Annotated in this window: 59 protein-coding genes, 1 tRNA gene and 1 pseudogene (2 of these 61 cut by a window edge); 36 read left to right on the forward strand and 25 right to left on the reverse strand. The window is 63.0% G+C overall.

What is annotated here, in order from left to right; all coding sequences use genetic code 11:
• The 6 genes in view from kdpF to HNP71_RS00305 are tightly spaced (at most 12 nt apart) and all read left to right on the forward strand, a layout consistent with a single transcriptional unit that may run on beyond the window.
• Window positions 1–13, forward strand: partial view of a K(+)-transporting ATPase subunit F gene (gene kdpF / locus HNP71_RS00280; RefSeq protein ID WP_183265251.1) — the 3' end only. It extends 74 nt beyond the left edge of the window; only the last 13 of its 87 coding nucleotides appear in the window; its start codon lies beyond the left edge, outside the window; it ends in the stop codon at window positions 11–13.
• 12 nt (window positions 14–25) lie between these two features.
• The gene (gene kdpA, locus HNP71_RS00285) at window positions 26–1,723 is read left to right on the forward strand and encodes a potassium-transporting ATPase subunit KdpA (protein ID WP_183264858.1); all 1,698 of its coding nucleotides are present in this window, start codon (window positions 26–28) and stop codon (window positions 1,721–1,723) included.
• 2 nt (window positions 1,724–1,725) lie between these two features.
• Window positions 1,726–3,759, forward strand: coding sequence for a potassium-transporting ATPase subunit KdpB (gene kdpB, locus HNP71_RS00290; RefSeq protein WP_183264859.1), 2,034 nt, complete (start codon window positions 1,726–1,728; stop codon window positions 3,757–3,759).
• A 12-nt stretch (window positions 3,760–3,771) separates the two neighbouring features.
• Window positions 3,772–4,347: a potassium-transporting ATPase subunit KdpC gene (gene kdpC / locus HNP71_RS00295; protein ID WP_221246552.1), complete on the forward strand. Its 576-nt coding sequence runs from the start codon at window positions 3,772–3,774 to the stop codon at window positions 4,345–4,347.
• Between the two features lie 6 nt (window positions 4,348–4,353).
• Window positions 4,354–6,972, forward strand: coding sequence for a sensor histidine kinase (locus HNP71_RS00300; protein WP_183264860.1), 2,619 nt, complete (start codon window positions 4,354–4,356; stop codon window positions 6,970–6,972).
• Window positions 6,969–7,646 carry a response regulator transcription factor gene (locus HNP71_RS00305; protein WP_221246553.1) on the forward strand — a complete coding sequence of 226 codons (678 nt, stop codon included), beginning with the start codon at window positions 6,969–6,971 and terminating at the stop codon, window positions 7,644–7,646. The genes HNP71_RS00300 and HNP71_RS00305 overlap by 4 nt, the downstream gene beginning before the upstream one ends.
• Before the next feature lie 5 nt (window positions 7,647–7,651).
• On the opposite strand, the gene HNP71_RS00310 is transcribed toward HNP71_RS00305, so the two are convergent.
• A tRNA-Ser gene (locus HNP71_RS00310) sits at window positions 7,652–7,741 on the reverse strand.
• A gap of 31 nt (window positions 7,742–7,772) precedes the next feature.
• Window positions 7,773–8,621 (reverse strand): ATP-binding protein, encoded by an 849-nt coding sequence (locus HNP71_RS00315; RefSeq protein ID WP_183264861.1) that lies wholly within the window; start codon window positions 8,619–8,621, stop codon window positions 7,773–7,775.
• 75 nt (window positions 8,622–8,696) lie between these two features.
• On the opposite strand from HNP71_RS00315, the gene yajC reads away from it, so the two are divergent.
• Entirely contained in the window at window positions 8,697–9,023 is a 327-nt protein-coding gene (gene yajC / locus HNP71_RS00320) for a preprotein translocase subunit YajC (protein ID WP_183264862.1), read from the forward strand.
• Between the two features lie 89 nt (window positions 9,024–9,112).
• Here the strand turns inward: yajC and HNP71_RS00325 are convergent, their stop codons facing one another.
• Window positions 9,113–10,048: a polyprenyl synthetase family protein gene (locus HNP71_RS00325; protein WP_183265254.1), complete on the reverse strand. Its 936-nt coding sequence runs from the start codon at window positions 10,046–10,048 to the stop codon at window positions 9,113–9,115.
• A 146-nt stretch (window positions 10,049–10,194) separates the two neighbouring features.
• Between HNP71_RS00325 and HNP71_RS00330 the strand changes: the two genes are divergently transcribed.
• Window positions 10,195–10,917 (forward strand): tRNA1(Val) (adenine(37)-N6)-methyltransferase, encoded by a 723-nt coding sequence (locus HNP71_RS00330; RefSeq protein WP_183264863.1) that lies wholly within the window; start codon window positions 10,195–10,197, stop codon window positions 10,915–10,917.
• Here the strand turns inward: HNP71_RS00330 and HNP71_RS00335 are convergent.
• Complete coding sequence (locus HNP71_RS00335) at window positions 10,914–12,590, reverse strand: radical SAM protein (RefSeq protein WP_221246554.1); 1,677 nt, start codon at window positions 12,588–12,590, stop codon at window positions 10,914–10,916. The two genes, HNP71_RS00330 and HNP71_RS00335, sit on opposite strands and share 4 nt — an antisense overlap.
• 94 nt (window positions 12,591–12,684) lie before the next feature.
• On the opposite strand from HNP71_RS00335, the pseudogene HNP71_RS14395 reads away from it, so the two are divergent.
• The 5 genes and pseudogenes from HNP71_RS14395 to HNP71_RS00355 all read left to right on the forward strand — a co-directional run.
• A pseudogene (locus tag HNP71_RS14395) lies at window positions 12,685–13,374 on the forward strand (acyltransferase family protein); the annotation flags it as partial.
• A gap of 223 nt (window positions 13,375–13,597) precedes the next feature.
• Window positions 13,598–13,777 (forward strand): hypothetical protein, encoded by a 180-nt coding sequence (locus HNP71_RS14035; RefSeq protein WP_221246555.1) that lies wholly within the window; start codon window positions 13,598–13,600, stop codon window positions 13,775–13,777.
• 211 nt (window positions 13,778–13,988) lie between these two features.
• Entirely contained in the window at window positions 13,989–15,872 is a 1,884-nt protein-coding gene (locus HNP71_RS00345) for a ribonucleoside-diphosphate reductase subunit alpha (protein WP_183264866.1), read from the forward strand.
• 108 nt (window positions 15,873–15,980) lie between these two features.
• Window positions 15,981–17,027 carry a ribonucleotide-diphosphate reductase subunit beta gene (locus tag HNP71_RS00350; RefSeq protein ID WP_183264867.1) on the forward strand — a complete coding sequence of 349 codons (1,047 nt, stop codon included), beginning with the start codon at window positions 15,981–15,983 and terminating at the stop codon, window positions 17,025–17,027.
• Window positions 17,028–17,217: 190 nt separating this feature from the next.
• Window positions 17,218–17,472, forward strand: a complete 255-nt coding sequence (locus HNP71_RS00355; protein ID WP_183264868.1) for a hypothetical protein — start codon at window positions 17,218–17,220, stop codon at window positions 17,470–17,472.
• A 38-nt stretch (window positions 17,473–17,510) separates the two neighbouring features.
• Here HNP71_RS00355 and HNP71_RS00360 read toward each other — a convergent pair whose 3' ends face one another.
• Entirely contained in the window at window positions 17,511–18,170 is a 660-nt protein-coding gene (locus HNP71_RS00360; RefSeq protein WP_183264869.1) for a DUF6134 family protein, read from the reverse strand.
• 76 nt (window positions 18,171–18,246) lie between these two features.
• Between HNP71_RS00360 and HNP71_RS00365 the strand changes: the two genes are divergently transcribed.
• The 7 genes from HNP71_RS00365 to HNP71_RS00395 all read left to right on the forward strand — a co-directional run bounded on the left by HNP71_RS00365 (window position 18,247) and on the right by HNP71_RS00395 (window position 23,715).
• On the forward strand, window positions 18,247–18,780 hold the full coding sequence (locus tag HNP71_RS00365) for a SixA phosphatase family protein (protein ID WP_246344003.1): 534 nt from the start codon (window positions 18,247–18,249) through the stop codon (window positions 18,778–18,780).
• Between the two features lie 144 nt (window positions 18,781–18,924).
• On the forward strand, window positions 18,925–20,238 hold the full coding sequence (gene gltA, locus HNP71_RS00370) for a citrate synthase (RefSeq protein ID WP_183264870.1): 1,314 nt from the start codon (window positions 18,925–18,927) through the stop codon (window positions 20,236–20,238).
• A gap of 69 nt (window positions 20,239–20,307) precedes the next feature.
• Window positions 20,308–21,333, forward strand: a complete 1,026-nt coding sequence (locus tag HNP71_RS00375; protein WP_183264871.1) for a potassium channel family protein — start codon at window positions 20,308–20,310, stop codon at window positions 21,331–21,333.
• 95 nt (window positions 21,334–21,428) lie between these two features.
• Window positions 21,429–21,806: a GYD domain-containing protein gene (locus HNP71_RS00380; RefSeq protein ID WP_183264872.1), complete on the forward strand. Its 378-nt coding sequence runs from the start codon at window positions 21,429–21,431 to the stop codon at window positions 21,804–21,806.
• Between the two features lie 63 nt (window positions 21,807–21,869).
• Window positions 21,870–22,256, forward strand: coding sequence for a GYD domain-containing protein (locus tag HNP71_RS00385; protein ID WP_183264873.1), 387 nt, complete (start codon window positions 21,870–21,872; stop codon window positions 22,254–22,256).
• A 70-nt stretch (window positions 22,257–22,326) separates the two neighbouring features.
• Complete coding sequence (locus HNP71_RS00390; protein ID WP_183264874.1) at window positions 22,327–22,641, forward strand: ArsR/SmtB family transcription factor; 315 nt, start codon at window positions 22,327–22,329, stop codon at window positions 22,639–22,641.
• 9 nt (window positions 22,642–22,650) lie between these two features.
• A complete protein-coding gene (locus tag HNP71_RS00395; protein WP_183264875.1) occupies window positions 22,651–23,715 on the forward strand; it encodes an alkene reductase in 1,065 nt (354 codons plus the stop codon).
• A gap of 15 nt (window positions 23,716–23,730) precedes the next feature.
• On the opposite strand, the gene HNP71_RS00400 is transcribed toward HNP71_RS00395, so the two are convergent.
• Window positions 23,731–24,672, reverse strand: coding sequence for a GGDEF domain-containing protein (locus HNP71_RS00400; RefSeq protein ID WP_183264876.1), 942 nt, complete (start codon window positions 24,670–24,672; stop codon window positions 23,731–23,733).
• 168 nt (window positions 24,673–24,840) lie between these two features.
• On the opposite strand from HNP71_RS00400, the gene purC reads away from it, so the two are divergent.
• From purC to HNP71_RS00450, 10 genes are all read left to right on the forward strand, one after another.
• The gene (gene purC, locus HNP71_RS00405) at window positions 24,841–25,605 is read left to right on the forward strand and encodes a phosphoribosylaminoimidazolesuccinocarboxamide synthase (RefSeq protein ID WP_183264877.1); all 765 of its coding nucleotides are present in this window, start codon (window positions 24,841–24,843) and stop codon (window positions 25,603–25,605) included.
• 40 nt (window positions 25,606–25,645) lie between these two features.
• Window positions 25,646–25,888, forward strand: a complete 243-nt coding sequence (purS, locus tag HNP71_RS00410) for a phosphoribosylformylglycinamidine synthase subunit PurS (RefSeq protein ID WP_183264878.1) — start codon at window positions 25,646–25,648, stop codon at window positions 25,886–25,888.
• A gap of 21 nt (window positions 25,889–25,909) precedes the next feature.
• Window positions 25,910–26,572, forward strand: a complete 663-nt coding sequence (gene purQ, locus HNP71_RS00415) for a phosphoribosylformylglycinamidine synthase subunit PurQ (protein WP_183264879.1) — start codon at window positions 25,910–25,912, stop codon at window positions 26,570–26,572.
• Window positions 26,569–28,737, forward strand: coding sequence for a phosphoribosylformylglycinamidine synthase subunit PurL (gene purL, locus HNP71_RS00420; RefSeq protein WP_183264880.1), 2,169 nt, complete (start codon window positions 26,569–26,571; stop codon window positions 28,735–28,737). Before purQ ends, purL begins: the two co-directional genes overlap by 4 nt.
• Before the next feature lie 18 nt (window positions 28,738–28,755).
• Entirely contained in the window at window positions 28,756–28,989 is a 234-nt protein-coding gene (locus HNP71_RS00425; protein ID WP_183264881.1) for a BolA family protein, read from the forward strand.
• 16 nt (window positions 28,990–29,005) lie between these two features.
• The gene (gene grxD, locus HNP71_RS00430) at window positions 29,006–29,341 is read left to right on the forward strand and encodes a Grx4 family monothiol glutaredoxin (RefSeq protein ID WP_183264882.1); all 336 of its coding nucleotides are present in this window, start codon (window positions 29,006–29,008) and stop codon (window positions 29,339–29,341) included.
• Between the two features lie 16 nt (window positions 29,342–29,357).
• Entirely contained in the window at window positions 29,358–30,593 is a 1,236-nt protein-coding gene (locus tag HNP71_RS00435) for a glycosyltransferase (protein WP_183264883.1), read from the forward strand.
• 430 nt (window positions 30,594–31,023) lie between these two features.
• Entirely contained in the window at window positions 31,024–31,869 is an 846-nt protein-coding gene (locus HNP71_RS00440; protein WP_183264884.1) for an EAL domain-containing protein, read from the forward strand.
• Between the two features lie 43 nt (window positions 31,870–31,912).
• Window positions 31,913–32,176 carry a DUF3253 domain-containing protein gene (locus HNP71_RS00445; protein ID WP_183264885.1) on the forward strand — a complete coding sequence of 88 codons (264 nt, stop codon included), beginning with the start codon at window positions 31,913–31,915 and terminating at the stop codon, window positions 32,174–32,176.
• A 1-nt stretch (window position 32,177) separates the two neighbouring features.
• The gene (locus tag HNP71_RS00450) at window positions 32,178–33,935 is read left to right on the forward strand and encodes an ABC transporter ATP-binding protein/permease (protein WP_183264886.1); all 1,758 of its coding nucleotides are present in this window, start codon (window positions 32,178–32,180) and stop codon (window positions 33,933–33,935) included.
• Here HNP71_RS00450 and HNP71_RS00455 read toward each other — a convergent pair.
• The 5 genes from HNP71_RS00455 to cysE all read right to left on the reverse strand — a co-directional run bounded on the left by HNP71_RS00455 (window position 33,932) and on the right by cysE (window position 38,353).
• Entirely contained in the window at window positions 33,932–35,080 is a 1,149-nt protein-coding gene (locus HNP71_RS00455) for a Hint domain-containing protein (protein WP_183264887.1), read from the reverse strand. The genes HNP71_RS00450 and HNP71_RS00455 overlap by 4 nt on opposite strands.
• Window positions 35,081–35,189: 109 nt before the next feature.
• Window positions 35,190–36,230, reverse strand: a complete 1,041-nt coding sequence (gene mnmA / locus HNP71_RS00460) for a tRNA 2-thiouridine(34) synthase MnmA (RefSeq protein WP_183264888.1) — start codon at window positions 36,228–36,230, stop codon at window positions 35,190–35,192.
• A gap of 8 nt (window positions 36,231–36,238) precedes the next feature.
• Entirely contained in the window at window positions 36,239–36,562 is a 324-nt protein-coding gene (locus HNP71_RS00465; protein ID WP_183264889.1) for a ferredoxin family 2Fe-2S iron-sulfur cluster binding protein, read from the reverse strand.
• A 31-nt stretch (window positions 36,563–36,593) separates the two neighbouring features.
• The gene (locus HNP71_RS00470) at window positions 36,594–37,685 is read right to left on the reverse strand and encodes a cysteine desulfurase family protein (protein ID WP_183264890.1); all 1,092 of its coding nucleotides are present in this window, start codon (window positions 37,683–37,685) and stop codon (window positions 36,594–36,596) included.
• 5 nt (window positions 37,686–37,690) lie between these two features.
• A complete protein-coding gene (cysE, locus tag HNP71_RS00475) occupies window positions 37,691–38,353 on the reverse strand; it encodes a serine O-acetyltransferase (protein WP_183264891.1) in 663 nt (220 codons plus the stop codon).
• Between the two features lie 231 nt (window positions 38,354–38,584).
• Here cysE and HNP71_RS00480 point away from each other — a divergent pair, with 231 nt between their 5' ends.
• The gene (locus HNP71_RS00480; RefSeq protein WP_183264892.1) at window positions 38,585–39,250 is read left to right on the forward strand and encodes an alpha/beta hydrolase; all 666 of its coding nucleotides are present in this window, start codon (window positions 38,585–38,587) and stop codon (window positions 39,248–39,250) included.
• Window positions 39,251–39,301: 51 nt separating this feature from the next.
• Here the strand turns inward: HNP71_RS00480 and HNP71_RS00485 are convergent, their stop codons facing one another.
• The 14 genes from HNP71_RS00485 to HNP71_RS00545 form a co-directional block, all read right to left on the reverse strand.
• Window positions 39,302–39,787 carry a chemotaxis protein CheW gene (locus tag HNP71_RS00485; RefSeq protein WP_246344004.1) on the reverse strand — a complete coding sequence of 162 codons (486 nt, stop codon included), beginning with the start codon at window positions 39,785–39,787 and terminating at the stop codon, window positions 39,302–39,304.
• A gap of 1 nt (window position 39,788) precedes the next feature.
• Window positions 39,789–40,166 (reverse strand): hypothetical protein, encoded by a 378-nt coding sequence (locus HNP71_RS00490; RefSeq protein WP_183264893.1) that lies wholly within the window; start codon window positions 40,164–40,166, stop codon window positions 39,789–39,791.
• Between the two features lie 77 nt (window positions 40,167–40,243).
• Entirely contained in the window at window positions 40,244–40,807 is a 564-nt protein-coding gene (locus HNP71_RS00495) for a chemotaxis protein CheD (RefSeq protein ID WP_183264894.1), read from the reverse strand.
• Window positions 40,804–41,826, reverse strand: coding sequence for a protein-glutamate methylesterase/protein-glutamine glutaminase (locus HNP71_RS00500; RefSeq protein ID WP_183264895.1), 1,023 nt, complete (start codon window positions 41,824–41,826; stop codon window positions 40,804–40,806). The genes HNP71_RS00495 and HNP71_RS00500 overlap by 4 nt, the downstream gene beginning before the upstream one ends.
• Entirely contained in the window at window positions 41,823–42,710 is an 888-nt protein-coding gene (locus HNP71_RS00505) for a CheR family methyltransferase (RefSeq protein WP_183264896.1), read from the reverse strand. Before HNP71_RS00505 ends, HNP71_RS00500 begins: the two co-directional genes overlap by 4 nt.
• Complete coding sequence (locus HNP71_RS00510) at window positions 42,707–43,174, reverse strand: chemotaxis protein CheW (RefSeq protein WP_183264897.1); 468 nt, start codon at window positions 43,172–43,174, stop codon at window positions 42,707–42,709. Before HNP71_RS00510 ends, HNP71_RS00505 begins: the two co-directional genes overlap by 4 nt.
• Before the next feature lie 3 nt (window positions 43,175–43,177).
• Complete coding sequence (locus HNP71_RS00515) at window positions 43,178–45,298, reverse strand: chemotaxis protein CheA (RefSeq protein ID WP_221246556.1); 2,121 nt, start codon at window positions 45,296–45,298, stop codon at window positions 43,178–43,180.
• A 14-nt stretch (window positions 45,299–45,312) separates the two neighbouring features.
• A complete protein-coding gene (locus tag HNP71_RS00520; RefSeq protein ID WP_183264898.1) occupies window positions 45,313–45,678 on the reverse strand; it encodes a response regulator in 366 nt (121 codons plus the stop codon).
• Window positions 45,675–45,974: an STAS domain-containing protein gene (locus HNP71_RS00525; RefSeq protein ID WP_183264899.1), complete on the reverse strand. Its 300-nt coding sequence runs from the start codon at window positions 45,972–45,974 to the stop codon at window positions 45,675–45,677. Before HNP71_RS00525 ends, HNP71_RS00520 begins: the two co-directional genes overlap by 4 nt.
• 50 nt (window positions 45,975–46,024) lie before the next feature.
• A complete protein-coding gene (locus tag HNP71_RS00530; RefSeq protein ID WP_183264900.1) occupies window positions 46,025–47,563 on the reverse strand; it encodes a methyl-accepting chemotaxis protein in 1,539 nt (512 codons plus the stop codon).
• 161 nt (window positions 47,564–47,724) lie between these two features.
• Window positions 47,725–47,859, reverse strand: a complete 135-nt coding sequence (locus HNP71_RS14290; RefSeq protein ID WP_281376857.1) for a hypothetical protein — start codon at window positions 47,857–47,859, stop codon at window positions 47,725–47,727.
• A gap of 82 nt (window positions 47,860–47,941) precedes the next feature.
• The gene (cobA, locus tag HNP71_RS00535; RefSeq protein ID WP_183264901.1) at window positions 47,942–48,697 is read right to left on the reverse strand and encodes a uroporphyrinogen-III C-methyltransferase; all 756 of its coding nucleotides are present in this window, start codon (window positions 48,695–48,697) and stop codon (window positions 47,942–47,944) included.
• A gap of 96 nt (window positions 48,698–48,793) precedes the next feature.
• A complete protein-coding gene (locus HNP71_RS00540; RefSeq protein WP_183264902.1) occupies window positions 48,794–49,648 on the reverse strand; it encodes a division plane positioning ATPase MipZ in 855 nt (284 codons plus the stop codon).
• 96 nt (window positions 49,649–49,744) lie between these two features.
• Window positions 49,745–51,160 (reverse strand): NAD(P)H-dependent flavin oxidoreductase, encoded by a 1,416-nt coding sequence (locus HNP71_RS00545; RefSeq protein WP_183264903.1) that lies wholly within the window; start codon window positions 51,158–51,160, stop codon window positions 49,745–49,747.
• A gap of 140 nt (window positions 51,161–51,300) precedes the next feature.
• Here HNP71_RS00545 and HNP71_RS00550 point away from each other — a divergent pair, with 140 nt between their 5' ends.
• From HNP71_RS00550 to HNP71_RS00570, 5 genes are all read left to right on the forward strand, one after another.
• Complete coding sequence (locus tag HNP71_RS00550) at window positions 51,301–52,056, forward strand: HesA/MoeB/ThiF family protein (protein ID WP_183264904.1); 756 nt, start codon at window positions 51,301–51,303, stop codon at window positions 52,054–52,056.
• Window positions 52,038–52,550, forward strand: a complete 513-nt coding sequence (locus HNP71_RS00555; protein WP_183264905.1) for an SH3 domain-containing protein — start codon at window positions 52,038–52,040, stop codon at window positions 52,548–52,550. The genes HNP71_RS00550 and HNP71_RS00555 overlap by 19 nt, the downstream gene beginning before the upstream one ends.
• Before the next feature lie 117 nt (window positions 52,551–52,667).
• Entirely contained in the window at window positions 52,668–53,117 is a 450-nt protein-coding gene (locus tag HNP71_RS00560) for a GcrA family cell cycle regulator (protein ID WP_183264906.1), read from the forward strand.
• A gap of 186 nt (window positions 53,118–53,303) precedes the next feature.
• The gene (locus tag HNP71_RS00565) at window positions 53,304–53,543 is read left to right on the forward strand and encodes a cold shock domain-containing protein (protein ID WP_183264907.1); all 240 of its coding nucleotides are present in this window, start codon (window positions 53,304–53,306) and stop codon (window positions 53,541–53,543) included.
• 127 nt (window positions 53,544–53,670) lie between these two features.
• Window positions 53,671–54,649: the 5' portion of a leucyl aminopeptidase family protein gene (locus HNP71_RS00570; RefSeq protein ID WP_183264908.1), read on the forward strand. Its footprint extends 413 nt past the window's final position; 979 of the gene's 1,392 nt are visible here — the first part of the coding sequence; it begins with the start codon at window positions 53,671–53,673; its stop codon lies off the right edge, out of view.

Below are 54,649 nucleotides of genomic sequence, written 5' to 3' on the forward strand. Positions count from 1 at the left end.
GGAAGATTTCTGAAAGCCCCACAACATGACAACCCAGGGTTTGCTTTACATTGCGCTGGTGTTCGCGCTGGTGCTGGGGGCGGCGCTTCCGCTCGGCCGCTACATAGCGGCGATCTTTGAGGGCCGGGTACGGTTTCTGCGCCCGGTGGAACTTGGCTTCTACCGCCTCGCCGGGGTGGATGAAACACGCCAGATGACTTGGCAGGCCTATGCCGTGGCGCTGCTGCTGCTCAGCCTCATCCATTTCCTGCTGCTCTACGCCATTTTGCGGCTGCAATATTACCTGCCGTTCAACCCGCAGCATATTGCCGGAATGTCCCCGCGCCTGGCGTTCAACACGGCGGCTAGTTTCACCACCAACACCAACTGGCAAGCCTACGTGCCAGAGGGGCAGATCTCCAACGGCGCACAGATGCTCGGCCTTGCCGTGCATATGTTCCTCTCGGCCGCCGCGGGCATCGCCGCCGCCGCCGCGGTGATGCGCGCCTTCACAGCCAGCGCGCTCAAGAGCCTTGGCAATTTCTATGTCGATCTCACGCGCATCACCCTCTATCTGCTGCTGCCCATCTCTTTGATCGCCGCCGTGCTGCTGGTTGTGGCGGGTTGCCCGCAGAGCTTCGCGCCGTTCATCTCCGCGCACACGTTGCAGGGTGGTTCGCAGACCATCGCCATCGGCCCCGCCGCACTGCAAGAGGCCATCAAGGAACTCGGGACCAATGGCGGCGGCTTCTTCAACGCCAATTCCGGCCATCCGTTTGAAAACCCTAACGCCTGGACCAATTTGCTGGAGAACTGGCTCCTTCTGGTCATCGGCTTCGCCCTTCCCATCGCCTTCGGGCATATGGTGAAAGACAAGGCCCAGGGCCGTGCCCTGATGGCGGCGATGGCGATCATCCTGGCGCTTGGCTGTGTCGGCGCCTACGCGGCCGAAGCCACAGGCAACCCGCTGCACATCGCGGCGGGCGTGGCGCAGAGTGGTGGCAACTGGGAGGGCAAGGAGGTGCGCTTCGGCATCCCCGCCAGCACCACCTTCAATGTCTCCGCCACCGGCACCTCCACCGGCGCGGTGGACAGCTTCACCGACTCCTACACCCCTCTCGGCGGCGCGGTGCCGCTCTTCCTTATGCAGCTCGGCGAGGTCTCCCCCGGCGGCGTGGGCTCGGGCTTCTACACCGTCATCGTCTTCGCCCTGTTCTCCGTCTTCGTGGCCGGGCTGATGGTCGGGCGCACGCCGGAATATCTGGGCAAGAAAGTGCAGGAGAAGGAGATCAAGCTCGCCATGCTCGGCGTGCTGATCCTAACTCTGTTTATCCTGGCCGGTGCCGGGTTCTCGCTCGTCACCGCCTCGGGGGTTGGCTCGCTCGCCAATGCCGGGCCGCATGGCCTCACCGAGATGCTCTATGCCTGGACCTCGGCCACCGAGAATAACGGCAGCGCCTTCGCCGGCATCTCCGCCGACACGCCGCTGCTCGACTACGGCCTGGGTGCGGCCATGCTGTTCGGGCGCTTCGCCTTCATGATCCCGGTTCTGGCCATCGCCGGATCGCTCGCGGCCAAGCCCAAGCTGCCCGAGAGTGCTGGCACCTTCCCCACCACCGGTCCGCTGTTCATCGGTTTGCTCATTGGCGTCATCATCATCCTCGGCGGCCTGCAATTCATGCCCGCCGATACGCTGGGGCCACTCGCCGAGCATTTCCTCCTCCATGCCGGAAAGACCTTCTGAAAATGGCACACGCTGAAACAATCTCGTTGTTCGACGGCGCGATCATCCGCCGCGCGGCGTTGGATTCCATCGCCAAGCTCAACCCCATAACCCTGATGCGCAACCCAGTGATCTTCTTCACCGAGGTTATCTCCGCGCTCACCAGCTTCGTCGCCGCCGAGGACGCGCTGAAACACCAGCCTTACGGCTTCCCGCTGGTCATCGCCATCTGGCTGTGGCTGACGGTGCTGTTCGCCACCTTCGCCGAGGCGGTGGCGGAAGGCCGTGGCAGGGCGCGGGCCGAAAGCCTCAAGCGCGCCCGCTCCGAGACCATGGCCAAGCTTCTCATCGACCCGCGCGACCGCGTGATCTTCAAGCCCACCCCGGCCCCGGATCTGCGCCAGGGGGACATCGTGCTTGTCGAAGCTGGGGACATCATCCCCTCGGACGGTGAGGTGATCGAGGGTGTGGCCAGCGTGAACGAGAGCGCGGTGACGGGTGAATCCGCCCCCGTGGTGCGCGAGGCGGGCGGCGACCGCTCGGCCGTGACCGGCGGCACGCACCTAGTCTCCGACTGGCTGGTCGTGCGCATCACCGCCGATGCCGGGTCCACCTTCCTCGACCGCATGATCGCGCTGGTGGAAGGCGCCGAGCGGCGCAAAACGCCCAACGAGATCGCGCTCAACATCCTGCTCGCGGGGCTGACGCTGATCTTCCTCATCGCCGTGGTCACGCTGGTCGGGTTCGGGCATTACGCGGGCACCAGCTTCTCCATCCCCGTGCTGGCGGCGCTGCTGGTCTGCCTGATCCCCACCACCATCGGCGGGTTGCTCTCGGCCATTGGCATCGCGGGCATGGACCGTCTGGTGCGCTTCAACGTCGTCGCCACCTCGGGCCGCGCCGTGGAAGCCGCGGGCGACGTGGACGCCCTGCTGCTGGACAAGACCGGCACCATCACCTTCGGCAACCGCATGGCCTCGGGCTTCTACCCGGCTTCCGGCGTGGCCGAGCGCGATCTCGCCGAAGCCTGCGCCCTGGCCTCGCTGGGTGACGACACACCGGAAGGCCGCTCCATCCTGGCCTTGGCGCGTGAGCGTTACAGCATCGCGCCGCAACGGCCCGAAGGTGCTGCCATCATCCCATTCTCGGCCAATACCCGTATGTCCGGCGTGGATTTCGCGGGCCATAGCTACCGCAAGGGCGCGGTGGACTCCGTGCTGGCCTCGCTCGGCACCCAGGCCGACGCGGTGTTCTCCGAGGCTGTGGCCCGCATCGGCCGCGCCGGCTCCACGCCTCTGGCGGTCGCCGCCAATGGTAGGGTTCTGGGTCTCATCGAGCTGAAGGACATCGTCAAACCCGGCATCAAGGAGCGCTTCTCGGCCCTGCGGTCCATGGGCATCCGCACGGTGATGGTGACCGGCGATAACCGCGTCACCGCCGCCGCCATCGCCGCCGAAGCTGGGGTGGACGACTACATCGCCGAGGCCACGCCACAGAACAAACTCGACTATATCCGCAAGGTCCAGGGCGAGGGCCGTCTCGTCGCCATGTGCGGCGACGGCACCAACGACGCCCCGGCCCTGGCCCAGGCGGATGTGGGTGTGGCGATGCAGACCGGCACCCAGGCCGCGCGCGAGGCAGGCAACATGGTGGACCTCGACAGCGACCCCACGAAGCTGATCGAGATCGTGGAGATCGGCAAGCAGCTGCTCATCACGCGCGGTGCGCTCACCACCTTCTCCATCGCCAACGACATCTCGAAATACTTCGCGATCCTGCCCGCGATTTTCGTCACCACCTACCCGCAGCTCGCGGCCCTGAACGTGATGCAGCTGCGCACGCCGGAGAGCGCGATCCTCTCCGCCGTGATCTTCAACGCGCTCATCATCGTGGCCCTGGTGCCGCTGGCGCTGCGCGGGGTGAAGTTCCGGCCCATCGGAGCGGCGGCGCTGCTTAAGCGCAACCTGCTGGTCTATGGGCTGGGCGGCATCGTCGCGCCTTTCGCGGGCATCAAACTCATCGACATGGCGCTCGGCGCCTTCAACATCTTCTCGTAACGGAGCAGGACAATGCTGATCCTTCGCGAACTCCGCCCGGCGCTCTCGCTGGTCGTTCTCTTCACCCTCATCCTCGGACTAGCTCTGCCCGAGGCCTTTACCGGCGCGATGCAAGCGGCCCTGCCCTGGCAGGCCAATGGCTCGCTCATCACCAAGAACGGGCAGGTCATCGGCTCGGCCATCATCGGGCAGAACTTCACCGGGGCGAATTATTTCGCCCCGCGCCCCTCGGCGCTGGGCACAGCCTATGACGCCAGCACCTCCGGCGCTTCCAATCTCGGCCCGACCAGCGCCGCGCTGCTCGCCACCGTGCAACAGCGCGTAGCCGCCTACACCAAGGCGTTCGGCCCCGGCCCGGTGCCGGCCGACGCCGTCACCGCCTCCGGCTCGGGGCTTGACCCGGATATCTCCGTGGCCAACGCCCTGCGCCAAGCTCCGGCCGTGGCCGCCGCGCGGCATCTACCCACGCAGGCGGTGGCGGATCTGGTCAACAAGATGAGGCATCACGCCACCTTCAGGATTATCGGCACCGATCATGTCAACGTGTTGCGGCTCAACCTTGCGCTGGACGCGCTGCCCGCAACATAACGGCTCATGGAAAAGCCCCGCCCGGGCGATGCCCGCCCTGACCCCGATGCGCTACTGGCCAGCCTGCGCCAAACCGGGCGCGGTCACCTGAAGATTTTCCTTGGTGCCGCGCCTGGCGTTGGCAAAACCTGGGAGATGCTCGCCGCCGCGCATGACCAGCACCGTAAGGGCCTGGATGTGGTGGCGGGGCTGATCGAGACCCATGGCCGCTCGGGCACGGCGGAGAAACTCGGCGAGCTGGAGCTGCTGCCCCGGCTCGCCATGCCGTATCGGGGGCAGGTGCTGGAGGAATTCGACCTCGATGCCGCCCTCGCCCGCCACCCGCAATTGCTGCTGGTGGATGAACTGGCCCACACTAATGCACCGGGCCTGCGCCACGCCAAACGCTGGCAGGACGTGCAGGAGTTGCTGGAGGCGGGGATCAATGTCTGGACCACCGTCAACGTCCAGCATCTGGAGAGCCTGAACGATCAGGTAGCGCGCATCACCGGCGTGCGCGTGGCCGAGACCATCCCCGACACCGTGCTCGACCTCGCCGATGAGATCGAGCTGATCGACCTGCCCCCCGGCGAGCTGCGCACCCGCTTGCAGGAAGGGCATATCTACCGCCCCGATGTCGCCCGCCGCGCGCTGGAAGGCTTCTTCCGCGAGGGCAATCTCGGCGCGCTGCGCGAGATCGCGCTCCGCCGCGCCGCACAGCGTATCGACAAGGACGTGGCCAACTACATGCGCCTCACCGCCATCCCCGGCCCCTGGCCGGTGGCCGAGCGCGTGCTGGCGCTGGTGGGGCCAGATGACACGGCGCAGAACGTGGTGCGCCACGCCACGCGGCTGGCCGATGCCCTGCGCGCGCCGCTGGTGGCCTTCCATGTTGAGCGCGGGGACAGCACCCAGGTGCAGACGGCGCTGGATCTTGCCGTGCAGCTTGGCGGCACGGTCGTGACCGTGACCGCGCGGGACTTGGCGCAGGCGGTGCTGGATTATGCCGCGAACAACAATGTCACGCATATCGTGATGGGCCGCACCACGGCACGCTGGCGCCCCCGGCGGCGGATTACCGAGGCTCTGACACGCCAAGCCACGGCCTTTACCCTGCATCTGGTGCCTCTGCCCGCCGCCCCGCCGCCTCATCCCTCGGCTCCGGCGCGCAAGGGAACGTGGGAGCCCTATCTGCTGGCAAGTGTGCTGCTCGGGGTGGTCACGCTGATCGGTTATATCGCCAAGGACTATATCCCACAGGAGGCGATGGGGCTGGTCTTCACCGGGCTGATCGCCGCCATGGCCAGCCGCTCGGGGCGCAATGCGGGGCTATTCACCGCCGCTTTCGGCTTCCTTCTGTGGAATTTTTTCTTCCTGCCGCCGCTCTACACCTTCTCCGTATCCGACCCGCAGGACGTGGTAGCCCTGCTGGTGTTCCTGCTGATCGGGCTGCTCACCGGCCAGCTTGCCGGGCGGGTGCATCTGGAGGCTTCCGCCGCCGCCGCTCGGGTCGAGGCGCTGCGGCGCATCTCGGCGTTCAGCCAGCGCTTCTCCCGCGCCGCCACGCTGTCCGACGTTCTACGCGGCGCCGCTGAGGAGGCAGCGGCGATCACTGGCGCGGGCATCGTGCTGATGCTGGGCGCGAACGGGCTGGAACCCGAGGCCCGCATACCCGCAGAAACGGCGCTGGACGAGGCGGCTAGCGCTGCCGCCGAATGGTGCGCGAACCATGATGTGGAAACAGGCATTGGTACCTCCACCCTGCCCTCCGTGGCGTGGCGGTTTGTCCCCCTGCATGCCAACGGCAAAGTGAGCGGCGTACTGGGCGCACGGCCCCCGGCAGTGCCACCGCCGCTGGCGCAAACCCTGTCCACACTAGCGGGGCAGGCCTCCATGGCGATCGAGCGCGCTCGGATGGCCATGCAGACTGCCCGTGCCCAGGCGCATGAAGACAGCCAGAAATTGCGCACCGCCCTGCTTTCCTCACTGAGCCACGACTTGCGCACGCCGCTCACCGCCATACGCGGCGCCGCCGAGACACTGGAACAGGCCGGCGCGGCGCTGGACCCGGCCACCCGCGCCGACCTTCTCGCCAGCATCAGCCAGAACACAGCGCTGATGACGAAGTTCCTCGCCAACATCATGGACATGGCGCGGGTGGAAGCTGGAAACGTCACTGTAAAGCGCGAACGGCTGCGCCTTTCGGAACTGATCGAGGCCGCGATCTCCCGTGTGCAGGGTGCGGAGTACACTGGCGTGAACATCGCCCCCGATGCCAGCCACGCCCTGGCCGACCCGATGCTGCTGGAACAGGTGCTGGTGAACATTCTGGAAAACGCCGTGAAATACGCCCCCCCAGGCAGCCGCATCGCGGTTACGGTCACACGCCAAACGGACAAGGTGCGCATCGCCGTGGCCGATGAAGGTGTCGGCATCCCGCCCGCCGAACTGGACGCGGTGTTCGACAGTTTCTTCCGCGCGACACGGGGCGACCGCGTCGCCCCCGGCACCGGGCTTGGGCTGTCCATCGCCAAGGCCTTCACCGAGGCCATGGACGGGCGTATCTCGGCGCAAAGCCCGCGCCTCGACCTGCCAGCCGATGGTCTGCCGGGCACCATCATCACCCTGGAGTTGCCAGCCGCATGAGTATCGTCTCGGGCCGTATCCTGGTGGTGGATGACGAGCCGCAGATCCACCGCTTCCTTACCCCCGCCCTCACCGCCGCGGGCTTTGAGCCGTTGCGCGCCGAGCGCGGCGACGCGGCTTTGCGCATGGTGGCGGCGAATACACCGGACCTCGTGCTGCTGGACCTAGGCCTGCCGGACATGGACGGCCAGGACGTGCTGCGCCGCCTACGCGCATTCTCCGCCGTGCCGGTCATCATCCTCTCGGCGCGCGACCGCGAGGCCGAGAAGATCGCGGCCCTGGACGCCGGCGCCGACGACTACGTGGAAAAACCCTTTGGCCTCGGCGAGTTGCTGGCGCGCATCCGCACCGCTTTGCGCCATAAGGGGCAGCAGGAACCAGCCGGACCGGAATTGGCCCTGGACGGTCTCGTCATCACCCAGCAAGGCGCCGCCCTGAACGGCGAGAAGCTGGTGCTGACCAAGCGCGAGCACGCGCTGCTGTTGCTACTGGCGCGCAACCATGGCCGGGTGCTGACGCACCGGCAGATCCTCACCGCCATCTGGGGCCCGGCGCATGCCGAGGACCTAGCTTACCTGCGCGTTTATATTGGCCAGTTGCGCAAGAAGCTCGGCCCGGACTTCTCAGCCAAGCTGAAGACCGAACCCGGCGTGGGCTACCGGCTGGAGGAGTAAGGAATTGGCGGAAGCGGTGAGATTCGAACTCACGGTAGGCGCAAACCTACGGCGGTTTTCAAGACCGCTGCCTTAAACCACTCGGCCACGCTTCCGGCGCGGGGTGCATCCTTTCCCGCACCTGCTTCACGCGGTCAAGCGTACCCCGAGCCGTCCAGCGATATCCTGGATGAATTGCCACGCCACACGGCCCGAGCGCCCGCCGCGCGTCACCGACCATTCGACGGCGGCGGCGTGTAGCTCCTCGGTGCTGATCGGCAGCTTGTAGGCCTCGGCGTAGCCCTCGATCATGGCGAAGAACACGTCCTGCCCGCTATTGTGGAAGCCCAGCCAAAGGCCAAAGCGGTCGGAGAGGGAGACTTTTTCCTCGATCGCCTCGCCCGGATGGATGGCGGTGGAGCGCTCGTTCTCGATCATGTCGCGCGGCATCAGGTGCCGCCGATTCGAGGTGGCATAGAACAGCACGTTCTCGGGCCGGCCCTCGATGCCGCCATCCAGCACCGATTTCAGCGCCTTGTAATCGGCGTCCTCACGCTCAAAGGAAAGGTCGTCGCACAGAATGACACAGCGGCGCGGCCCGCCGCGCAGCAGGTTCAGCAGCTCCGGCAGGGTGCGGATATCCTCGCGGTGGATCTCGATCAGCGCCAGCGCGCCGGGCGATTCGCGATTCACCTCGGCATGCGCCGCCTTCACCAGTGAGGATTTGCCCATACCCCGCGCGCCCCACAACATGGCGTTGTTGGCGGGCAACCCGGCGGCGAAGCGGCGAGTATTTTCGAGCAGGATATCCTTCTGCTGATCAATGCCCTGCAACAGCCCGATGGCCACTCCCGCCACGCGCGTCACCGGGGTGAGCGCGCCGCGCTCGGGGTGCCAGACAAAGGCGTCCGCGCCGCTCAGATCCGGCATGGCGGGCGGCGGCGGGGCCAGACGCTCCAGCGCCTCGGCAATCCGGCGCAGCAAAGCATCATCCATTCGACTCACTCCCTGTTGACTGCATCGCCGCGCAACCTATGGTCCGCCGCAATCCACGGCAACCACGGAGCCATCATGTTCATTACCCCCGCTTTCGCACAAACCGCCGTTCCGGCTGGCGCGTCCTCCTTTGCCACCATCGTGCAGTGGGCGCCCATCGTCCTCATGGCGGCGGTGTTCTATTTCCTGCTCATCCTGCCGCAGCAGAAGCAGCAGAAGAAGCTGAAGGCCCAGCTCTCGGCGCTCAAGCGCGGGGACAAGGTGGTGACGGCGGGCGGGATTATCGGCACGGTGAAAAAGACCACCGACGATGCCACCGAGATCGATGTTGAAATCGCCCCGAACGTGACGGTGAGCGTGCTGCGCTCCACCATCAGCAGCGTCGTGACGGCTAAGGCCTAAACAAGGACCCGCAGCGCGCCCTTTCTTATGAAAGGGCGCGAAAGGTGCCGCTTTTTGTAAAAAAAGCGGCACCAAAAACTCTTGTAACTTTAGAAGCGGCGCGCGGTGGTGTAGCGCGCCACGTCGATCAGCGCCGTGCGCATCTCGCTCTCGGGGAAGCCCTGGAGCGCCGCGCAGGCGGAATCGATGAACTGCTCCGCCCGGGCGATGGTCCGCGCCGTGGCGTCGTGTTTCTTAATCAGCTCCAGCGCCGCCGGCAGGTCGGCCTCGGTCTGCTCGCCCTGCTCGATGGTACGGGTCCAGAATTCCTGTTCCTCGCCCTGCGCGGCGGCGATGGCCACCAGCACCGGATAGGTCAGCTTGCCCTCGCGGAAATCGTCCCCCACGGTCTTGCCCAGCTCGGCCTGCACGGCGGAGTAGTCCAGTGCGTCGTCCACCAGCTGGAAGGCCATGCCGAGATCCATGCCGAACTGGTACAAAGCCGCGCAATCCTCGGCCGAACGGCCCGCGATCACCCCGCCAACCTCGCAGGCGGCGGCGAAGAGGGCGGCGGTCTTACCGCGGATCACCTCGAAATACTTGTCCTCGGTCGTGGAGAGGTCGTTCTGCGTGGTCAGCTGCAGCACCTCGCCCTCGGCGATGGTGGCGGAAGCCGCGCAGAGAATGCGCAACACGTCCAGCGAACCATCCTCGACCATCAACTGGAAGGCGCGGGCGAACAGGAAATCGCCCACCAGCACGGAAGCCTTGTTGCCGAACACCGCATTGGCGCTGGCATAGCCCCGGCGGAGCGTGGATTCGTCCACCACGTCGTCATGCAGCAACGTGGCGGTATGGATGAACTCGACGCAGGCCGCGAGCTGGATATGGCGCTCGCCCTGGTAACCGCAGAGCTTGGCCGTGGCGAGGGTGAGCAGCGGGCGCAGGCGCTTACCGCCCGCCGCCACCAGATGCGCGGCCAGTTGCGGGATGAGCGACACCGGGCTGTCCATCCGAGCCAGGATCGCCTGGTTGGTGGCTTGCATATCTGGCGCCAGCAGCGCCGTCAGCCTTCCCAGAGCATCGTTTGTCACCGGCGTCGAACCATCCAATTTTTAGCGCCCTAACCTGTCTCGCGAATTTGCGATACCACCATATCCAGCCGGTTTTAAGGGAGGTCAAGGTTAAGGGCATGGACGAAATCAGCACGGGTGGGTTGCTTGATGGGCGCCTCGTCTATCGCCAGCTGCGTGACGGGCACCGCAGCGGCTTCGAGCCCGTGCTGCTGGCCGCCGCCGTGCCGGCGCGGGAGGGAGAGCTGGTGCTGGAGGCCGGGACCGGAGCCGGTGCAGCCCTGCTATGCCTGGGGGCGCGGGTCGCGGGCATACGGGGCGTCGGCGTGGAGCGCGAGGCCAGGATGGCTGAACTGGCCTCGGAAAATTTTTCCGCCAATCAATTGCCAGATATCTCCGCGCTCCGGGGGAATGCCACCGCCCTGCCCTTCGCGCCCGACACGTTCCATCATGTCCTGGCCAACCCCCCCTGGTTCGCGCCCCGCGGCACCCCTTCACCCGACGCTCGGCGCGACCTTGCCCACCGCGCGGCCGATGGGCTGCTATCGGGCTGGGTCAGCGAACTCACCCGGGTGCTGCGCGGGCGGGGCAGCATCAGCCTGATCCTGCCCGCCGCCAGCTTCGCCGAAGCCGCCGCCGCCCTGAAGGCGCGCCATTGCGGGGCCATCACCCTCATCCCGCTCTGGCCTCGCACCGGGCAGGCCGCCAAGATGGTCATCATCACCGCCCGCAAGCACAGCAAAAGCCCGGACGTGGTGCATCCTGGCCTGGTGCTGCACGATGAGAGCAGCATTACCCCCGAGGCCGAGGCAATCCTGCGCGGCGGCGCGGCGCTGGGTTAGCTCAGCGCCAACAGAGCCGCGACCGGGTCTTCCAGCTCGTTGATATTGACGACAAAATAATTCTCATGCCGGGGAGGCTCACCGGGGTTGCGGACACGCTCGGAATAAACATTCAGCGTCCCATCCCAGGCGACACGCAGATTAAAGGGGCGCGGCACCGGTCCTTCGGCGATCTCCCATTCCTGCTGGCTTTCACCCGCCGGCACCTCGGTCGAGGCGGGCAGCAGGTCAGCATCGTCCGGCGCCTCAGCGGCTTGCCGGGGGGCCAGTGCAAGCGCCGCCGCCCGGTCCTCGGGGTCATACCCCTTGCCGCCGGGCGGGAGCAGGAGGATCACCTCATCTGGGTGATAGCCGCGCAGGGCCTCGGCCAGTTCCGCCCATTCGGCGGAGGAAAGGAATTCCTCGTCCCGGAAGGCGGAAGCGATTTGCGGCCCGTCGAAGGTATTGCGGATCTCCACCTGCCAAGCCCGCTTCTGCTCGCGCAGAATACGGATCAGCTCCGGGATTTCCCTGAAATTGGAGCGATAGGCCATCACGTTGTAGCGGATACCCGGCGCCTGCGGCGTGGTGGAGAACACATCCAGCAATTGCGCCCAGTTCTCCATGAAGATGGGGAACCGCGCGCCCTTGCGCATCTTCTCGTAAACCGGCGGGTCCAGGCTCTCCAGCGACACGTTGATATGGCTCATACCGGATTGAGCCAGCGCCTCGAAATAAGCGCGCGGCTGGCGCTTGGCGAGATTGGTGGTGAAGAACAGCTTGTGCCGGTATTCGCGCGGCACCATGGCGATGAACTCGGTCAGGCGCGGATGCAGCGTCGCCTCATGCAGGCAGGAGAGCCAGAAATTCCCATCGGTGACGAAGGGGATCAGCCGCAAGACGGAGCGGAACGTCTCCTCGCTCATCGCATAAGTCTTCTTGGTGTCCGTGTAATCGTACACGCAGAAGGGGCAGCGCAGGTTGCAGTTGTTGACGATATCCATGGCGACATGATGGATCGGCTCGAACCGGGCGCTGAGCTGCGGGGAGAACTCCAGCACATGCGCGGCACCACGGACGCGCACGAACACCCGGTCGCGCTCGGCCTCTGAAAGTTGGGTGCCGAACAGCACGAAGAAGCCGTACTCCCCGTCGCCCACGCCGATCTGGCGGAGGACATCATTGGGCTGGTTGGCGCTCACATGCGCCAGCACGGCCTCCCCCCCGGCCTCGTCCGGCAGCACCACCTCGATGGACACACGCCGGGCGGCATCCGAAAGATCGCGGACCCAGCCGGTGACATGACGCACGCTCCGCTCATCGACATAGCCCTGAAACGGCCCGCCTACCCCGGGCGGATCGGTCCGCAGCGCCGGCGCCAGCTCCAACCGGTGTTGCGAACCAGCTGGGCGCACGAACACGCCGTCACGTTCATCCATGCTCAACGGCGCCGGGAAAAAGGCGGTGAAGGCATAGCCCCCGTCGCCCACCCCCACCTGCACCAGCACGTCGCTATAGGCGTCGGCGGTGCCGGATGCCAGCACGCGCTCACCCGCCTCGCCGGGCAAGACAACCTCATAGACGAGGCGGCTGGATGCGTCATTCAGGTCGCGCAGCCACCCCTTCACATGATGAGTGCTGCGTTCATCCAGATAGCCTTGGTAATGGGGGGCGTGGGTCGTCATCGCATCCATGACACCGACACTAAACAATGCCCCGCAGCCGTACAATCAGTCTCGCCCACACCAGCTTGACCCCACTAGGCATTAGTCTGATACCGCTGCGCAGATGCAAGCAAAGCAAGATGCTCCCCGGGTAAAGCTGGAGTCGCTGGAAGTCGGCCGGTTCCTCGCCGCCAGCGTGGTCATGTTCTCGCATCTGCCCTGGTTTGCCCATGCCTTCGCCACATCCTCGCAGAAGGCTGTATTCGGCGGCTGGGTGCCACCCGGCCCCTTCGCCGTGCAGTATTTCTTCGCGCTCAGTGGCTTCGTCATGTTCACGGCGCATCATCAGGATTTCGCCAAGCCGAAAGCTCCTCTGCGCTTCTGGTGGCGGCGGGCGTGCCGCATCTACCCCATGTACTGGCTTTCCCTGCTCGCCGCGCTGCTGTGCCTGCAAACACCGCCGGCAGCACATATGCTGGCAGAACTCGTCACCCTGGCCCCCTTACATATGGTGGACGTAGTGTCCCCGGCCTGGTCGCTGCATGTGGAAATGGCGTTCTACGCCATCTTCGGCCTCTGTCTGCTGCCCTGGGTCGGCCGGCCGCTGCTCGCGCTATGGGTCGTCACCGTGCTGGCGCTGTGCTGGTGGCCGGAGTTGCAAAACTGGTTGCATGTGCCACAGTTGCTCCAGAGCCATACGGCACTGTTCATCTTCGGCACCAACTTCACCTTCTTCCACGTGCAGTTCTTCAGCGGCCTGCTGGCTGGCTGGCTGTACAAAACCCGCCCGCCGGGACCGCGCGCCGCATGGGCATTGCTGATGGCCGGGGGGGGCCACCCTGCTAGCCTGCCTGCCCGGCCTGCATTGGGGGAATTACTATTTCACGCCCGCGCTCGCCCCGGGCCTAGCCTTCGGCTTTGGCGCCGTCATCCTGGCCCTGGCCTCGCTGGAACGGTCGGGGGCATTCCGGCTGGGCGCTGTGGCGCGGCGGCTCGGGATTGTCTCTTACCCACTATATATAGTGCACAGCACCTGCATGGCCGCGTTCCTCGCCCTGGCCGGCCCCAAGCTCGCCGCCGCCGGATTCCATGCGGACCTTACCTGGCAATACATCATCCTGTTCGGCGCCGCGCTGGCAATCTACGCCATCAGCACCGCCGCCGCGTTTCTTATCGACCACCCCCTGCAGCGCCTGCTCCACCGCCTGCCCGTCTGAGACCGATTCGCCGAGTCCAGCGGGCTTGACGCCCTGCCTTGCCCACCCCACCTACGCGAACATAAAGAGAACAGACATTTCCCCCCTGGGGATGACTCGTGGCAAGATGCGGCCTTCGGAAAAAACTTCACAAGCTTGATGTAGTAGCGATTGCACGAGCCCCTGACTATATGTTGTTATACGCCCCGATTTGGTAACTGGGAGCCCGCAGATGAACATGATGACGAAACCCGAGGCTGCGCTGCTCAACGAGGACGTCGTGCAGATGCCCAAGCGCTACCCGGTGCTGGTCGACCGCTCCCGCGATGCGCTGCTGACCGATTTCGGCCGCGCGACTCTCGACGATCGTTACCTCCTGCCCGGCGAGGGCTACCAGGACCTGTTCGCCCGCGTCGCCTCCTACTATGGCGACGACGCCGCCCACGCCCAGCGCCTGTACGACTACATCTCCAAGATGTGGTTCATGCCCGCCACCCCGGTGCTCTCCAATGGCGGCACGGATCGCGGCCTGCCCATCTCCTGCTTCCTGAATGAGGCCACCGACAGCCTGGACGGCATTGTCGGCCTCTGGAATGAGAATGTCTGGCTCGCCTCCAAGGGCGGTGGCATCGGCTCCTATTGGGGCAATCTGCGCTCCATCGGCGAGAAGGTCGGCCAGAACGGCAAAACCTCCGGCATCATCCCCTTCATCCGCGTGATGGACAGCCTCACCCTCGCCATCTCCCAGGGCTCCCTGCGCCGTGGCTCGGCGGCGGTGTACCTGCCGGTCTGGCACCCCGAGATCGAGGAATTCGTGGACATGCGCCGCCCCACCGGCGGCGACCCGAACCGCAAGGCGCTCAACCTGCACCATGGCGTGCTGCTCTCCGACGAGTTCATGCGCGCGGTGGAGGCCGACGAGATGTGGGCGCTGAAATCGCCCAAGGACGGCAGCCATGTGCGCTCCGTTTCCGCCCGCGCGCTGTGGATCCGCATCCTCACCACGCGCATCGAGCAGGGCGAGCCGTACCTCATCTTCTCCGACCACGTGAACAACGCCCGCCCCGAGCAGCACAAGCTGGCCGGGCTGGAGGTGAAGACCTCGAACCTGTGCGCCGAGATCACCCTGCCCACCGGCATCGACCAGTACGGCAAGCAGCGCACCGCCGTGTGCTGCCTCTCCTCGCTGAACCTCGAGACCTGGTTCGAGTGGCACAAGGATGGGCAGTTCATCGAGGACGTGATGCGCTTCCTCGACAACGTGCTGCAGGACTTCATCAACAAGGCCCCGGACTCCATGGAGCGCGCCAAATACGCCGCCTATCGCGAGCGTTCGGTCGGGCTGGGCGTGATGGGCTTCCACTCCTTTCTGCAAGAGCAGAACGTGCCGTTCGAGAGCGTGATGGCCAAGGTGTGGAACACCAAGATGTTCAAGCACATCCGCGCCGGGGCGGATGCCGCCTCCAAGAAGCTGGCCGCCGAGCGCGGCGCCTGTCCGGACGCGGCGGATTACGGCATCGAGGAGCGCTTCAGCCACAAGATCGCCATCGCTCCCACCGCCTCCATCTCCATCATCGCCGGCAACACCTCACCGGGCATCGAGCCGATCGCGGCCAATGTGTTCCTGCAGAAGACGCTCTCCGGCAGCTTCTCGGTGCGCAACCGCCCACTCCAGGCCGTGCTGGCCAAGTACGGCAAGGATGACGAGGAGACGTGGTCCTCCATCACCACCACCAAGGGCTCGGTGCAGCATCTGGACTTCCTGACCCAGCATGAGAAGGACGTTTACAAGACCGCCTTCGAGCTGGATCAGCGCTGGGTAATCGAGCACGCGGCTGACCGCGCGCCCTATATCTGCCAGAGCCAGTCGATCAACCTCTTCCTCCCGGCGAACATCCACAAGCGCGACCTGCACCAGATCCACTATCAGGCCTGGAAGAAGGGCGTGAAGTCGCTGTATTATTGCCGCTCTCTCTCCATCCAGCGCGCGGACAACGTCTCCGAGAAGCGGGAGAAGGACGCCATGCTCGCCCCCGCGGTGGCGAACGATGCGGACAAACCCCTGCCAATGGCAGCCAGCTCCGGCAATTACGAAGAGTGCCTGGCCTGCCAGTAAGCCAAGGCTTCACCTCCCGAACATCTCAGCCCGGGGCCGCAAGGCCCCGGCTCACGTAAAATCCAGGAACGGGGCACTATAATGGCCCAGTCTTTGAAGGCGTTTCTCATGAGCGGACAAATCATCACCCCCGGCAGCACCGAAGGGGAGCAAAAGTTCGACCTGCTGACCGAGAACCCGGTCTACAAGCCATTCCGTTATCCCTGGGCCTACGATGCGTGGCTGATCCAGCAGCGCGTGCACTGGCTGCCTGAGGAAGTGCCGCTGGCCGATGACGTGAAGGATTGGCACAAAAACCTCACCGAGGCCGAGCGCAACCTGCTCACCCAGATTTTCCGCTTCTTCACACAGGCAGATATCGAGGTGAACAATTGCTACAACCGGAAATACAGCCAGGTCTTCAAGCCGACCGAGGTTGTGATGATGCTATCGGCCTTCTCGAATATCGAGACCGTGCATATCGCCGCCTACTCGCACCTGCTGGACACGGTGGGCATGCCCGAGACCGAATACGAAGCCTTCCTCAAATACAAGGAGATGAAGGACAAGTACGACTACATGCACGGCTTCACGGTCGAGAATAAGCATGAAATCGCCAAGACCTTGGCCGCTTTCGGCGCCTTCACCGAGGGGCTGCAGCTCTTCGCCACCTTCGCGATTCTGCTGAACTTCCCGCGCTTCAACAAAATGAAGGGCATGGGCCAGATCATCACTTGGTCGGTACGCGATGAGTCCTTGCATTGCGAGAGCATCATCAAGCTGTTCCGCACCTTCGTGGGTGAGAACCCGGAAGTCTGGACCGAGGATCTGCGCCGCGAGATCTACCTGACCTGCGCCACCATCGTCGATCATGAAGACGCGTTCATCGAACTCGCCTTCGAGCTGGGAGCGATCGAAGGTCTCACAGCCGAGGAGGTCAAGCGGTATATCCGCTACATCGCCGACCGGCGTCTGGCCCAACTCGGGTTGAACCCGCTCTTCCATGTCGAGAAGAATCCGCTCCCCTGGCTGGATGAGATGCTGAACGCGGTCGAGCACGCGAATTTCTTTGAGAACCGCTCTACAGAATACAGCAAGGCATCCACAACCGGAAGTTGGGAGGATGCCTTCGCCGACTTCGACAGCGCTGAACCCATCTCCTCCGTTTCCGCCTGATGAATGCCGCCGAAACTTCACGAATTCGTGAATTTTCGGCGGTCCAGCGTCTGGCGCATAACATTGAAGCGAGCTGCGAAAATTTTGCATTAATTGTTGACAACCGGCCTGTTCAGCATCTTCAAATACATGCAATACAACCGGGAAGCGATTACCGCCTCTCGGGATTTAGACTAGACTGAATGATGACATGGCAGGCGTGACAGACTCAGACGACGATACCGACCTCTCGGGCCGGGGCCAAAGCCCGGCGCCGCGTTATAGCCGCCGCCTGTCGGACAAGATCCTGATTGCCTTCCACCACGCCTGCGACCAGGGTGACTACGAGATTGCCGAGCAATTGCTGCGCATCCTGGAGACCATGCTGACCCGCCGGACCGTCCCGCCGGATGCCAACCGCCGCAAGAGCATCGAAAGTCTGGTTGCGGCGCACGAGCGCCTATGACATCTGCGCCACCCCGAAAAGCAGTACGGCTGAACGTCTCAGCCAGCCACATATTTCTGGTAAACCTCATCGCCACTGACATGGAACTCCATGCCGGCCCATTGGTTATACTGGTCGTACCACAGGCTTAGGTGCAGCTTGCCGGTAATATCAAAACGCTGCGCAAGAAGCGTGCCGCCCTCGGCTGTCGGCAGGTAATTCCACCCTGGCGAATTCACGATGGCCGGGTAGTGCCGTCCCGTCTCCACGTTCAGGATCATCGCGTTCAACATCGCCTTGTTCCAATAGGTCATCGGCATCATTGGCAGCTCGCCAGTATATTCATAGTTGCCGGCTTTGGTGCTCTGGATGGCGTATCCTCCATGAATGGGCCGCGCATGCACCTCAAGCGGGGTGCCGTTATGGTTCACGTAGGAGTCCAGCGTCTGGAACATGCCTCCCGACCAACACTCCACCGCCTTGCCCGTGTAACGAAAAATGGTGATCCCCGCCAAAGTGACGGCCAGCGCCACGTTGATCTCCACGCGCAAATCATCGCCATTGCGGGTAAAGGTGAGATGATGCTCGCCAATGGGCGAGCCGTTGCGCAAAACCTTGAAAGCCATTTTGCCGCCCGGCGGCACGGGCAAATCGTCAGCACGGGCCGGGTCGGCCAGCGTCAAAGCCCCGGCTCCGGCCAGAAAGCGCCGTCTGTCCATCCCTAAAGCTCTCCCTCCGCCGGTTCCCTTGCGTCGAATTCCTGGCCGAAGACAGGGGCGACACGCGCCGCGCGCCATGGCACTATACTGCCATGCACCAGCTGATTTACTCCGCCACGCCAAAGCTGAACCACAAGGCAGCACACCCGACCATGAACGCACGCTCACCGATGCCGGCCGCGCCGCCGCGGGCAAAATTGGCCGGGCCATGCGCAAGGCAGGGCTGGCGCCGGACGTAGTGCTGGTCTCCACCGCCACCCGCACGCAGCAGACGCTGGAGGCGCTGGAGCAGGAGAATGTATGGGACGAGTGGCCGAACATCGATTCTCTTCCCCAGCTCTACATGGCCACGCCCGGCCAGCTGCGGGACGTGCTGCACGACCTGCCGGAAAGCGTGCGCAGCGCGCTTGTCATCGGCCACAACCCAGGTCTGCATGAGCTAGCCCTCAGCCTGGCGGGCCCGGAACAGACGCGCCCGGAGCTCAAGCGCATAGAAAACAGCTTCCCGACTGCCGCAATGGCGGAATTTCTTGTTGCAACGCCCTGGCGGCGGCTCTCCCCCAGCGGCACGTCGCTGCAGCGCCTGATTGTGCCCAAGGATCTGGCCTAGTTCCCTCGCGCATGGCTGCGCCGCCCTGTGCGCCTCTTCCGCCGCTTTACAGGGGGCAATGGATTTAATAACCGTGTCAGCGTCCCCGGATCCAGGAACTCGATCTTCCTGGCTTATGAATATCCAAACAGAAGGTGAATCCGTATGGCTCAAACCGCATCCAGCAAGCAGGTCGGCACAGCAACGCTGACCCTTGGCGACAAGACAGCCTCCCTGCCGGTTCTTGGTGGCACCCTCGGCACCGATTGCGTCGACGTTCGCAAGCTCCAGAACGAGCTCGGCGTTTTCACTTTCGACCCCAGCTACGGCGCCACGGCGTCCTGCGAAAGCTCCATCACCTATATCGACGGCGATGAAGGCGTGCTGCTCCACCGCGGCTACCCGATCGACCAGCTGGCCGAGAATTCGACCTTCCTGGAAGTCGCCTATCTGCTGCTGAACGGCGAGCTGCCGAACAAGGCCGAGCTCGAGAAGTTCAACAGTGGCGTCATGCGCCACACCATGCTGCACGAGCAGATCCGCAGCTTCTGGTCCGGTTTCCGCCGCGATGCCCACCCGATGGCCATGCTCTGCTCCGTCGTCGGCGCCATGTCCGCCTTCTACCCGGACAGCATCAACGTGCATGACGAGCGTCAGCGCGAAATCTCCGCCTTCCGCATGATCGCCAAGATCCCGACGATCACCGCCTGGGCGCACAAGTACAATGTCGGCCAGCCCTTCGTGTACCCGAAGAACGAGTACTCCTACGCTGAGAACTTCCTGTACATGTTCCACGCGGTTCCGGCTGAGGATTACAAGCCGAACCCGATCCTGACCGCCGCCATGGACCGCATCCTGATCCTGCATGCGGACCACGAGCAGAACGCCTCCACCTCCACGGTGCGTCTGGCCGGCTCCACCGGCGCCAACCCGTTCGCCTGTATCGCCGCCGGCATCGCCTCCCTGTGGGGTCCCGCCCATGGCGGTGCCAACGAGGCCGTGCTGAAGATGCTGGCCGAAATCGGCCACAAGGATAACATCCCTGAGTTCATCAAGCAGGTGAAGGACAAGAACAGCGGCGTGAAGCTGATGGGCTTTGGTCACCGCGTGTACAAGAACTTCGACCCCCGCGCGAAGATCATGCAGAAGACCTGCCATGAAGTGCTGGGCGAGCTGGGCATCAAGGACGAGCCGATGCTCGACCTCGCCATCGAGCTCGAGAAGATCGCGCTGGAGGACGATTACTTCGTCTCCCGCAAGCTGTACCCGAACGTGGACTTCTACTCGGGCATCATCCTCAAGGCGATGGGCTTCCCGACCCAGATGTTCACGCCGATCTTCGCGCTGGCCCGCACCGTTGGCTGGATCAGCCAGTGGAAGGAAATGATGGAAGATCCCTCCAACCGCATCAGCCGTCCGCGCCAGATTTATACCGGCGCGCCGACCCGCGACTACGTGCCGCTCGAGAAGCGCGGCTAATTCGCAGGATTGTGACCACAATGGCCAGGGAGACACTCTCCCTGGCCTTTTTTGTTTGAGCCTCAAGGCATGTTCTCAAGCCTCCCGACCGGCCCCTGGCGCAACCTCATCGCCGGCCTCATCTACATGGTCGCCATCACGGCGCTGGCCACGTCAGCCTATATGCTGGCCGGCTGGAGCCTGAGCGACGCGTTCTACTTCGTCGTCATCACCATTTTCACCGTCGGCTACCAGGAGCTGCACCCCATCGTCTCGCCCGAAATGCGGGCGCTGACCATGGCGACCATCGTGCTCGGCTGCACCGGCGTCATCTTCCTCACCGGTGCGCTGGTGCAGGCCTTCACCTATACGCAAATTCAGCAACTGCTCGGAAACAAGCGTATGAAAACCCAAATCGAGAAGATGACCGGCCATGTGATCATCTGCGGCTTCGGCCGGATCGGCCACGCCCTGGCCGAGGAACTGCGCGCCGGGGGCATCGAGTTCGTTATCGTGGACCTCGACGAAGCCCGGCTAGCCCGCGCCTCGGCGGAAGGGTTTCACACCTGGGCGGGCGATGCCACCACCGAGACCACGCTCAACGAGGTCGGCGTCAATCGGGCGCGCGCCTTGGCAACCGTGGTGCCCAACGACGCGGTGAACGTGTTCATCACCCTCACCGCCCGCAGTCTGAACAAAGACATCGAGATCATTGCCCGCGGCGTCTCGCCCAGCACCAAGGGCAAGCTGCTGCATGCCGGGGCCAGTTCGGTGGTCGAGCCCACGCATATCGGCGCCGAGCGGATCGCTCAGCTTATCCTGTATCCCCGCACATCGCGCATCACCGAGGGCACGCAGCGCATCCGCGCCATGGCCGCCGGGCTGCACGGGCTGGGGCTGGACCTTGAAGTGGCAGCGGTGCCACCAGATAGCCCAATGGCGGGGCTAACAATCGAGCAGGCGGAACGCGATGCCAGCGGCACCATGTTCATCATCGCCATCAACCGCAAGGAGGGCGAAACCCTGACCCGGCCGGAGCCCTCCACCATAATCGAACCCGGCGACGGCGTGGTGATGATCACCCGTTCCGGCCGCACCACCATGAAGGCCAGCTAGCAACGTTCCCACCGCCGAAAAAATATGCTTGCATAATGTACACTTAGGTGACGCCGCATTAGAAAACGTGGCCAAGGCTGGCCGGAGGAACAACAATGCCGCACTACATGTTTCGCTGGCGCTATTCGGGGAAAGCCATCCACGATATCTGCGCCAGCCCAGAAGACCGTAGTCACCTAGTCAAGGTGATGGTGGAGGATTTCAAAGGCAAACTCATCTGCTTTTTCTACAGGCTCGGTGAGTTTCATGGACTTCTGATCGCGGACTTTCCGAACAACGAGACCGCCAGAGCCTGTGCGATGTCAGCTGTCACAACCAAGGGCTTCGCCAGATTCGAGGTTCTGCCCCTCATGACCGCGGAAGAGACCCGGGAAACGATGCAGATCGCCCATGACACACAATCCGCCTACTATGTTTATAATTCTGCCCTGCGCGGCGGACAGCCGGAAGAAGCAACCGGGAAAGACCGTTAATCCTTCTCCCACTGGTCCAGGCGAACTTTACGCCCCACGCCGTCAGAAACGAGGAACAGCGCCATGCAGCACTTCAAATTCCGTTGGCGGTACAACGCTCAATCGCTCCAGGGAATTATCTCATATCCCGAGAACCGGACCCATCTCATCAAGACGCTGATTGAGGATTTTCAAGGGGAACTCCTCCATTTCTACACGACAATGGGCGAGTTTCACTCGTTTTGCATCGCCAAATTTCCCGACAGCATATCCGCCTGGGCCTGCGCCTTGGCCAGCCAAGCGACGGAGGGCTTCGACATCTACGAAGTTGAGCCGCTGTTGACAAATGAGGAAGGCAAAGCGGCCATGGAGATGGAGAAGAACACGCATTCCGCTTATTTCATCTACCGCTCCGCCATCCATCCCCCTGCAACGCCGGGAAGCGACACCGAATCGTCTCCGCTGCTCTAGCAACACTACGGGAATCGCCCGGGGCAGCCCTTGAATCGTCAATATCCGATCCATATATCGGACATTGACGATGCAGAACTCACTCCCGCTTAATTTCGACGAAGCGCTGAAAGCCCTCGCCAACCCTGTGCGACGGAAGATCCTGTCCGGGCTGAAAACCCCGGAGACGAACTTCCCCGGCCAGGAACACCCTTATGCGCTCGGCGTCTGCGCCCAGCGCATCGAGGCGGCATGCGGGCTTTCGCAATCCACCGTCTCGGCGCATCTGGCCGTGCTGCATCAGGCCGGGTTGCTCACCAGCCACAAGATCGGCCAGTGGGTATTCTACCGGCGCGACGAAGCGGCCATCGCCACTTTTCTCAACCATCTAGGCCAAAGCCTTTAGGAGCCAGCCATGCCCAGCCTTTTCGATCCCCTCCAGCTCGGCGACCTTACCCTGCCGAACCGCATCATCATGGCCCCCCTCACCCGCTGCCGCGCCAGCGCCGGGCGCGTGCCCAACGCCATGATGGCCGAGTACTACGCCCAGCGCGCCGCTGCCGGGCTGATCATCTCGGAGGCCACAGCTGTCACTCCAATGGGCGTGGGCTACCCCGATACCCCCGGCCTGTGGAGCCAGGAGCAGGTGGAAGGCTGGAAGCTCATCACCAGCGCCGTGCACAAGGCGGGCGGGCACATCTTCGCCCAGCTCTGGCATGTGGGGCGCATTTCCGCCCCTCTCTACCTCAACGGAGAGTTGCCGGTGAGCGCCTCGGCCATCGCCGCCAAGGGGCATGTCAGCCTGGTGCGCCCGCTGCAGGACTACGTCACCCCCCGCGCGCTGGAGACCGACGAGCTGCCCGGCATCATCGAGGCCTACCGCAAGGCGGCGATGAACGCTCAGATGGCCGGGTTCGACGGCGTGGAAGTGCATGCCGCCAACGGTTACCTGCTCGACCAGTTCCTGCAAGACTCCACCAACAAGCGCACCGATGAATATGGCGGGCCGATCCAGAACCGCGCCCGGCTGCTGCTGGAGGTGACTGACGGTGTGGCCTCCGTGTTCGGGCCGGAATATGTCGGCGTCCATCTCGCCCCGCGTGGCGATAGCCACACCATGGGCGATTCCAACCCTCTCGCCACCTTCTCCTACGTGGCGCAGGAACTGGGCGAGCGCGGCATCGCCTTCATCTGCACCCGTGAACACCAGGGACCGGACTCGATCACCCCACAGCTGAAAAAGGCGTTCGGCGGCGTGGTCATCGCCAATGAGGGCTTCACTCTCGAATCGGCCCAGCAGGCGCTGGATGCCGGCGAAGCCGACGCCGTGGCTTGGGGCAAGGCGTTCATCGCCAACCCGGACCTCGTTGCCCGCCTAGCCAAGAAGGCGCCGCTGAACGAGCTGGATGCCGAGACCATGTATAGCTCCGGGCCCAAGGGTTATATCGACTATCCGACCCTGGAAGCGGTCACCGCGTAAGCGCGTCCCCGGCGGTCAGAACAGCTCGATCTGGCCGCCGGACTTCTTCTGCTCGCGCAGGAGGCCGTCCAGCACCAGCCACTCATAGCAGCGCACTTGGTTGCGGCCGTGCTGTTTAGCAACGTAGAGCGCCTCATCGGCCCGGCCGAAGGCGCTGGCTCCGGTATCGTCCGCCCGCACGGCGGAAAACCCGACACTGATCGTCACTCGCCCGACCTGGGGAAACACCGCCGACTGCACGGCATTGCGGAACGCTTCCAACCTGATCGCCGCCATCCCGAGCGGGGTATTGTGCAGGATGACGAGGAACTCCTCCCCGCCGAAGCGGAACACGCCCCCCATCTCGCCCAGGCAGCTTTCCATCAGCCGCCCCATGAGGATCAGTACCTCATCGCCATAGAGATGGCCGAATTCGTCGTTTATGCGCTTAAAGAAGTCGATATCCGCCACGGCGATGACTGCCTGCTCCTCCTGCACCGCCTGATGGAAATAGCTGTTGAAGCCCCGGCGGTTGAGCAGTCCGGTCAGCTCGTCCCGGTTGCCGTAATCGAGCAGCCCGGCATGGTTGTTGTAAACCCGGATGAGCCGCGAGACGGTCAGCGTTTCCGGGCGGGTCAGGCGCTCGGGCCGGAGGATTTCGATCACCCCGGTGGACCTGCCGCCTTCATGGATGGCAAAGACATAATGAAAGGCCCCGCCGACCTCATCCTCCACGCAGATGCTGTTGCCCATGGCCGGAATGCCTGGGAAAACGACGTTCTCCTCGCCAGTGGCGGCCCCTTCGGGCAAGATCAGGCGCCTGTGCATGTGTTTGCCTCCCCCGCCCAAGCCAGCGCGCCAGAGTACGAGGCGGCTGGCGCCAACCAGCTCACAGATGAGCTCGGCGAACATGGCCTCCAGCTCGCGCTTGTCGCGCAGATGGGTCAGATCGGCTACGGTATCGAGAATCTCTGTCATGGCTCGCGCTGCACGTTAGAGCCATTCAACTTTCAAATTCTTACCAACGGCGTAAATTTTTCCCCCGGGCAGCGAGAGAAGCGGATGCCATTTTCCACACGGCCATAGCCTTGTCGGCGCGAGGTTGGTATAGACCGCATCCATTAAATTTCCGAAGGTACCCGACCCATGGCCCGCCGCCGCCAGCTCTATGAAGGCAAAGCAAAAATCCTGTTCGAGGGCCCCGAGCCCGGCACGCTCGTGCAGTACTTCAAGGACGACGCCACCGCGTTCAACGCCCAGAAGAAGGGCACGATCACCGGCAAGGGCGTGCTGAACAACCGCATCAGCGAATTCCTGATGATCAAGCTGGCGGAAATCAACGTCCCCACGCATTTCATCCGCCGCCTGAACATGCGCGAGCAGCTGATCAAGGAAGTTGAGATCATCCCCATCGAGGTGGTGGTCCGCAACATCGCCGCCGGATCCATCGCGCAGCGCCTGGGCATCCCCGAGGGCACCCGCCTGCCGCGCTCGATCGTCGAGTATTACTACAAGAACGACCAGCTGAACGACCCGATGGTGGCCGAAGAGCATATCACCGCCTTCGGCTGGGCCACCCCGCAGGACATGGATGACATCATCCACCTCACCCTGCGCATCAACGACTTCCTCACCGGGCTGTTCCTGGGCGTCGGCATCACCCTGGTCGATTTCAAGATCGAGTTCGGCCGTCTGTACGAGAACGAGGACATGCGAATCGTCCTGGCCGACGAGATCAGCCCGGATAATTGCCGCCTTTGGGACGCCAAAACCAACGAGAAAATGGACAAGGACCGCTTCCGCCGCGACCTCGGCAAGATCGAGGAAGCCTATCAGGAAGTCGCCCGCCGCCTTGGCATTCTGCCCGAGGCCGGTGCGCGCGACATGAAGGGCCCGGAGACGATGCAGTAACCCTGCATCCCTCCCTCCCCCACTCAGCCAAGGATAGAACATGAAAGCCATCGTCACCGTCATGCTGAAGAACGGCGTGCTGGACCCGCAGGGCAAGGCCATCGGCCACGCCCTGCATAATCTCGGCTTCCCCCAGGTGGGCGAGGTCCGCATGGGCAAGATCATCGAGCTGGAATTGGCCGAGACCGACGCGGCCAAGGCCAAGACCGCCGCCGAGGACATGGCGCGCAAGCTGCTCGCCAATACCGTGATCGAAAGTTTCAAGGTCGAGATCGCGGCGTAAGCCGCATCCCCCGGAGCCGCCATGAAAGCCGCCATCCTCCTCTTCCCCGGCATCAATCGCGAGCGCGACATGGTGCTGGCCGTGCGCCAGAGTTTTGGCGTTGAGCCGCAAATCGTCTGGCACAAGGAAACCGAGCTCCCCGCCGGGACCGACCTCGTCATCCTGCCGGGCGGGTTCTCCTTCGGTGACTATCTGCGCTGCGGCGCGATGGCGGCGCAAAGCCCCATCATGCGCGCGGTGAAGGCCCATGCCGAACGCGGCGGCTACGTGCTGGGCGTGTGCAACGGCTTCCAGATTCTCACCGAGACAGGCCTGCTGCCCGGCGCGCTGCTGCGCAACGCGGGCCTGCGCTTCCTCTCCATGGACACGATGCTGCGCGTCGAGCGCAACGACACCGTGTTCACCAATAAGTGGGAGAAAGGTGCGGTCTTCCGCGCCCCGATGGCGCATGGCGACGGCAACTACACCGCCGACGAGGCCACGCTGGACCGGCTTGAGGGCGAAAACCTCGTCGCCTTCCGCTATGCCGATATCAACCGAAACGGCTCCGCCCGCAGCATCGCGGGCATCTTTGCCCCGAATCTGCGCGTGCTCGGCCTGATGCCGCACCCGGAAAACCTCGTCGATCCGCTGATGGGCGGCACCGACGGCAAACCCCTCTTCGACGCACTGGCCGCCGCATGACACACGTAAACGCCGAACTCGCCAAATCCTTCGGGCTGAACGCCGAGGAATGGGGCAAAGTCCTGGAGATCATGGGCCGCACGCCGAGCCTGACGGAGCTTGGCATCTTCTCGGTCATGTGGTCCGAGCATTGCTCCTACAAGTCCAGCCGCGTGTGGCTGAAGGAACTGCCGACCAAGGCCCCTTGGGTCATCCACGGCCCCGGCGAGAATGCCGGCGTGATCGACATCGGCGAGGGTCTGGCCGCCATCTTCAAGATGGAGTCGCATAACCACCCAAGCTTCATCGAGCCCTACCAGGGCGCCGCCACCGGCGTCGGCGGCATTCTGCGTGACGTGTTCACCATGGGCGCGCGGCCCGTGGCCAACCTGAACGCCCTGCGCTTCGGCGACCCGAAACTGCCCGTGACCAAGCGCGTGGTGGATGGCGTGGTGCGCGGCATCGGCGGCTACGGCAATTGCGTGGGCGTGCCGACCGTGGGCGGCGAGGTGAACTTCCACCCGGCCTATAACGGCAACCCGCTGGTCAACGCCATGACCGTGGGCATTGCCAAGCAGGATAAGATCTTCCTCTCGGCCGCCGCCGGTGTCGGCAATCCGGTGGTGTATGTCGGCTCCAAGACCGGGCGCGACGGCATCCACGGCGCGACCATGGCCAGCACCGAGTTCGATGCCGCTTCCGAGGATAAGCGCCCGACCGTGCAGGTCGGCGATCCGTTCACCGAGAAGCTGCTCATCGAGGCCTGCCTGGAACTGATGCAGACCGACGCCATCGTCGCCATTCAGGATATGGGCGCCGCCGGCCTCACCTCCTCCTCAGTCGAGATGGCCGGCAAGGGCGGCGTGGGCATCGAGCTGACCCTGGACGACGTGCCTCAGCGCGAAACCGGCATGACCGCCTATGAGATGATGCTCTCCGAGAGCCAGGAGCGCATGCTGCTGGTGCTGAAGCCGGAGCGTTCCGAGATGGCCCGCGCCATCATCGAGAAATGGGATCTGGACTACGCCGTCATCGGCCATATCACCGATACCGGGCGCATCGTGGTCAAGCACAAGGGCATGGTCGAAGCGGACATCCCGCTGGCCCCGCTCTCGGACGCCGCACCACTCTACCGCCGCCCGATTGCTGAGACGCCCAAGCCCGCCCCACTCGGCGCGGTGGACCTATCCGCCCCGCTGGATGAGGCGCTGCTGAAGCTGATCGCCAGCCCCGACCTCTGCTCGCGCCGCTGGATCTTCGACCAGTATGACAGCACCGTGGGCGGCCAGACGGTGAAGCGCCCCGCGCAGGCGGATGCAGCCATCGTCAAGCTGGAAGACACCAAGCGCGCTTTGGCCGTCACCGCGGACTGCACCCCGCGCTACTGCGTGGCCGACGCCGAACAAGGTGGTGCCCAGGCCGTGGCCGAGGCGTGGCGCAACATCACCGCCACCGGTGCGCTACCGCTGGCCGTGACCGACAACATGAATTTCGGCAACCCCGAGAAGCCCGAGATCATGGGCCAGTTCGCCAGTGCCATCAAAGGCATGGCGGCGGCCTGTAAGGCGCTGGACTTCCCGGTCGTCTCCGGCAACGTGTCTCTCTATAATGAGACCGAAGGTCGCCCGATCCTGCCTACCCCGGCCATCGGCGCTGTGGGCGTGCTGGAGGATGCCGCCCAGGCTGCGGGCTACGGCCTCACCTCCGGGCTGGAACTGGTGCTGGTCGGGGCGACTAAGGGCGAGCTTGGCCGCTCGCTGTATCTCCGCGAGATCCTGGGCCGCGAGGATGGTGCGCCGCCGGTGGTGGACCTCGCCGCCGAGCGCAAGAACGGCGACTTCGTCCGCGCCCAGATCCTGGCCGGGAAGGTTGCCGCCAGCCATGACGTCTCCGATGGCGGCGTGCTGGTCGCGGTGGCCGAGATGGCCCTGGCTGGCGAGGCCGGCGCCGAGCTGACAGCGCAAGGCGATGCCGCGTTCTGGTTCGGCGAGGACCAAGCCCGCTATGTGCTGGCCGTAACCAACACCGCCGCCCTGCTGGAAGCTGCACGGGAGGCTGGTATTCCGGCAGAGCGTATCGGCCATACCGTCGCGACAGAAAAATTGACACTGCCTAACGGCATTGCCATATCCTTGACACAGTTGCGCGAGGCCCATGAAGGGTTCTTTCCGCAGTGGTTCGCCTGAAAAGGGGCGCAGAAACGAATGGCAATGCTCGCAAGTGAAATCGAGGCTCTGATCAAGGCCGCCTTCCCAGACGCCAAGATCGAGATTGAGGATCTGGCTGGCGACAACGACCATTACGCGGCAACCGTGGTGTCCGAGGCGTTCCGGGGCGTGCCCCGCGTGCGCCAGCACCAAATGGTCTATGCCGCTCTGCAAGGCCGCATGGGCGGCGCACTTCACGCTTTGGCGCTGCAAACTTCAGCGCCCGATTAAAGGATTCTTGAAGCGAATGGACAACCCTGTTTTTGTTGAAATTCAGAGCCATATCGACGGTTCTGAAGTCATGCTGTTCATGAAGGGCACCCCGCTGTTCCCGCAATGCGGCTTCTCCGCCCGCGTGGTGCAGATCCTCAAGCACGCCGGAGTGCCGTTCGCCTCGGTGAACGTGCTGGAGAACCAGGAGGTCCGCGAGGGCATCAAGGAATTCTCCAACTGGCCGACCATTCCTCAGCTCTACATCAAGGGCGAGTTCATCGGCGGCTGCGATATCGTGACCGAGATGTTCCAGTCCGGCGAATTGCAGACCCTGCTGAACGAGAAAGGCATCCAGCAAAACGCTGCTTGAACGCGCTTTTTCTCCGGTGATCGCTTTCGTCACCGACGAACTGCCCAGGCCCGGCGCCGCCGGGCATCTGGCGCTGAACCATGCGATTATCGACTGGCTGCAGCAGGAAGGCTTCGCCGTAACCATCCTGCTCACCGGCTCCAGGCTGGCTTGGCCGGTGGAGCTTTATACCGAGGCCAGGGTGACAGGGCCGCATGTCACCCAGTTTGGCTCTTATCTCGGCGCCCTCTCCCCGCCTACCATGCTCGGCATTGGCCTGCGCGCATTGCTCCGCCGCCTGCCTCCGGCGCTCGCCGCACGGCTGCGCCGCGCCCGGCACAATGCCGATGCGGTACTCGGCAGTTTCCCCAGCCCCTCCGATCTGCGCTGGTGCGCCCGCGCCATCGACCGGCTGCAACCACAGGCCGTGCTCATCGACACGGTCTTCCGCGCTCCGCTTCTGGGCGAGCCGGAACTTGCCGGGCTGAACAGCATCGTCATCACCCATGACGTCTTCCACCGTCGCGCCCAGGCGCTCTCGGCGGCCGGCTACCATGTGTTGCCGGAAAATTTTTCCCGCATCCGGGAAGCCACCCTGCTCGGCCGCGCCAGATCTATCGCCGCGATTCAGCCAGAGGAAGCGGAGGTGCTGCGTGCCATGTGCCCAGCACGCAATATCTTCACCGCCCCCATGCCTGCCCTGCCCTGCCCTCCGCCGCCCGCAACCCAGCGCATCCCTGGCAGGCTGATCTTCGTCGGCAGTGACTCGTTGCCGAACCTGGACGGGCTGCGCTGGTTCTTCGCGGAGATCTGGCCACAGCTTCACCCGCATGGGCTGACGCTGGACCTTGTGGGCGATTGCGGAAAGGCCCTCCCCCGCTTGCCGCAAGGCGTAAAAGCGTGGGGGCGCGTTGCCTCGCTGGCGCCTCTGCTGCACCGGGCCTCGTTGGCCATCTCGCCGCTGCGTACAGGATCCGGGCTCAAGATCAAGCTGCTCGACTACGCCCGGCACGGCCTCTACACCATCGCCACGCCACCGAGTCTGCAAGGCTTCTACCTCGACGCCGACTCCCCCTTCATCATGGCCGGCAGCGCCAATATCTTCGCGCAGGCTGTGCTGCGGCATGTCGCCACGCCGCCGCAGCCCAATGCGGCGCTCGCTTATGTCACCCTGCATTACGGCATGGCGGCCAGCTTCGCCGGGTTGCGCGCCGCCCTCACACCGGGAGTGGCGGCGGCAACACAGAGCGACCTGCGCTCGCTGAAGCTCTAAAACTAGCGCCACATAAGCATCATGCAATGTTAACAGCGCTGTAACAGCTTTCTACCGCCGCATCCCTTAACTGCCCTCACGGATACCGGCTAACAGCACGTTAAGCTACCGTTCATGACGACGAACAGAGAGGCTGTAAGTGAACAAACAATATATCTTCCGGGGCAAGCTGCAGAAGCGTACGGCATCCCGTGCCGTTATGCTTGGTTTGGTTGCCAGCATTGTCCTGGCGCCAACAGCCTTCGCGGAAGGCATTGGCCTCACACGGGGAAATGCGATCTTTAACGGTGGAATCACCATGATTTCCGCATGGTAAACGAGCCCACTGTCGGCACATGCAACAAAACTTTGCCTAAATATTTAAAAAATCCATTTTTATTCCATTAACCATCGCAACGCAGTGTCGGGCACATGACTATCCAGGCGTGCCATGACCGAGCTTAATGTTCCCACCCTCGAAAACCCGGCCTCACAACAATCCGTGCGAGAGCTGCGCCAGCGCAACGCACGGCGCGAGGTTACCGAACGCCGGCGCATGACCGAGCGCCTGCGTAAAGCCCTGGTGACAGAGGGCTTCGTCCTGCATTACCAGCCTATCATCACGCTAAGCACCGGCTTTGCCCGCGGCGCGGAAACCCTGGTGCGGCTGCGCCATTCCCGCCGCGGTTTCGTCCCCGCCCAGCATTTCATGCCCATCGCTGAACGCTCCGACATCATCACCAGCCTCGCGGGCTGGACCTTGCGCGAAGCCTGCCGCCACGCCGCCACCTGGCCGGCGCATTTCACCACCTCCATGGCGTTGTCCTTGCCGCATCTGCAAAGCGGGCAGCTCATCCGCCAGCTCCTCGAGTCGCTGAATCAGTCGGGCCTCGCCCCCGAGCGGCTGGAACTGGAAATCGCCGAGCCCGCGTTGCTTGACAGCAATGATGACACAGTGTTCGCGCTGAAGGCTCTGCAGGGCCTTGGCGTGCGGCTGGCGTTGAACAATTTCGGCACCTTCTATGCCAGCCTGAGCGCGCTCAAGCGCCTGCCCTTCTCCACGCTGCGGCTGGACCGCTCTTTGGTGCAAAACCTCGATGAGGATTCGGGTAACGCCATCGTCCGCGCCGTCATCAACGCCGGGCACGCCCTGGGCCAAACCGTGCTGGCCGAAGGCGTGGAGAACGAGACGCAGTACCAAATTCTGGTGGATCTCGGCGCCGATGAGGGCCAGGGCCTCTATTTTGGCCCGCCCGTGGGGCCGGACGAAATGGCTGCCATGTTCGCACCGGCCTGAATGGCTTTGAACATGGCGGGCAATCGGGCATAAGCCTTGGCTTATGACGAATGATCCAGCCGAACAGGCGATCCTCACCACGCTCGCCGCACGCGGGCCGAATAAATCCATCTGCCCGACCGAAGCCGCCCGTGCCCTGGCCGGCAACCCGGCGGACGATAGCTGGCGCAAGAGCCTTGCCCCGGTGAAGCTGGCGGCGCAGCGCTTGGCCCGCGAAGGGCGCATCGAGATCCTGCGCAAGGGCAAGCCCATCAGCCCGGACGTGCTGCATGGCGTACTCCGCCTGCGCCTGAAGCAGGAAGACTGACATGCGCGAGCGGCTCACCAATTTCCTCACGGGCCTCGCCGAGGCCTGGAGCCTCGCCAAGCCCTATTTCACCTCCGAGGAACGCTGGGTCGCTCGCGGCCTGCTTGCCGCCATTGTCACGCTCAACCTGATGCTGGTCGGGTTGAACGTGGTGCTCACCTACTGGAACCGCGACTTCTTTGCCGCCATCCAGGTGTATGACGAAAAGACCGTGGTACATCTGCTGTACTACCTGTACATTATCCCGCCCGGCTCCACCCGCCCCATGCCGGGCTTCGCCGAGTTGGTCGTCGTTTACATCCTCATCGCGGTGTACGCCTTCTATCTCAACCAGATGCTGCAGATTAAATGGCGGCAATGGTTGACGACGCATTATGTTGAGAACTGGCTGACCGACCGCGCCTATTACACCATCAGCCTCAGCCACAACCCCGGCGCCGTTATCGATAACCCGGACCAGCGCATCTCCGAGGATCTGCGGGATTTCACCGCCAATTCGCTGGCGCTGGGCATGGATTTCATCTCCAACGTCGTCACGCTGTTCAGCTTTGTCTTCGTGCTCTACGCCATCTCCGGCTCAATCACGGTTCTTGGTGTCACGATCCACGGCTACATGCTCTGGGTTGCGGTGCTGTACTCCGCCATCGGCACGGCAATCACGCAGCTTATCGGCCGCAAGCTGGTGCCGCTCTCCTTCAGCCAGCAGCGGCTGGAGGCGAATTTCCGCTACGGGCTCGTGCGCGTGCGCGAGAACCCAGAGGCCATCGCCCTCTCGCGCGGCGAGGGGGACGAGCAGATCACCCTGCGCGAGCGCTTCCAGGCGGTACGGGATAATTTCTGGGCGATCATGCGCCGGACCAAGCTGCTAAACTTCTTCACCATCGGCTTCACGCAGATCGCCAATATCTTCCCACTGGTGGTCATCCTGCCGCGCTATTTCGCCAAGCTGATCGGCCTGGGCGAGCTATCGCAGATCCCCATGGTGTTCGGCCAAGTGCAGGGTGCGTTGTCCTGGTTCATCACCTCCTACCCCAACCTTGTGGCGTGGCGCGCAACCGTCTCGCGTTTGCATGGCTTCCGCGAGGCGATGGTCGCCGCACGTGCCGCCGCCGTTGGCGGGCCACGTTTGGGCCAGCCGGGCACGGCACTGGTGCTGGACAACCTTACCCTGACCCTGCCCGATGGCCGCAAACTACTGGACCATGCCAGCCTCACCTTGCCGCCAGGCGAGAAGATCACCGTCACTGGCCCGTCCGGCTCCGGCAAATCCACGCTGTTCCGCGCCATCGCCGGCATCTGGCCCTTTGGCGGCGGGCAGATCACCCCGCCCTCCGGCAGCCTCATGTTCCTGCCGCAGAAGCCTTATTTCCCGCTCGGCAGCCTCAAGCGCAGCATCGCCTATCCGGCGCAGGACAGCACGATCAGCGACGATATGGCCCTGGATGCGCTCTCGGCGCTGGGCCTGGGACATTTGGCCTCCCGGCTACATGAGGCTGGCAATTGGGGGCTGCAGCTCTCGGGCGGCGAGCAACAGCGCCTAGCTCTGGCACGCGCGCTTGTCGCGACACCCGATTGGCTGTTCCTGGACGAGGCCACCTCGGCACTGGACCAGGAACTGGCCGCCAAGGTGCAAGCCACGCTGACCAAGCGGCTGCCGCATACCACCATCGTCGCCATCAGCCATCATGACGGAGCGGGCCAACGGCAGCTGCATCTGGCGGATGGCGTTCTGACCCCCGCCGCCGAACCCGTGGCCTAACGCGAGAGCCTGATTCCCACCATCCGGCTGGCAATACGCTGCCGGATGGTCTCCAGCTCCGGCCCGGAGGTGCAGAGCGGCGCGCAGCTCTCCGCTTCCCGCCTAGCCTGCATGGCTGCGGGCAGGGCAATGACCGCGTCCTCCGCATTGTCGAACACGCTGCGATGCCCGGTATCGAGGAAACTTTCCACTGGCGCCGCCTCGGCAAAGATGACGCCATGGCACAGCAGTTCGATATGGTAATAGGTTACCCGCCTTGCGCCGTGATCCTGGCGGATATTGGCCCAGTTGATCAGCGCCTTGGCCGGAACCAGCATGCCGTCGAGATACAACGCATGATCGGGCGAGAGCCGTAGCTCATGGGCTGGTATGCCATCGCCCAGCGCACCGGGTTCGATGACCACGGGCCGCACCAACTCGGGCCGCAACTGCGTGGCGATTTCAACCTCCCGCCGCCCGATCCAGATAATTGGCCGTTCCTCCCCCTCGTGGGTGATGACCAGATCCCCCTCGCGCAGTTCCTCGACCGGCACCTCACCGCGCGGGGTGAGGATGCGCGTTCCCGAAACGAAACAGGGGTTCACCGGCGTATCGGTGACGAACACGCCATCGATGTAGGGATGGTTGCTGTTCGGGTTCTCACGGATATCGGAGAAGCTGAGGACCAGCGTGGCGCTGTTGGCGGCGCTGCCGAACAGCCCGACGGCCATTTCGTCGATAATGTGCTGCTCATTGGCATTGAGCGTGAACGGCGTGCCAGGACCGGGCCGTACCGTGCCATCGACGATCAGAATCGTATCCGCGCTAGCGGCCGCCAGCGTGGCAAAACCCGCGAACTCGGCATTATCGGCTGCCGCAGTGCTGGCCACGTCCAGTTCCGAGAACAGACTCTTGATGACCTGCAGCGTCACCTGATCGCCTGGAATACCGTAATTCCAGGGCTGGAAGTTCAGCACCGTACCGCCGAAATAGGCGCTGGTGGACAGCGTGCCGTTAACCGTGGCGGTGTTCACCCCCATGGCTCCGTTGGTGAAGATCAGCACGCCGCTATCATCGGTATTGTTGAGGAACTCGATATTCATGCCGACCGTCAGCGGCTGCGTGATGGTCAACGTGCCGCCGGACGCTATGCTGTAACTCGCCATGCCCGTTCCCGCAGGCCAAAAGGCGTTCAGCACAACCATAGCGCCGAATCAACTTAAGGCAACTTACCGCAGATTGTATCTTATCCGGTTAACGAATCAACAAACGGGGTTAAAGAATAAACCCGCCGCCAAGCACGCGTGTGCCGTCGTAAAACACCGCCGCTTGGCCGGGCGCGGCAAGGGCCGGTTCCTCCAGATGCAGCACCGCGCCGCTCCCGTCCGGGACAATCCGCGCCGGGTGCAACGTATCCCGCGCCCGCAGCTTCACCGCCGCATGCAACTCGCGCGGCTCCACCAGCCAGTTCACGTCACGCAGCCGTACCGTGGGGCTCTGCACCCCGCGCGGGCCGACGACGATGCGCCGTGTCCCCGGTTCGATCTTCTTTACCACCATATGCGCGGCCGTATCCGGCAGGCGCTTGGCCTGGCCGATGGTGTAACGGGCGATGCCTTGATGCTGGCCGAGCACGCGACCATCCTCGGCTACGACATCCCCCGCTTCCAGCGCGTCCGGACGGTATTTCTCCACGATCCCGGCATAGGTGCCGGAGGGGACGAAGCAGATATCCTGGCTATCCGCCTTGTCGGCCACGGCGAGGCCCATCTCCGCCGCAATGGCGCGGACTTCGGCCTTCGAGGCATAGTCGCCCAGCGGAAACCGGCAAAATTCCAGTTGCTCGCGTGTGGTGGCGAAAAGGAACCAGCTCTGGTCGCGGCTATCATCCACGGCCTTGTGCATCTCGGCGCCGTTGGGGCCTTCAAACCGGCGCACATAGTGGCCGGTGGCCATCGCCTCGGCGCCCAGCCCGCGCGCCATCTCCAGCAGATCCCCGAATTTCAGGTGCTGGTTGCAGGCGATGCAGGGGACAGGAGTCTGGCCACCGGCGTAGGAATCGGCGAAGGCGGAGATCACGCTCTGCTGGAAGCGTGCCTCCGAGTCGATGACATAATGGGCAATGCCGAGCCGGTCCGCGACACGCTTGGCATCGTGGATGTCCTGCCCGGCGCAACACGCGCCCTTACGGCCCACGGCCGCGCCATGGTCGTAGAGCTGCAGCGTCACGCCAATCACCTCATGCCCGGCGCGCGCCATAAGCCCGGCGACCACCGAACTATCGACCCCGCCGGACATGGCGACCACAACCTTCATGGCTTGTCTCAGCCCGCCTTCTTGCTGGGCGGCAGACGCACGGTGAGGCCGTCCAGCGCCTCGGTGATGGTGATCTGGCAGCCGAGACGCGAGGTCTTCTCCAGCCCGAACGCCACGTCCAGCATGTCCTCTTCGTCCTCGGAGGGGGATTTCAGCTTATCGAACCACTCCGGCGCGATGATCACATGGCAGGTGGAGCAGGCCAGCGAGCCTTCGCATGCGCCTTCCAGATCCACGCCATGCTTGTGGGCCACCTCGAGCACGGAGAGCCCAAGCGGGGCCTCCACCTCACGCGGCTGGCCGTTACGTTCGATAAAAGTCATTTTCGGCATATGCAAAACCTTGAATACTGTGGGGGCGTCGTTAAGCCGAAGCGGCCTGCGGGCGCAAGGCTCGTTTCGCCATGGTGGCATAGGCAGCCGCAAAACGCTCCACCGCCCCCTCCGTCACATCCCAGGGCAGAGAGACGCGGATGGCTTGACCCGCAAGCTCGCCCTGGCCCATGGCGGCCAGCACATGGCTGGAAGTGACCTTGCCTGAAGAGCAGGCCGAACCGGCCGAAACCGCGATTCCGGCCATGTCCAGCGCGATGAGCTGGGTATCGGCCCGCACGCCCGGTAGCGCCAGACAGATGGTGTTGGGCAGACGCGGCGCCCCGGCCCCCATCACCACCGCCCCTGAGGCGATAGCAGCGGCTTCCATCGCATCACGATACGCGGCAATCCGTTCGGCCTCGTAGGGTTCGCCCAAAACCACCGCCAGCGCAGCGATGGCCGGGAGCGGCGGCGTGCCGCCACGGCGCCCCAGCTCCTGCCCGCCGCCGCGCATCAGCGGGTTGATTTCCAGCCCCTTGCGCGTGACCAGCGCCCCGGCCCCCATCACCCCGCCGAATTTATGGCCGGAGAGGGCGAAGCTCGCCGCCCCCAGCGCAAGCCAATCCTGGTTGCAGCGCCCAATGGCCTGCACGGCATCCACATGCAGCAACGCTCCATGCGCCGCGCAAAGCCGCCCTGCCGCCGCGATGTCATGCAGCACGCCGGTCTCGTTATTCGCTGCCATCAGGCAGAGCAGGGCATCGGGATGCATCGTCAGCAGCGCATTCAGCGCCGCAAAATCAAGCGTGCCATCCACCAGCACTGGCACCGGCACCGCATCGGGCGCGGCGGCGCGGATGGAATCATGCTCGGTGGTGCCGGTCAGCACCGGCCGCCCTACCCCCAGCGCATGGATGGCCAGGGCATTGGCTTCCGTGGCCCCGGAGGTGAACACCACATCCTGGGGCCGCGAGTGGCAATGCTGGGCCACCGCCTCCCGCGCCTCTTCCAGCAGCTTACGTGCCGCCCGCCCCGCCGCATGAGTCGAGGACGGGTTGCCCAGCGTGTTCATCGCCGCCAGAGCTGCCTCACGCGCCGCGTGGCGCACCGGCTCTGTGGCATTGGCATCCAGATACAGCATTGCCTTTAAATCTCCGGCTGCTGGGCCGCCTGGCCCGCAATCCGCCCCTCCAGCGCGCTCAACTTGGCCCGGAGCAGCTCGACCTCATGGAAAAGCGGGTCCAAGCAGGGGTCGCAGGGCGTGCCATAGGCGTCGAAGCGTGGCTTGCCGGCCTCGCGCTCCACCGGGCGGGCGGGGATGCCAACCACCGTGGTCTCCGCCGCCACCGGGGCCACCACCACGGCGTTGGCGCCGATCCGCGCCCCGTCGCCAATCTCAATCGCCCCCAGCACCTTGGCCCCGGCCCCGATGATCACGTTATTGCCGATGGTCGGGTGGCGCGTGCCGCCTTTCAGGCTGGTCCCGCCCAAAGTCACCTGGTGGTAGATGAACACGTCATCGCCAATCTCGGCGGTCTCGCCGATCACCACGCCCATGCCGTGGTCGATGAGAAAGCGCCGGCCCAGCTTGGCGCCGGGGTGTATCTCGACACCCGTGAGAAACCGGCCGATATGCGAGATGAACCGCCCCAGCGTGCGCCAGCCCCGCCGCCAGCAGGCGCTGGCCACCAGATGAATCCCCACCGCGTGCAGCCCCGGATAGCAGAGCAGCACCTCGAGATTCGACCGGGCCGCAGGGTCGCGCTCCCGATATGCCCGGATCGTCTCCGCTAAAAACATAAGGGACATGCGAATTTCCGTGGATAAACAGCCGAGAAGCAGGCTATATTAACAGACCTGTGGGGAAACCCATCGTTAAACGTTTTGTAATGTCACGAAGCCGTGAGGAGCATTTAGTTATCTGGACCGATTAGGTCAACTTTCCGCTGGCCAAGGGCCTCGCCCTCGCCGGTTGTTTTTGCGGCTAAAGCTCTTCTTTAGCGAATTTCCGTATGCTGTTGATGAAAGACGAGTCAGAGAATGCCTGAAGTGATGTTTGCCGGCCCGGAAGGCCGCCTTGAGGGTCGCTACCACCACGCCAAGGAGCGTGGCGCCCCGCTGGCGCTGGTGCTGCACCCGCACCCGCTCCACGGCGGCACCATGAACAACCGCATCACCTACACCATGTACCAGGTGTTCCAACGCCTGGGTTTCTCCGTCATGCGCTTCAACTTCCGCGGCGTGGGCCGTAGCCAGAGCAAGTTCGACGGTGGCATGGGCGAGATTAACGACGCCGCGGCGGCGCTGGACTGGATGCAGGCGCTCAATCCCGGCCATGGCGGCCTGTGGATCGCCGGTTATTCCTTCGGCGCCTTCGTGGGCATGCAACTGCTGATGCGCCGCCCGGAAGTCTCCGGCTGGGTCTCCGTCGCCCCGCCGGCGGCGCATTATGATTTCGGGTTCCTTGCCCCCTGCCCTTGCGGCGGGCTGATGATTCATGGCGATGCCGACGAGCTGGTGCCGGAGAATTCCGTGCGCAAGCTGGTGGACAAGCTCAACCTGCAGAAGGGCGTGGCCATTGACTACCGCGTGTTCGAGGGAGCGGACCACGTGTTCGCCAACCATGCGGACAAGGTGGCCGAGGCGGTTGAGGGTTACGTGACCCAGCAACTCGCCCGCAAGCAGATGGCCCTTGCGGCGGATTAATTCCGCCACCTCTCAAACGCGAAAACGGCGCCTTGCGGCGCCGTTTTTTTATTATAGAGCCTCGGCCATCTGTTGAACCTCTGCGTCTGGCATGAGCGCTGGTATGGAGATGACGCTGACAATGCGGTGCTCCATCATCACCAGCCCTTCCAGGAACTCCTTCGGCGCTGCGGTTCCGGTTTCCGGGATCGGCTGGCGCATATCATCCGTCACGGTGATGATATCGCATACCGCATCCACCAGCAGCCCTGCCACCTTGTCTCCGGCCTCCACCACCACAACCACCGAACCCGCCCCAGGCTCGCGCGCGGGCAGGCCGAGCCTCACGGCAAGATCGACCACCACCAGCACTGTACCGCGCAAATTGACCATGCCTTTGATAAAAGCTGGAGCATGCGGAAGATGCGTGGAGGCAATCCAACCACGGATCTCGCGGATGGAGCGAATATCCATGGCGAACTCCTGCTCCCCGCAGCGCACCGAGAGCAACTCCATGCGTCGTTCCTGGGTACCGTAGCGCTGATGCATTCCGTCCATGTTAAAACATCTCCAATTCACCGGATTTTTGGCCAGACTCCTCCGGCCCAGACGCCCCATTCAGGCGATGTTGCAAGTCCGAGAGCGTGACTTTGCTGAGCGCGGAGTGCGGGTTCACGCTCCATTCCTCGGGCAGCAACCTACTGATGGTCAGCATGTATTTCGCAAGGGCCGCCAATCTCTGCGCCAACAGATCCATCGACTGCACGTCGCGATGGCGCTCTGGGTCGTTAGCCACCACCAGCAAAGCCGGACCAAGCGAGGCCTGCAACTGCTCGGTAAACTGCCAAAGCTCGTGAAACTCCTCGCCCAGAGCCTCCAGTATCGAATTCAGCGGCGCATGGTGCCGCTCATCTTCGCAGCTCCGGTTGTTATTCATCCTGCCTCTCCCGCCCGGCACCTCAGCTGGGCCTATGGGCAGAGAATGCCCGGCACGGGTTAACGGCTGGCGAAGATTCAGAACAATTCGACATTACCGGCACTGGTCGGCATCTGCGGACGAATTCGCTCCGACCGAAGAATCGAATCCGTCTCGTTAGACAACAGCACCTGCCGCGCCCGGCCCGTATGCGGCCAAAATTGGATCCTTCGCCCCTGGTCGCCGCGCAAACTGCCGCCAACCAAATTGATCTCCTCCTCGCGGAGGAAGCCTTCTGCAAAATGCGCGTTCATCTCGCCTATATCCGTCAGCCCCTTGATCATCCGTGCCCCACCAAAGAGCTTAGCCTTCATTCGGCTTTTCTGCGCACCACGGCGCAGTAACGCGTTCAGCAGTAGTTCCATGGCATGTACACCAAAGCGCATGGCATCGCCTCCTGGCTGGCGGCGAGATCCATCGCCCGGCAGCAGGAAATGATTCATGCCACCGATTCCGGCCACGCCATCCCAGATGCAGGCCGCGATGCAAGAGCCAAGAATCGTGGTCAGCACGGTATGGGGATCGTCATCCACATAGTGCTCGCCTTGAACAATGTTGATCTTTCGTTCCTGGCGCGCCGATGTGCCGGTTAGGAGCGTCATCCCGCATGCTCCCGGCTGCGAACATTGGTACTCAGCAGAATACGCTCCGCGATTTTCTCCAACGGTAATTGCCGCATCACCGCGCCAATCTCATAGGCCGCGCGCGGCATGCCATAAACCACGCAGCTTGCCTCATCCTGGCCGATCGTCTCCGCCCCGGCCTCGCGCAAGGCGAGCAATCCTTCGGCACCGTCGCGCCCCAGCCCCGTAAGGATAACGCCCACTGAACGTCCCCCCATGCTGCGCAGTACAGAATGGAACATCACATCCACCGATGGCCGGTGACCATTCACCTTCGGGGCATCGCTCAGACGCACATAACCACTGGAAACTTCCAGATGCGCATTGCCTGGAGCCAGATATACATGCCCTGTTTGCAGCTTCGCGCCATCCACCGCCTCGCTCACCTCCGCGGCGGATAATTTGTTCAGCCGCGCGGCAAAACTCGCTGTGAAAGTCGGTGGCATGTGCTGACTGATGACCGTCGCCGGACAGTTGACGGGAAATTTTGAGAGGATGGTGATCAACGCTTCCACCCCGCCGGTGGAAGAACCGATGGCCACCAGCCGCCCATCCGGCGCGTAGCTGCCACCGGGCAGCACCGGCGCGCGCTGGGCCAACATTGGGCGACGGCGCGATTGTGCGGCGGCTTTCACCTTCTCCGCGAGTTGTTCGAAACTATCGCGGTTATATGAAGAGGGCTTAGCCACGCAGTCGAACGCGCCAATTTCGAGAGCCTTCAGATTTACTTCAGCCCCGGCCTGCGTCAACGTGGAAACCATAATGACCGGCGTCGGCCGCAAGCGCATAATTTTATCAAGAAACGCCAAGCCATCCATATTCGGCATCTCGATATCCAGCGTGATCACATCTGGTGAAAGCTGTTTGATCAACTGGCGCGCCTCGTACGGATCTGCCGCCTGGCCTACTACGTCGATCTCTGGATCGGCCCGCAGCGTCGCGGTGATTACGCTGCGCATCGTCGCGGAATCATCGACAACCAGAACGCGCACCGTCATTTTAGCTCTCCATTACGGCGCCTGCGATAAGTGGTGATGCCATCATTGGCGAGCAATGCTTCCGCCGGGCCGGATACACGCTCGGAATGCCCGATATACAGCGCTCCATTCTCCTCCAACAGCGGCATCATGCGGGACCAGAGTGCCTCCTGCGTATCACTGTCAAAATATATGACAACATTGCGGCAGAAGATGGCCTGAAATTTCCCTCGCATCGGCCAGGAGCCAATGAGATTCAGCTTACGAAAACTGACAAGCCCACGCAGCTCGTCATTAGCACGCATACGTCCGCTGCCGTCATTCAACGGCGAGAACCAAGTCTTACGCAGCCCCATCGGCACCGGCTCCAAGGCGCTTTCTTCGTAAATTCCAGCTTCACCCGTAGCCAAAACATTTGGATCAATATCCGTGGCCAGAATCTTCACATCGTACCGATATGCATCCGGCATCACATTCAATATGGTAAGTGCCATGGAATATGGTTCAGGCCCAGAGGAACAGGCCGAAGACCAAAGCCTTATCCGCCCCCCTGCTCTTGCCTGCGCCATCAGGCCCGGCAATACCTTCTCACGCAGATGCTCGAAATGATGTGGCTCACGAAAAAACCGTGTTACATTGGTGGTCAAAGCCGCGATCATCTCGCCAAGCTCCTGCGTCCCCGTATCACTTTCAACCATGGCGCAGTATTCGGAAAAGCTACCCAACCCAAGCTTACGTACACGTTTGGCAAGGCGCGAGTAAACCAGATTTGCCTTGGCGCCAGAGAGAGAAATACCGGCCTCTTTCAGCATAATCCGCGTAATAACCGCAAGATCGCGCGATGTCAGACTGAACTCGGCATTCTCAACCAATGTGGCTTTTGAAACTTCCAGCTGCGCTGTCATGCCGCTTCTAGCTCACCTGCGGGGAGCACGTTATCCAGCCCGATAAGGCTGATCATACGTCCTTCCACCGGCAGCAGGCCCTTGACAAAGTTCTTGACCAGATCGGAGGACAAATCTGGTGAGGTCTGAATCTCCGCATCATTCGCGGTCAGAATATCGGAGACCGCATCAACCAAAAGCCCTATCTGCTGATGCCCGATCTGCACCACGATGATCACGTTTCGTGCCGTGGGCTCGTTACCCGGCAGGCCAAGCCTCACGGCGAGATCGACAATTGGCAGCACAGCGCCGCGAAGATTAATTACGCCTTTCACGTAGCGCGGCGAACGCGGCAGCATCGTCGCCCCCGCCCAGCCGCGAATTTCACGTACCATCATCACGTTAATGCAGAATTCCTGCCGGCCGATACGGAATGCAATCAGCTCTCGGTTATCCAACTCGCTTAATCCCGCGCTATTGGTCATGTCTTAGCCCGCCTCTACCATTGCGGCTTCGCTGCGCCCGCTATCGCCGCGCGCGTTGCGTACCACCGCATCGACATCCAGGATCAATGCCACGCGTCCATCACCCATCACCGTGGCAGCCGCGATACCCGGCACCGCACGGTAATTCGCCTCCAGACTCTTGATCACCACCTGGCGCTGGCCGTGGATCGCATCCACCAACAGCACGGCACGTACGCCCCCCTCGCCCTCCACCAGCAGCGCCACGCCCTGTTCCGGCTCTATGGGGTCCTCGCAGTAGCCCAGGCTGGCCGCGACATCGACCATAGGCACATAACCACCTCGTAGCACCAAAAGATTGGTCTCGTGATCCAGCGGGAATACATCCTTCATCTGCGGCTTCAGCGTTTCCACAATCGCCCCCAGCGGAATAATCAGCGTATGGTCACGCGTGGAAACCACCATGCCATCCAGCACAGCCAAGGTCAGCGGAAGGGAGAGCGTAAATGTTGAACCTTGCCCTGGCCTGGAAGAGATCGAAATACGCCCACCAAGCGCCTGTACCGATTGGCGTACCACATCCATGCCAACGCCACGGCCGGAGATATCGGAGATTTTCGACGCCGTGGAGAAGCCTGGCAGAAAAATAAGGTTATCGATCTCGTCATCTGTAAGCTGTGCATCAGGGGCGATCACGCCATTCTCAATCGCCTTTTGCTTGACCCGCGCACGGTTGATGCCAGCACCATCATCTGAAACCTCGAGTACAATGCGTCCCGAGCGATGCAGTGCCGTTAGCTTCACCGTGCCTTCTTCAGGCTTACCAGCGGTCACCCGTTTCTCTGGTGTTTCCAGTCCATGATCGATGGCATTACGAATCATATGCGTCAGCGGGTCGGTAATCCGCTCGATCACGGTCTTGTCGACTTCCGTGCCCTCACCTTCCGTCACCAGTCGCACCTGCTTGCCGGTTTGGGCCGCCACCTCACGCACCAGACGCGGCATGCGCTGAAATACGGAGCGCACAGGCTGCGCACGGATAGCCATCACGCTATCCTGGATTTCTCTGGTCAGATGCTCCAACTCTTCTAAGGCCATCGCAACGCCGGAAGCGCGTGCAATACCAGCCTCCATCACGCGCTGACTTAACATTGCCTCGTTAATTACAAGTTCGCCAACCAGATCGATCATGCGGTCAACACGATCGAGATCCACGCGGATGGTGGCACTCACCGTTGTCGCACTTTCAGCCTTGGCTGCTATCGCCTCTACGACCGTATGTTTAGGTGGCAGTGCCTCATGATGTTCGTTCTCAGGAACATGCACGTCCTCGACTTGCATTTCCTCCTCTACCTCCGGCATGGGGGCAAAAAACTCGAACTTGAAGCCGTTATCACCCGTGATCACAGTACCGGGCGCAAAACCCGCCAGATCGGAACGTGAGACCGTCAGCTCGCAATCATCCTCGACAAACTCAAAAACATTACGGATCGTCAGCTCGTCGCATTCAGCGTCAAGCGCAATCTTCCAACTTAAATATGCCCCCTCCGGGTCAAGCACACTCAATTCCGGTAACTTGCTGGAATCCAGCGTCACCTTCATGGTTCCCAGCCGCCCCAGCTCGCGTAGAAGCAGCGCTGCCTCATTGGCCTTAGCATACATTTCAGAGCGCGGGGCAAAAACAATATCCCAAGCACCGCCTGTCTCTTCCAGCACCACCGCGACAGGTGTCGCAAGGTTGTTCTCTGATGCTGAGACGGGATCACTGATATGCTCCAGCTCTGCTACCAATGCCGAGATACGCCCTTCATCGACGGCACCTCCTTCCTGAGCGGCATGGACAACATCGGAGAGCACATCGGCAGCGCGCAGAAAAACTCCAACCACAGAGGGTGTTGCCACCAACTCACCGGAGCGAACCTTATCCAGCGCCGTCTCGAACTTATGGGCAAAGCGCACCAGCGCATCGAGCGAGAAAATCCCCGCGCCACCCTTCATCGAATGCACGGCACGGAACACGGCATTTACCGTCTCCGCCTCAGCTGTACCGCTCTGCATCTCAAGCAGTCCAGCCTCTAACGCCGCGAGTTGCTCGTCACATTCCTGGAAAAACGTCGCTCGGATTTCCGCCATCGGGTCTTCCATGGCACCCTCCCTTTTCAGGCCGCGACGCGGCGAATGGCTTCAACCAGCTTCACCGGATCGAAAGGCTTAACGATCCAGCCTGTAGCTCCCGCCTTTCGCGCCCGGCTTTTCTTCTCCGCATCCACTTCGGTGGTCAGCACCAACATTGGCACGGCACGATATGCATCATTCCTGCGTACGGCTTCGATAAATTCGAAACCGTCCATGCGTGGCATGTTGATATCGGTAACAATCACATCCGGCGTTTCGAGCCTCAGCACTTCAAGCCCATGCACGCCATCCTCCGCCTGCAGCACGCGGAACCCGGCCGCCACCAACGAGTGGCGCAACATATCCCGCATCGCTCTGGAATCATCCACTGTCAGTACCGTCGTGGTCATGCGGCTAGTTCCTTGTCCTTCGTCAATACGTGATTTACCAACTCCTCTGGTAACACACCCATCAATTCCAACGCCGCGGAAAACTCTGATGACAGATTCTCCAACCGCAACTCCACCTCATCCGCCTCCCAAGCCGCACGCGCCGCCAGTAAAATCTGTAGGCACTGCGCCCCCAAACGCTGGACTGCGCCTGCATCCATTGTCAGCGCGCATCCTCGCCGTGCGTTAACGGCTTCGAGCATTCCGTGGGCAGCAACGATGTCGAGCACTGCAGGCAGTTCGAGAACATCTGTCATGAATGAAACTTTCTCGTATAATTCATAATGATTCCATAACCGCTTGCGGATCAGAACTCGGTCCAGTCATCCGCCGTCTGCGCAACGGCAACGAATTTCCCCACCGGTGCGGCAGGTGCAGCTTTCACCACTAGTTTACGCACCATGCGGGCTTCCGGCTTGGGCATGGCCGGAGCCGCCCCCTCGCCGCCGAGACGAAACTGCCCCACCAGCCGAACCAGTTCCTCAGCCTCATCAGCCAAGGCGTGGCTGGCTGCTGTCGCCTCTTCCACCATGGCGGCGTTCTGCTGGGTTACCTGGTCCATCTGGTTCACAGCCGTATTCACTTGGTTGAGTCCCGCCGACTGCTCTTGCGCGGAGCCTGCGATATCGCTCACCAGCACGCTCAGCCGGTCCACCTGCTGCCCGATCCGCGTCAGCGCACGGCCTGTCTCCCCCACCAGCGTTACGCCCGACTCAACCTGCATCCCGGATGTCTCGATCAGCGTTTTGATCTCCTTGGCGGCATCGGCCGAGCGTTGGGCCAAGGCCCGCACTTCGGTGGCCACCACGGCAAAGCCGCGCCCCGCATCACCGGCGCGCGCCGCCTCCACACCCGCGTTCAGCGCCAGCAAATTCGTCTGAAAGGCAATTTCATCGATCACCCCGATGATGCTTGCAATCTGCTTCGACGACGTCTCAATGCCGCTCATCGCCGCCACGGTCTCGTTCACCACCATGCCGGAACGCTCGGCATCCGCCTTCGCCGCCTTCACCACATCCCGCGCCTCGCTGGCGCCCTCGGCGGTCTTGCGCACCGTCGCGGTGATCTGGTCCAGCGCTGCCGCCGTCTCCTCCAGGCTCGCCGCCTGCTGCTCTGTCCGCCGCGACAAATCATCCGAACTCTGCGTGATCTCTCCGGCGGCGGAACGCACCCCCTGTGCATTTGCCGAAACGGCGCGCATGGTCTGCTGCAGTTTCTCCGCCGTGGCATTGAAATAACGCTTGAGCGCCTCACTGCGCGCAGGGAGCGTCGCGTTTATCCGGCAGGTTAGGTCGCCTTCGGCAAGCGCCGCCATCGCGCTCTCCACAACACTGATCGTCTGCTTGTCTTCCTCGGCGAGGCGCACACGCTCCATCTCCGCCTCCACCCGCGCCTCTTCGGCCTGCTTGGTCAGGTGGTCGAAATAATGGAACATCACCACGCTGATGTCAGAGAGCACCGACCGCATCAGCGATTCGATCAACTTATCGCGGTCGCCACGAAACCAGGGCTTTTCCTTCAACAGGGTTTGCGTCAGCCCGGTCAGGTAAGCGGAATAGGCCCCATTCAGGTAATCAACGTAATCGATCTTCCCGGCCAGCCTCTTGGCGATGACCTCTTGCTGCTCGAAATAGCCGTCGCAAAAATTCCCGCGGGCGATATATGCGAATTTACGTTCTTCGTCGGCCAGTACGTCAACCGGCATCCTGCGCAAGCCAGGCTCCGCCACCTGATAGGCTTTCAGCAGGATGGCCTCGAGATTCTCGTGAACAAGCCGATAGACCATATCTCCGGTCTCTTGCTCGGCCCCGCCCCAGATGGACAATTGCTGCCTGATATCAACCATTTATATTCTCGCTTACAAAGGGTGGCCTGCTGTCATTCCGCAGCGGTGGAGCCAGCGTCTCGCCGCAAGGATGCAGGGATGCGATCGCTGCCGCCCGAGACGTCACGGCGGGGTCTTATTTTGCGTGAGGTTGGCCATAGGATTGTTGCCCTCAAAGCCGCCTAAAGCGGCGATCGGCTAACAATAACGCCGCCTTGGTTAAGATATTCCAAACGGGCAGCGCCGATGCCTTGAGAAAACACGCCAAAACAGCCGCGTTCGGCCAGCCACTTAACGATGATCGACTGATTTCTCATGCATAGCCCTCCATCTGCGCGCCCAAACGGGCACACATGGCTTATGCGCATGGAAATTTAAGACTTTGCTATCGGCGTCAAACTATCCCGCGACGGCCGCGGCCAGCGTGCCCTGCGCCACCGCCTCGTCCGCCAGCGCCTGGCCGATAAGCACTAGCACCGGACCTTCCGGCGCTGCCGTCGCCAGCAGACGCGGCAGGGCGCCAAGCGTGCCGCTCAGCACGCGCTGCCCTGGCAAGGCAGCATTTTCTACAGCCAAAGCCGGCGTGTCCGGGGACATCCCAGCCTCGATAAGATGCGCGGCCAACCCCGGCAAAGTCTGCGCCCCCATATACACGGCCAAAGTACCGCCGCCCCGGGCCAGAGCCACCCAATCATGCTCGGGCAAGCCCCCCGCAGCCCCGTGCCCGGTAAGAAAATGCACCGAGCGGGCCACTTCCCGGCGGGTCAGCGAAATCTGCAGCGCGGCGGCCGCCGCCGTTGCGGCGGTAATCCCGGGCACCACCTCGAAGGCAATTCCGGTCTCGCGCAGAGCGTCCATCTCCTCGGTGGCACGGCCGAATACCATCGGGTCGCCCCCCTTCAGCCGCACCACTCGGTACCCAGCCCGAGCCTCGGCCACCAGCAGGCGGCAGATCTCACCTTGCGCCGCGGAGGTTTTTCCACAGCGCTTGCCGACGTCGACAAGCCTTGCTTTGTTAGAGACCAGCGTCAGAATTTTTTTCCCGACGAGGCTGTCGTGCAGCACCACATCCGCTGTCTGGAGCAGGCGCAACGCCTTCACCGTCAGCAGATCCGGGTCGCCGGGACCAGCCCCAACCAGGAAAACACTCGTCATTACCAAACCCCACGCGGATGCGGGGTTCTAATTGGACGTTTTATTCCTGAATGCAAGCCCAGCCTCTGGATTGGATAAAACTAACCAAAGGTTAGTTTAAGCCGCCGCCTCGGCGCCAGCCACACGCTCCCGGCGCGGCGGCAGCTTTAGCGCGCCGACCAAGGCGCGCACCTCGTTTCGGGCGGCGATGTGCGAGAGCCCCATGGCGATGCCGATATTCGCCTCCTTCACGTCCATCAGGGTCAGCCCCTGGAGGTACAGCTCGCGGAAAATCACACGCTCGCCGAAGCCCTTCTGAGTACGGAAGCCGATGCGTTTGGCCAGCAGTTCCAGCGTCTCGCCCACATCGCGCTTGTTGCGCGCCTCCGAGGCCGCAAGCCGGTTGCGCATCACGATCCAGTCGAACTTGCCACGGTCGCGGATGAAGCGCTGCTTGCGCGCCTCCCACACCATCTCGGAATAAATGCTGGGGTTCACGATGTCGTGGTTGTCTGGGTCCACCTTCGCCAGCATGGAAAAATCGACGAAGCTGTCATTGATCGGGGTTATCAGCGTATCGGCATAGGAGTGGCCTAGCCGGGAGAGATGCGTATCGGCGCCGGGGCAGTCGATGACCACAATCTCCGCCCCCGCCTCCCGCAACTCGCCGAGCGCGGCCTCGAAACGCTGGCATTCCTCGGCCTCGGCCTCCAACCGGTTATCCAACGCGGAGCGGTGCACCGGACGAAATTCTGGCAACGGCAGAGGGATACCCTTGGCTTCGACGAAATTGCGCCGCGCCGCCAGGGTACCGGCAAGCGTGCCCTGGCGAGCGTCGAGATCCATGGCGCCGACGCGATAGCCATCGCGCAGCAAGGCCACGACGATATGAATTGAGGTGGTGGATTTACCCGACCCGCCCTTCTCATTGCCCAGCACGATGACATGAGGACGGGTGTGCACTGTAGTCATGGCCACGGGAATCCTTCTGCGACTCGGAATCTGGGCCGCAGTGTAACCCAGCCACCCGGCGCGCGGAGAGGGAAAATCCCGCCCCGCGTTCCACCCTTACTTCCCGGTGAGTATCCGCTCCACCAGTTCCTTCACCGTCGGGATGAAGCCATTCGAATAGAACGGGTCGGTGGCGAAGCGGTGCGCATTGTGCCCGGCGAACATCAGGTTGTTGTCCATGGCGTCCTCGTCATCCGGCGCGGCATGGGCGATGTTCTGCAGCGACTTCTGAATGCAGAAGCTGCGCGGATCGGCCTTCTTGCCGTTGTCGTACTCCGGCGGCTCCTGCGACCAGTTGGAGAAGCGGCACTGGCTGAGGCAGCCCATGCAATTCACTTGATCCTCATGGATCTCCTCGGCCTTTGCGCGGTCCACGAAGATCAGCGTCGAGTCGGGGGTACGCAGCGCCTCGGTGAAGCCCGCATCCTCCCAATCCTTCACCCGCGCATAATCCGGTGCGGTGAGATACACGGAACGCTTACGGGCACCGACACCATACTGCACCACATGCTCGCCCACGGGCTCGGGCGAATAGGCCACCTGATGCTCGTTGCGTTCACGCAGTTCCTGGATGAATTTGTTGTTCACGGCCGAGGAATAGAACCCGGTAGGGGAGAAGCGGTTGAGGAACACGTCGCCCGGCTTGAGCGTGAGCAGGCGATCCTTCCAACTCTGCGGAATCGGGCTTTCCTTGGTCAGCAGCGGGCGCGTGCCGAACTGGAATGCGATCGGCCCGATCTCCGGGTTGCCGATATAATCCTGCCACTCCTCCAGCGCCCACACGCCACCGGCCATGATGATCGGCGTCTCGCCCAGGCCAAACTCGCGCATCACCTTGCGCAACGCCACGAGGCGGGGGAACGGGGATTCCGGCTTGTTCGGGTCTTCCGAGTTGGAGAGGCCGTTATGCCCACCGGCGAGCCACGGGTCCTCATACACCACGCCGCCCAGCAGATCAGACACCTTGGAATAAGCGCGTTTCCAAAGCGCCGAGAAGGCACGGCTGGAAGACACGATGGGGTAGTAATGCACGTTGAACTTGGCCGCGATCTCGGCGAGGCGATACGGCATGCCAGCACCGCAGGTGATGCCGTTCACGATGCCCTTGGTGCGCTCCAGAATCCCGGTGATGATCCGCTCGGCGCCGCCCATCTCCCACAGGATGTTGACATGGATGCGCCCCTTGCCGCCGGAAATATCCCAGGCGCGCTGGGCCTGGGCCACGCCACCCTCGATCCCGTAGGCGATCAGCTCCTCATGGCGATCACGGCGGGTCTTGCCGTGGTAGATCTGCGGGATGACCTTGCCATCCTTATCGTAACTGTCGGCGTTCACGGCCGAGAAGGTGCCAGCACCACCGCTGGCCGCCCAATGCCCGGCAGTCATGCCATTGGTCACCGCGACGCCCTTGCCCCCCTCGACCAGAGGAAGAATTTCCGTGCCACCCATGCGGATGGCGTTGATAGCCTTCATTAACACTAACCTTGTACGGCCGGACGCCGCCCCAGGATTGGAGCAGTCCCTCAGGCATGCTTGTATTACACATTGACATAGGGCGTGAAGTGGTTTGCCAGGGTTTGGCCCCATGCCCGGTACATAATATAGAGCGCGCAATGGAATTTAACCTCTCTGAAAATGAAATTCAGCGTTACTCGCGGCATATTTTGCTGCGCGAGCTGGGCGGCACCGGCCAGATGAAGCTGAAATCGGCCCGCGTGCTGGTGGTGGGCGCTGGCGGGCTGGGCTCACCGCTGGCCCTGTATCTGGCCGCCGCTGGGGTGGGCACCATCGGGCTGGTGGATGCCGACATCGTTGAGCTTTCCAACCTCCAGCGCCAGATCATGCATAGCATGGCCAGCCTGGGCCAAGCCAAAACGGCTTCGGCCGCCGAGGCGCTGGCGCGGATCAACCCGCTGGTGACCGTGGTGCAACACCAGACCCGGCTGGACGCCGATAATGCGGCCGCCCTCCTCGCGAATTACGACATCATCTGCGACGGCACCGACAATTTCGCCACGCGCTTCCTGCTCAACGATGCCTGCGTGGCCGCGCGCAAGACACTGGTGAGCGCCGCCGTGCTGCGCTTCGAGGGGCAACTCTCCACCTTCAAGCCCCACGAGGGCGGGCCGTGCTATCGCTGCCTGCACCCCGAGCCGCCGCCCGAAGGGCTGGTGCCCCCCTGCTCCGAGGCTGGGGTGCTGGGTGCTGTGACCGGCGTGATGGGCACGCTGCAAGCCACCGAAGTGCTCAAGGAAATCACCAGCATCGGCCAGTCCATGTCCGGCTGGTTGCTGGTGTGGAACGCGCTGGACGCGCAATTCCGCAAGATTAAGTTGAAAAAGGACCCCGCATGCGCCGTCTGTGGCTGACCCTCCCGCTCCTACTGCTCTGCGCCGCGGCCCCCGATCCGGGCCAGGGCCCAGGCCCCGCCCTTGGCCAGGTGAGCAAGCTGCCGGTGCCGCGCTTCGTCTCACTGCGCTCGGACCAGGTGAATTTCCGAGCCGGGCCGGGGTTCCAGTATCCGGTAACCTGGGTGTACCAGCGCCAGGGTCTGCCGGTTGAGATCATCGGGGAGTTCGACGTCTGGCGCCAGATCATGGCCCCCGATGGCGGCACGGGCTGGGTGCATCAGGCCACCATCCGCGCCCGCCGGAGCTTTTACGTGACCGCCACCCAAGCTCTGCTGCACGCCAATCCCAGTCCCGGCAGCGCCGTGGTTGCTTACCTCAACCAGGGCGTGAGCGGCGAGCTTTTACGCTGCGATGCGGGAGCCGATTTCTGCAAGGTTTCCACCGGACACGAGACAGGCTATCTGGCGCGCACCGATTTCTGGGGCACCTTCACCGGCGAGGCCGTGAAGTAGCCGCGACGATTTTCCAGTTTTCCACAGAAAAGGACTCGGGCAAGCTGCCCTAGATATTGCGAGATATACCCCTCACCTCTACTGTATTTGGTAGCAGCAACAGGGAGACCCCACGACATGGAGTGGACAGACGAGACCATCGCCAAGCTCAGGGCGCTATGGGCCGAAGGCCTTTCGACCGCCGAGATCGGCCGCCGTTTGAACATTTCCAAGAACGCCGTGGTCGGCAAGGCGCACCGCCTGAACTTACCTGCGCGTCCCTCGCCCATCCGCCGGCTGGAGGGTGACGCCACCCCGCGCCAAGCCGCGCCCAAGCGCACCCAGGGCCCCACGCTGCCGCCACTCGCCGCTTCCATCGGCGCGCCCGTGCCGGCGCTACGCGCCATCATGCCAGCCGCTAAGTCCAGCAGTCCGCGTGCCACCCCCTGCTGCTGGCCGATCGGCGAGCCCGGCAAGCCGAGCTTCCATTTCTGCAACGCCGCCGCCGCAACTGGTAAGCCCTATTGCGAGGAGCACGCCTCCATCGCCTATGTGCGCGTGCGCGATAAGCGCGAAGACGCGGCGTAAGCCACTCTATCGCTGCGGCAACTTACGTTAACAGAAAGAGCCTGCCGTTTACGTAAACCACCGCTGCGCCGCAGCACTTCTTTTGATTGATCACCGTAACCATTTCGAATAGCCTGCGCCCGTCGGCAGTCATCGCCGGCGGACGTGAAGAATGCTCGGAACAGCCGGGCCAAGAAAGGTATCGAGATGGAAACGATGCAGGACAACCAAAAGGGCGCCGCACTCACCGGCATTGTGAAGTGGTTCAACCCCGGGAAGGGGTACGGCTTCATCGCCCCGGACACCGGCGGAAATGATATTTTTGTGCATATCAGTGCCGTTCAGCACGCAGGCCTGCGCAAGCTGAACGAGGGTGAGCGGGTGCGCTTCGCCCTGCAGCAGCGAGAAGGCCGCGTAGCTGCCATCGGCATCGAACGTCTCCACTAAGCCTTCCACACATACCAAGCCATATGCCAGGCCAGCGGGCGAACCCCGCTGGCCTTTGCAATTTATAGGCAAGTGACGAGCGTCTCGTAATGATATAGAGCTTCGGCACCACGGAGCATGTATATACATGAGCAGACACATCGCGGGGCTGAGGGTTGATGCAGACATTACGGGACTGCCCCTGCACGGCGTGCGGCCAGACGGGCTGACGGCCCTTCTGCCAGACCTCCCCGGTGCCGTCTCGGCCGCGCAGTTACAAAACTTCACCGCGGCAACCGGCCAGGTCCTTCTGCTGGCCGATTCCACCGGCGCAATCGCCCGCGCCCTGGTTGGGCTAGGCGAAGCCCCAGCCCTGCACGGCTTCGGCGCCGCTGCGTTCGGCCTGCCCCCCGGCAGTGTGTGGAGCATCGCTCCCGGCAATTACTCCCCGGAGGACGCAGCGCTTGGCTTCCTGCTCGGCGCATACCGCTTCGACCGGCTGAAGAACAAGAAAGCAACCCCCGCCCTTCTGGCCTCGGCCTGCGTCCCGGAACGCGCCACCATCCTCGCCAGCGCCGCCATATTGGCGCGCGACCTGATCAACACTCCAGCCAACCTGCTCGGCCCGGCGGAACTTGCCGACGCCGCGATGCAGCTTGCCGCGCGCCACGGTGCGCAAGCGGAACGCATCAATGGCGATGCCCTCACCGCTCGTTATCCAACCGTCGCCGCCGTCGGCGCTGGTTCCGACCGCGCACCGGAAGTCGTCGTTCTGCGCTGGCAAGGAAGCAGCGCCAGCGAAATGTCGCCGCTCGTTTCACTTTGCGGGAAAGGTGTATGTTTCGATACAGGCGGTTACGATTTGAAGCCAAGCTCTGCAATGCTGCGCATGAAAAAAGACATGGGTGGTGCTGCGATCATGCTCGCCGTTGCAGAATCGGTAATGTTGTTAAATCTACCAATTAGATTAGAATTGCGTATTGGCTGCGTCGAAAACAGTGTCTCAGGCCATGCCATGCGCCCGTCCGATGTGTTGCGCACGCGTTCTGGCCTCTCCGTCGAGGTTGGTAACACCGACGCCGAAGGGCGCCTCGTACTGTGCGACCTTCTCGCCGAAGCCTCCGAAA

Origin of the sequence: Acidocella aromatica, assembly GCF_014201825.1 — a bacterium.
Classification (GTDB): Bacteria; Pseudomonadota; Alphaproteobacteria; order Acetobacterales; family Acetobacteraceae; genus Acidocella; species Acidocella aromatica.

What these genes read in the sequence shown, in the direction of transcription:
- kdpA (WP_183264858.1), top strand. Translation starts at nt 26, where the DNA reads ATGACAACCCAGGGTTTGCTTTACATTGCGCTGGTGTTCGCGCTGGTG.
- kdpB (WP_183264859.1), top strand. Translation starts at nt 1,726, where the DNA reads ATGGCACACGCTGAAACAATCTCGTTGTTCGACGGCGCGATCATCCGC.
- kdpC (WP_221246552.1), top strand. Translation starts at nt 3,772, where the DNA reads ATGCTGATCCTTCGCGAACTCCGCCCGGCGCTCTCGCTGGTCGTTCTC.
- HNP71_RS00300 (WP_183264860.1), top strand. Translation starts at nt 4,354, where the DNA reads ATGGAAAAGCCCCGCCCGGGCGATGCCCGCCCTGACCCCGATGCGCTA.
- HNP71_RS00305 (WP_221246553.1), top strand. Translation starts at nt 6,969, where the DNA reads ATGAGTATCGTCTCGGGCCGTATCCTGGTGGTGGATGACGAGCCGCAG.
- HNP71_RS00315 (WP_183264861.1), bottom strand. Translation starts at nt 8,621, where the DNA reads ATGGATGATGCTTTGCTGCGCCGGATTGCCGAGGCGCTGGAGCGTCTG.
- yajC (WP_183264862.1), top strand. Translation starts at nt 8,697, where the DNA reads ATGTTCATTACCCCCGCTTTCGCACAAACCGCCGTTCCGGCTGGCGCG.
- HNP71_RS00325 (WP_183265254.1), bottom strand. Translation starts at nt 10,048, where the DNA reads ATGCAAGCCACCAACCAGGCGATCCTGGCTCGGATGGACAGCCCGGTG.
- HNP71_RS00330 (WP_183264863.1), top strand. Translation starts at nt 10,195, where the DNA reads ATGGACGAAATCAGCACGGGTGGGTTGCTTGATGGGCGCCTCGTCTAT.
- HNP71_RS00335 (WP_221246554.1), bottom strand. Translation starts at nt 12,590, where the DNA reads ATGGATGCGATGACGACCCACGCCCCCCATTACCAAGGCTATCTGGAT.
- HNP71_RS14035 (WP_221246555.1), top strand. Translation starts at nt 13,598, where the DNA reads ATGGCCGCGTTCCTCGCCCTGGCCGGCCCCAAGCTCGCCGCCGCCGGA.
- HNP71_RS00345 (WP_183264866.1), top strand. Translation starts at nt 13,989, where the DNA reads ATGAACATGATGACGAAACCCGAGGCTGCGCTGCTCAACGAGGACGTC.
- HNP71_RS00350 (WP_183264867.1), top strand. Translation starts at nt 15,981, where the DNA reads ATGAGCGGACAAATCATCACCCCCGGCAGCACCGAAGGGGAGCAAAAG.
- HNP71_RS00355 (WP_183264868.1), top strand. Translation starts at nt 17,218, where the DNA reads ATGGCAGGCGTGACAGACTCAGACGACGATACCGACCTCTCGGGCCGG.
- HNP71_RS00360 (WP_183264869.1), bottom strand. Translation starts at nt 18,170, where the DNA reads ATGGACAGACGGCGCTTTCTGGCCGGAGCCGGGGCTTTGACGCTGGCC.
- HNP71_RS00365 (WP_246344003.1), top strand. Translation starts at nt 18,247, where the DNA reads ATGGCACTATACTGCCATGCACCAGCTGATTTACTCCGCCACGCCAAA.
- gltA (WP_183264870.1), top strand. Translation starts at nt 18,925, where the DNA reads ATGGCTCAAACCGCATCCAGCAAGCAGGTCGGCACAGCAACGCTGACC.
- HNP71_RS00375 (WP_183264871.1), top strand. Translation starts at nt 20,308, where the DNA reads ATGTTCTCAAGCCTCCCGACCGGCCCCTGGCGCAACCTCATCGCCGGC.
- HNP71_RS00380 (WP_183264872.1), top strand. Translation starts at nt 21,429, where the DNA reads ATGCCGCACTACATGTTTCGCTGGCGCTATTCGGGGAAAGCCATCCAC.
- HNP71_RS00385 (WP_183264873.1), top strand. Translation starts at nt 21,870, where the DNA reads ATGCAGCACTTCAAATTCCGTTGGCGGTACAACGCTCAATCGCTCCAG.
- HNP71_RS00390 (WP_183264874.1), top strand. Translation starts at nt 22,327, where the DNA reads ATGCAGAACTCACTCCCGCTTAATTTCGACGAAGCGCTGAAAGCCCTC.
- HNP71_RS00395 (WP_183264875.1), top strand. Translation starts at nt 22,651, where the DNA reads ATGCCCAGCCTTTTCGATCCCCTCCAGCTCGGCGACCTTACCCTGCCG.
- HNP71_RS00400 (WP_183264876.1), bottom strand. Translation starts at nt 24,672, where the DNA reads ATGACAGAGATTCTCGATACCGTAGCCGATCTGACCCATCTGCGCGAC.
- purC (WP_183264877.1), top strand. Translation starts at nt 24,841, where the DNA reads ATGGCCCGCCGCCGCCAGCTCTATGAAGGCAAAGCAAAAATCCTGTTC.
- purS (WP_183264878.1), top strand. Translation starts at nt 25,646, where the DNA reads ATGAAAGCCATCGTCACCGTCATGCTGAAGAACGGCGTGCTGGACCCG.
- purQ (WP_183264879.1), top strand. Translation starts at nt 25,910, where the DNA reads ATGAAAGCCGCCATCCTCCTCTTCCCCGGCATCAATCGCGAGCGCGAC.
- purL (WP_183264880.1), top strand. Translation starts at nt 26,569, where the DNA reads ATGACACACGTAAACGCCGAACTCGCCAAATCCTTCGGGCTGAACGCC.
- HNP71_RS00425 (WP_183264881.1), top strand. Translation starts at nt 28,756, where the DNA reads ATGGCAATGCTCGCAAGTGAAATCGAGGCTCTGATCAAGGCCGCCTTC.
- grxD (WP_183264882.1), top strand. Translation starts at nt 29,006, where the DNA reads ATGGACAACCCTGTTTTTGTTGAAATTCAGAGCCATATCGACGGTTCT.
- HNP71_RS00440 (WP_183264884.1), top strand. Translation starts at nt 31,024, where the DNA reads ATGACCGAGCTTAATGTTCCCACCCTCGAAAACCCGGCCTCACAACAA.
- HNP71_RS00445 (WP_183264885.1), top strand. Translation starts at nt 31,913, where the DNA reads ATGACGAATGATCCAGCCGAACAGGCGATCCTCACCACGCTCGCCGCA.
- HNP71_RS00450 (WP_183264886.1), top strand. Translation starts at nt 32,178, where the DNA reads ATGCGCGAGCGGCTCACCAATTTCCTCACGGGCCTCGCCGAGGCCTGG.
- HNP71_RS00455 (WP_183264887.1), bottom strand. Translation starts at nt 35,080, where the DNA reads ATGGCGAGTTACAGCATAGCGTCCGGCGGCACGTTGACCATCACGCAG.
- mnmA (WP_183264888.1), bottom strand. Translation starts at nt 36,230, where the DNA reads ATGAAGGTTGTGGTCGCCATGTCCGGCGGGGTCGATAGTTCGGTGGTC.
- HNP71_RS00465 (WP_183264889.1), bottom strand. Translation starts at nt 36,562, where the DNA reads ATGCCGAAAATGACTTTTATCGAACGTAACGGCCAGCCGCGTGAGGTG.
- HNP71_RS00470 (WP_183264890.1), bottom strand. Translation starts at nt 37,685, where the DNA reads ATGCTGTATCTGGATGCCAATGCCACAGAGCCGGTGCGCCACGCGGCG.
- cysE (WP_183264891.1), bottom strand. Translation starts at nt 38,353, where the DNA reads ATGTCCCTTATGTTTTTAGCGGAGACGATCCGGGCATATCGGGAGCGC.
- HNP71_RS00480 (WP_183264892.1), top strand. Translation starts at nt 38,585, where the DNA reads ATGCCTGAAGTGATGTTTGCCGGCCCGGAAGGCCGCCTTGAGGGTCGC.
- HNP71_RS00485 (WP_246344004.1), bottom strand. Translation starts at nt 39,787, where the DNA reads ATGGACGGAATGCATCAGCGCTACGGTACCCAGGAACGACGCATGGAG.
- HNP71_RS00490 (WP_183264893.1), bottom strand. Translation starts at nt 40,166, where the DNA reads ATGAATAACAACCGGAGCTGCGAAGATGAGCGGCACCATGCGCCGCTG.
- HNP71_RS00495 (WP_183264894.1), bottom strand. Translation starts at nt 40,807, where the DNA reads ATGACGCTCCTAACCGGCACATCGGCGCGCCAGGAACGAAAGATCAAC.
- HNP71_RS00500 (WP_183264895.1), bottom strand. Translation starts at nt 41,826, where the DNA reads ATGACGGTGCGCGTTCTGGTTGTCGATGATTCCGCGACGATGCGCAGC.
- HNP71_RS00505 (WP_183264896.1), bottom strand. Translation starts at nt 42,710, where the DNA reads ATGACAGCGCAGCTGGAAGTTTCAAAAGCCACATTGGTTGAGAATGCC.
- HNP71_RS00510 (WP_183264897.1), bottom strand. Translation starts at nt 43,174, where the DNA reads ATGACCAATAGCGCGGGATTAAGCGAGTTGGATAACCGAGAGCTGATT.
- HNP71_RS00515 (WP_221246556.1), bottom strand. Translation starts at nt 45,298, where the DNA reads ATGGAAGACCCGATGGCGGAAATCCGAGCGACGTTTTTCCAGGAATGT.
- HNP71_RS00520 (WP_183264898.1), bottom strand. Translation starts at nt 45,678, where the DNA reads ATGACCACGACGGTACTGACAGTGGATGATTCCAGAGCGATGCGGGAT.
- HNP71_RS00525 (WP_183264899.1), bottom strand. Translation starts at nt 45,974, where the DNA reads ATGACAGATGTTCTCGAACTGCCTGCAGTGCTCGACATCGTTGCTGCC.
- HNP71_RS00530 (WP_183264900.1), bottom strand. Translation starts at nt 47,563, where the DNA reads ATGGTTGATATCAGGCAGCAATTGTCCATCTGGGGCGGGGCCGAGCAA.
- HNP71_RS14290 (WP_281376857.1), bottom strand. Translation starts at nt 47,859, where the DNA reads ATGAGAAATCAGTCGATCATCGTTAAGTGGCTGGCCGAACGCGGCTGT.
- cobA (WP_183264901.1), bottom strand. Translation starts at nt 48,697, where the DNA reads ATGACGAGTGTTTTCCTGGTTGGGGCTGGTCCCGGCGACCCGGATCTG.
- HNP71_RS00540 (WP_183264902.1), bottom strand. Translation starts at nt 49,648, where the DNA reads ATGACTACAGTGCACACCCGTCCTCATGTCATCGTGCTGGGCAATGAG.
- HNP71_RS00545 (WP_183264903.1), bottom strand. Translation starts at nt 51,160, where the DNA reads ATGAAGGCTATCAACGCCATCCGCATGGGTGGCACGGAAATTCTTCCT.
- HNP71_RS00550 (WP_183264904.1), top strand. Translation starts at nt 51,301, where the DNA reads ATGGAATTTAACCTCTCTGAAAATGAAATTCAGCGTTACTCGCGGCAT.
- HNP71_RS00555 (WP_183264905.1), top strand. Translation starts at nt 52,038, where the DNA reads ATGCGCCGTCTGTGGCTGACCCTCCCGCTCCTACTGCTCTGCGCCGCG.
- HNP71_RS00560 (WP_183264906.1), top strand. Translation starts at nt 52,668, where the DNA reads ATGGAGTGGACAGACGAGACCATCGCCAAGCTCAGGGCGCTATGGGCC.
- HNP71_RS00565 (WP_183264907.1), top strand. Translation starts at nt 53,304, where the DNA reads ATGGAAACGATGCAGGACAACCAAAAGGGCGCCGCACTCACCGGCATT.